This is a genomic window from Emergencia sp., from assembly GCF_048465375.1.
In the GTDB taxonomy this organism is placed as follows: Bacteria; Bacillota; Clostridia; order Peptostreptococcales; family Anaerovoracaceae; genus Senimuribacter.
Window position 1 is genome coordinate 56855 of sequence record NZ_DBFWLQ010000017.1, and the last position, 55977, is coordinate 112831.

Genomic DNA, 55977 nt, shown 5'->3' on the forward strand with positions numbered 1-55977 from the left:
CAGGAAGGATAGCTGTCCGGAAGCGATGTGCATCAATTGCTTGAAGTTGCTGTCGTCAATCTGCTTCCTCGGTTTTGGTTCTCGCTGCACCTTCTTGCCAAAAGCTTCAAAGGCTTTGCCGAACGGATTGTTTCCGCCCATACCTTCAAACGGATTGTTGCTGCCTGTATATCTCTCGTCGTCGTTGTTGAACGGCTGCGCCTCTTCTTCGAACACATTCGGCGTGTGAACTGTCATCAGAATCGCATAGTAGATAACCGTCACCAGAATAATCAGCAAAACTGCGCCAATCAGCATTTCGTTCAGCTGCTTGAGGAAATCCAGTTTAAAAATGTAAAATGAGATGTCCATGTTAAACAGCGGGTCTTTGACGTTAAAATCTGTGCTGTTAGCGTACTGGAGGATTTCAAACCAAAGATTTGATATCGCATAGAACGCTGCCACCAATCCGAACACCAGTGAAATGATGTTGGTCTGGAAGTTCAGTTTTTTCATGTCTGTTGCTTCGGTTGAAGCAATTTTTGCAAAATAGCTCTTTTTCAGTCTCTTTAGGTAAAAGTTGACTACGACTGTCAGAATGACGAAAATCGGTACGCCCACCTTCAGTTCAGTAAACAACTGCTTGAAGAATACGCTTACGTACCCCATCTCCTTAAACCACAGCCAATCGGTAATAAAGTTTATCAATAATAGGAACAATGCCACTATTATGATGATAAACATGACGATTATGCTTAACTTACGTTGCCCGTTTGAGCTCTTTTTTTCCAATGATTCGTCCTCCTAAATTTTTTTAATCTCAATGATTTTCATCGTCTCTTTATCTGGTCCCAAATATACGATGTGGTGTTCAATACTATCTTTTTTCTTATCGCTCGACGCCTTTGTGACGTCTACTAATACATAAAAACCTGCGCTGCCGGAACGAATCTCGCCAATAGCAAGCTTGTTGATGCCGTACTGTACATCCTCTTTTGGTTTTATGGATTCTATCTTAGAATAGAATTCAGAAGTCTGATCTATCGTATTCAGCACTTTGTCGTTCTTTCCATTGACCATGTCTACCCAAGATGAGTAATATTGAATCAGCGTTCCGATAATCTCTTTTCCATAAGTTACTGACGTGCCGTCTTTGGCAGTGTACCAGGGCGAATCAGCAAATGTATAGGAATTCCCAAAATCTTCAAATCCATAGTCTACGTCGTCTGAAAATATCAAATCCGTGTCTTCTACAATTTCGGCTAGATTTTTGTTCTTGTCTTTATTGGCTTCGATCAAGGCTTCTGTATCAGAGATATCATGATCTGCATCGGTCTTATCTGTTTTTTTGTCTTTGCCATCATCGCCGCCGAATAGATCCAGCACATATTGGTATCCCCGGTCAATCATCTTGCCTGCGGCGGAGTCCGGTGCAAAATACTGAATACCGATTACAGCCAGTTCCGCAGCGACCAAAATGCAGAGAATCACTGCGATGACTTTCAGCCCTTTCCTTTTTTTCTTTGGCTTCTCATCAGAATCCCTGTCATCAGGGCCAAAAACGTCGTCAAAAGTAAGCTTGTGCCCTGGATCTGGCTGCACTTTTGTTTCCTCTTCACTGGGGGGACAAGCAGCGTCAGACACTGCCTTTGACATTGCTTCAGGTTCTGCAGCCTTTCTCTTATCCAAGCCTGCCAATGATGCTGCCTCCGCAGTAACGACGCATTCTGGCGACTGTGCCCACATAACCCCGATCAAATTAGAAGCTTCTTTGTCCTCTTTTTGCGAAGATATGACCTCATCACTTTTTTCTAAAATCCGCTCCAAAACAGCCTCTTTCGATACACTGTCCCTTCTGGCAAAGGCCAGTTTTTCATCTGGCAGCGGTTCAGCTCCACTTTTGATGCGCTCGTACTCTTCGTCTAAAAGCGCTTGGAACGCCTCATTTTTCTCATTAAAAGTGTAAAATTTGTCGATGTGTCCTGACTTTTCTGTCTCGCCAAAGACTTTCGTTTTATCATCGGTAGTTCGTTTATCTAAATCTCCAAATATTTCTTCTTCCAGAGATTTGGCTTCTCTCTCAGCCTCCGTAGGTGTATTCTCTTCAGAGGTTTTGTTGGTCACAGCTTGTCCGTAGGCTCTCCGCTGCTTTTCTTCCAATACAGAAGCCCAGTCAAAGTCTATATCTTCCGTCTTTTTGTTTTGGCTTGTCGGATAACCGTCCAAGTCCCAGTTAAATTCCTCTATGTGAATTTTCTTCTTCGGTTTTTCTTCAGCGGCTTCTTTGTGCACTTCTGAAACCGGTTTAGACTGAGCAAACGCTGTCTCTTCTACCTTTGTTCCACAACCGCTGCAAAATTTATCTCCCTCTTCTAAAAGTTTTCCACAATTTTTACAATACATAACTGCCTCCTACCCAAATTCTATTCTTTAATCTGCTCGTTCAATTCTTCTATGGTATAGGTCTTGCCATTTTTAGAAACAGCACAGTCACGACTAAAATATTTTTTGGGAATATATGCATCTTCCTCGCAACTTGCCTCCTCCTCGGCTTCCTCAACAGGCGCCTGTCCTGTTTCTGCTTGTGTTTGTTCAACCTGCTCAGACGGATCTGTCTCCTGCTGGGGACAAATTTCCTCGGTGAAGTCTTCCGTCTTTTCGCAAGGTTTCCCTGTGGCTCTGCTGCCGTCGTCACTCAGTGGCGCTTCCTTTACAATATGCTCCTTTTGCGCTCCGGAATCGGATTGATACGGAGCCTGTCCTGGTACTCTGTTATCTATGTATATAACATCTGCTTTCTTGTCGTTCAGGTTGTTTACTGCTGTATTGATTTCTGTAACCGTTTCGTTGATCTGTGATAGGATGTCCCTTTTTTCTCTTCCATGTTTTACGGCCTTTACTGCGGCGTATATTGCTCCTGCCAGGACGATGAGAATCAGGACAACTTGTATAGGGCTCTGGTATTCCGTTATGAATCTGCCAAATTGGCCTATCGCATTCATTCTTCGCATTTCCTCCTTAAAGGTTCTGGTCCCGCTTTCTGAAAGAAATCGTTGGACAGACCTTATGCTTTAGTGCCCCGCAAACAAAGTGCGCGGCATGGCACTAGTCGTTTAATTGGATTGCAGTCACATTTCATAATATTATACAATAAATCTGCTCCCATGGCAAATCGAAAAGCCATTTTTTTAGCCTTTATACACAAAAAGAGCGGAATGAAACCGCTCTTGACCGAGAAGACTGGTATCAGCCCGACTCTTTTTGCTTTTGCCTGTAATTAATACTCGTTCTTGTTGTTATTGTTGTTTTTCTGCTGGTTGTTCTGGTTATTCTGGTTGTTATTGTTCTGGTTGTTCTGATTGTTATTGTTCTGCTGATTGTTCTTCTGGTTGTTCTTCTGATTGTTTTTAGCCATTTCTCATCCCTCCTCACACTCTTTATTGTGTTCAAGGAGGCACAAAGTATGAATGGAAATTTTTTAAATTCAGCGACAGTTACCGGCTGGTTAGCAATTTACAATTCATTGCAATTAGAGTAAAATGTACTTTGATTACTTGATATATGAAAGGATGTTCCCATGTTAGAAAATCTGATTTTCTGTCTCAATGCTACCATTCCTGTCTTTCTTTTGATGATTCTCGGAATGCTCTTTATGAAATTCAAAATCTTTGATGAAAATTTTGTTAAGAAAATGAACGCGTTTGTCTTCAAAATCGCCCTGCCGGTATTGGTCTTTAAGGATCTCTATCAAGAAGACTTCTACCAAGTCTGGGACACGAAATATGTACTCTACTGTTTTCTGACTACGGCAGCCAGCATCGCTATCGTCTCCGGTATTTCTTTTTTATTAAAAGACAAATCCGTCCAGGGGGAGTTTATCCAGGTATCCTACCGCAGCAGTGCCGCAATTTTGGGAATCACCCTGGTTCAGAATATCTATGGCAATGCGGGTATGACACCGCTGATGATTATCGGCTCCGTCCCGCTTTACAATATCATGGCAGTCATCGTCCTGTCCTTCTTTAAGCCTGAACGAGAACCCCTCGATAAAAAGCTTCTTCTTAAAACAGGAAAGGGAATCGCAACAAATCCCATCATTATGGGAATCGTTTTCGGCCTGCTTTGGTCCCTGGTGCAGATTCCGGTTCCTCCCATCATCGATAAGACCGTAGAAAGTGTTGCCAGAATCGCCACGCCTCTGGGGCTGATGGCCATGGGCGCATCTTTTGATATCAAAAAAGCCCTCTCAAGTATCAGAATCGCCGGCCTCAGCACTTTTCTCAAACTGATTGGATTAGTCTGTCTCTTTGTGCCTGCAGCCGTGGCCCTGGGTTTCCGCGAAGATAAATTAGCAGCCGCTTTGATCATGTGCGGTTCGCCGACAACCGTCAGCTGTTACGTCATGGCCAAAAACATGGGGCACGACGGCACTCTTACCAGCAGCACCGTCATGCTGACCACCTTTCTCAGCGCTTTTACTCTGACCCTTTGGCTTTTCATACTAAAATCGCTGAACTTCCTGTAAATGACCTGTTAAGTGGTTCTTTACTTCAATAAAACTTTGATAAAACCGCCCGTTTCCATATATCCAGTATTCCACAGATTTTCGAAATCCATCCACGTGTATTCTCCATAAGTCGCCGTTTTCACCATAAAGGTGTCTTCGAACGCTTCATAACCCACAAGCAGAAACCAGTGCCAGACAAAGTCTTTCAGCTGTGGGTCCCTGTGTTTCAGCAAGAGGTAAGGAATTGGCATCTCACTGTCCAACTGTCTTTTAATCGTCTCCCTGGCCTCTTCTATGGACGCATTTCCATCAAACCCCACCAAGTTGATGCCGTATTCCTGCCTGTCTTTCAGATATTGTCCAAAACCATCTATATACAGCTCTAACCGATTGACGCCCTCTCTGCGCGGTCGCAAATAGGGTTTCATAATCTTTGAAAAACCGATATACTGTTTCTTATCCAGTAACCCTACATCAAAAGGACACAGATGTTTTTTGTTCTCGTACATGGCCAGATAGATGGACAGATCACAGGCAGTCGCTGCGGCGCACCCACCCAGCTTCATCATGGGATCCCAAAACCAGTCCTGGTTACCCCCAAAACAGTTTGCGATATTAAAATAGCGTAATTCTTTTTTCATGTCACTCATTCCTTCGCAAGAAATTTCTTAGGAGACTTATACCCACGGGTGTTCCTTTATAAATCAGGATATGATGATTTTATGATAGCTTGATCGAAAATACCAGCCGATGCCGATCATGATCAGCCCAATTAGTCCGACGACCAGTTTTCGAGTATTATCTGGCGCGTACAATGTAGATGTCAAAATTCCAGTCCCAGCCCCGCAAAAAAAATCACTAATGCTTTTTCCTTTCCGAATTTTTTTCATTTGATCAATGGATACGATGATATTTTCATCAGCTTTCTTTCGATAGTCTTCATCGCTGATTCGCTCTCCGCTAAGTAATTCATTGATACTGATTTGAAAGAAATTAGATAATTCTTTCATCAATACAATATCCGGCAGGTAGTTTCCGTTTTCCCAACGAGATATGGTCTTATTGGTAACACCAATGATTTTTCCCAATTCTTGCTGGGTCATCCCTGCTTCTTTCCGCAATGCTGCTATAAAATCACCAATTTTTTTCTGGTCCATGACTGATCCTCCTTCATCAACTAAAACAATTTTAGCATAAAAGGTATTCCATGTATTCCCCACAGACAGCGAATCCCTCACAAGTACACCGGCCGAATGACGGTGTCGAAGAGTAACTGGATGTAACTCTTCGGATATGGAACAAACTCATCTTTGTCAATCATTTGCATAATTCCATCTACATCGACCCACTTCACTGCAAGAACTTCACTTTCTTGCAAGCACAATTCTGCCAAATCATAATCCCCTCTGATTACATAAATATCATCAAAGCCTCCATCAAAATTAATGGTAAAGTCCGCACGTTTTTCTTCGAAACATAAATTGATTCCTAATTCTTCACGCAACTCTCTTTGTGCCGCCTGTTTGCTGCTTTCTCCTTTTATCACACAGCCGCCAACAGAAATGTCCCACTTTCCGGGCCAGCCTTTTTTTGTTGTCTGCCGCTGCTGCACCAGCATCTGACTTTTGGAGTTGATGATTGCAATATGCACAATCAGATGATAATTCCCTCGCTCCATTTTTATCCCCCGAACTATCGATCTGCCAGTTTTTATTCTTTCTTCATTATAAATATCCCAAAGTTCCATCACTTTTCCTCCGTGAACTTAATATACCATGTGCATTCTGCTAAAAACACAATCGCAGCACTTGATTCAATGGTTCCTACAACTCGGCAACGCCGTAGGATCGTGGAACCATTATACCATGTGCATTCCACTAAAAACTCATTCGCAGCACTTGATTCAATGGTTCCTACAACTCGGCAACGCCGTAGGATTGTGGAACCATTATACCATATTTCGAAGTATCTGTGCGGTGTGCGTCTCGGTTTTGTTTCCACAGTCCGCACAAACTCTATTCAGGAAAAATGTGCCAGACATTTCTCGATAAGCTGATCATCTGCGGACTGCTCTGGTCTTGAAACCGGTTGTTACAGTCAGCAATCGCTCTGTACGGAAAAAATGTGCCAGACATTTCTCGGTAAGCTGGTCGTCTGCGGACTGTTCTGGCCTTGAAACCGGTTGTTACAGTCCGCAATCGCTCTGTACGGAAAAAATGTGCCAGACATTTCTCGATAAGCTGATCATCTGCGGACTGCTCTGGCCTTGAAACCGGTTGTTACAGTCCGCAATCGCTCTGTCCGAAAAAAATGTGCCGCACATTTCTCGATAAGCTGGTCGTCTGCGGACTGTTCTGACCTTGAAACCGGTTGTTACAGTCCGCAACCGCTCTGTACGAAAAAAATGTGCCGCACATTTCTCGATAAGCTAATCATCTGCGGACCATTCTGACCCTAAGGCATGCTATCGTAGTCTAGCACTTATCTTGCTCAGAAAAATCCGCGGAACACGTACACATCAAAAAATCTCCAGCACCTGCAAGAGGTTCTGGAGATTTTGATTCATAGAACAAGTATTGTTTCAAAGTGTCTTTTTATTAAACACAACGCAAGCAGCAGTTACAAAAGCGACAATCAATCCGACTGTGATACCCACAGGGGTAAGAAGCTCATCAAATTGCACTCCGCTTTCAATCAGCTCCATATTTCTGGACACAAGCGCTATGGGATTGTATTTCACGGCATCCGGTATGATATTTAATAGGAACTGTACCCCAACAAAGCCTCCCGTAATCAGCAGATTTCCATAGGCGTTTTTGCACAGCACACTCCCAAAAAGCCCCGCAGCCAGAAGCAGAATTCCGTAAATCCACACCATAGCGGCAGCCGCCAAAAGGTGACGCAGTTCCTCTCCCTGCCAGAAGTAAGCGGTATATGCCCAGGATACAGCCACGCAAACAGTGTAGGCCATGGTCCACATGCTCAGAGCCACCGTAAATTTAGAGAGCACTACAGACCTGCGAGCGAGACCTTTTGTCAGCACATTGATCAGAGTCCCCTTGGAATATTCCTGACTCATCATGCCACTGAACAAGATGACCAAAACCACAAGACCCAGCTGCGGCACATTTTTATAGAACTGCATCCAAGCGTCCAACGCCGTAGGTTCCTCAATGTTGATTACCATTCCCTCTGGCATAAAGTTTTCCAGAAGCTGCGGCGTGATCTTGGCCGTGAGAGGATTCATCATTCCCAGCAATAGAAATACCGCCAATATAATTAGCAGCTTATGGGAACGGTAAAACTCCACAAATTCTTTCTTCACGAATGCCCCATACCCCGTCATTTTATCACCTCCATAAACAAGTTCTCCAGTGTAGGCTCTGCAATTTCCAGCCTGACGGGCATCAAATTCTGTGCCGATAGAATTCCAAGAATTTCAGATTCTGTCTCTGGCAAATTACCTGTTTTCACTGACAGCACGCACCCATCAATTTCCACCTGCATGTGCCCGCCAATCTCAGCCTGCAGCCTTTGCGCCTCCTGGCTTTCAGCAAATTCAACCTCCAGGCTGTCCGCCCTGTGTTTAGTTTTTATCTCCTGTAAGGAACCGGACAGTGCAATCTTCCCCTTGTGCAGCACTGCTACCGTATCACAGATTCGCTCCACGTCAGAGAGAACATGGGTGGAAAAGACTACTGTAGTTTTCCCCTTTACCTGCCTCATGATATCGAGAATTTCTTTTCTCCCCGCAGGGTCCAAAGCGCTCGTCGGTTCGTCACAGATCAAAAGCCTGGGCTCTGCCAACAAAGCCTGGGCCAACCCCAGGCGCTGCTTCATACCCCGCGAAAATCCGCCGATTTTTTTCTTAGCGCTCTCTGTTAAACCGACCATCTCCAAAAGTTCCAGGCTCTTCCGCTTGATTGCCCGTTGATCCATCCCGCAAATTTCTCCGCAAAGCCTCAAGTATTCGCCAGGACGCATGTAGCCGTAGAAGGCTGGTACGTCCGGCAGATAACCGACCATCTTATTGGTCTCAGTCTGGCCATATCGCACTTTTTCTCCAAAGACCTGCATTTCGCCTTCATCAACCTGCAGCAATCCTAAGATTGCCTTCATCGTCGTCGTTTTTCCCGCGCCATTTTGACCGATGAAGCCAAAAACTTCTCCCTCATGCACCTCCATAGTGAGATCATCCAGAACTACATGGGAGCCAAAACGCTTGCGCAATCCCGCTATCTCTAATGCGTTCATTCCTCATCGCTCCTTCCGAATACGAAATATATGATAGGTCCGATAATCTGAATCAAAATAACGACGATAATCCAGATTGGCCTGTTGCCAAACTTATAATGGTCGTGTCTGAGCACGTGAACCAGCGCCGTAATCATCAGTGCCAGTTCGATGATAATCACTGGTATTAAAAACGGTAAGTATTCTGTCTGTAAGTTCATTTTTATTCCCCCTTAGTTGTATATTCCTCTAATCTCTTTAACAAATTCTGAAATTCCGGCAGTTCCGCCAAGGTTGCAAAGGCGGGGTTCTGTGTCAGCGCGTAGAGCATGCTTTTTCGAATCAAACTCTCCTCTCTGGGCGCATCGCTTCCCAGCTCCAATTTATCCAGGGTGCTGTCGATATGGTCAAAGAAGTCGTCACCGCGAATTCGCATGGGAAGCTGTAGGTTACAGCAAATATCTGTATATCTTGTCAGATACTCCATCGCTTTATCCGTACGGCCGAAAACGGCATAGGTTTCGCCAGCTGCCAGGCAGAGAATCAGGACGGCGTTAAAATTCAATTTTTCTATATTGAACAAATCTGTTAGTGAAAACATCCGCTCGATAATCTCTTCTGCTTTCTGTGGGTTCTCCATATTAATGCTCAAAAGCAGGGGCACCTCATTAATCATGGTCATCAGGTGGCTGTAGATGTCTCCCTGCAGAACGGCTTCCGCTTTATCTGTTCTCCCTAGTGCCAAATAAGCGTTTGCCAAAAGTGCGCTGTGAGAGCTTGTAAGATAACACTCGTCGGTTTCCAGCAGATCCACTGCCTCCGCAGGTCTGTTCAGCATCAAGAGGCAGATTCCATGGAGTTGGTTGGCCTGCGTTGCCATACTGGTATCATCATTTTCCTGTTTGATGCGCAGGCAAAGCTCTATGGTTTGCTCCAGAAGCTCATCTTGTCGTGCTTTTTCCTCTGCCAGCATATAATGATTGACCATCAAAGTACACATCTGCAGCAGAAGAGGAAAACAGGAGTAGTATTTCTTTATCATCGCCTCATATTCCTCATAGACCTCTTCAAAAGGCTTCTCGCTGAAGTCCTTTGCCAGCCTGTGATACAGTTTTTTTATATCCGCCCCTGTCAGTTGGGGGGAATAGTTCATCAACTCGTCAATACTGATGTTAAAAAAAGCCGCTAACTGGGGTAAAAGTGTAATGTCCGGATAACTCTGACCCGTTTCCCACTTTGATACAGAGGCCTTTGAAACGCCAATATACTCTGCCAGATCTTCCTGGGTGATTCCTTTCTCTTTTCGTTTGTCGATAATGGTTCGTGCAATATTAATTTCTTTCATTTCCTTACCTCCTGATGATTCTGCCCCGCACACGGCAGCGGCGGTAGATGCCATCCAATCAAAGATTGAGGCATCCTCCCATGAGCCCTGCCGCTGTTTGTTTCACAAACAAGGCTAGGGCTTCAAGCGGTTTGACCCTTGCCGTATGATGTTATTGTAGCCTCTCGGCGGGAAAATAACAATGGGGCTATAGTTGACTTTGGTTAAATAAGTTAACCAACAGTTGATTTTTTATCTCAGTTTAGAAACACTGAACCGCGGGTTTACTTCTGCTTTCTTGTCAAAGCCTTGAAAATAGCGTATTATAGAAATAACGTTAGTGAGGTGAAATTATGCATGTGAGCAAGAAAGCTCAGAAAAAGGAAAAATCCGCCATGACGGTTTCCTTGTACGGAAATCTATTCTTCGTCATCATCGAACTTCTCATGGCAATCTATACAAGTTCTCAGGCCGTCCTTTTGGATGCGGTTTACGATGCAGTAGAATTCATCATGCTGCTCCCGTCTATATTTTTGATTCCGCTCCTCTATAAACCGTCTACAGAAAAACATCCTTTCGGCTATCTGCAGATTGAATCCATGTTCGTCGTGGTCAAGGGTGTCACCATGACTGCTGTTACGGTCGGGTTGATTATCAACAATATCGAAATCATGCTCCACGGCGGCAGATCCGTCTCTTTCAGCACCGTGGCATATTTTGAATTGCTTGCGGCAATTCTGGGCGTATTAGTTTCCGTCTATCTCAAGAACAAAAACAAGGTGGTCAACTCTCCGTTAGTGTCCATGGAAATGCGCGGCTGGCAAATTGACAGCATTGTCTCTATGGGTATGACGTTGGCCTTCTTTTTACCAGTGGTCATCACAGCGAAATGGTTCGCGCCGGTCATTCCTTATTTGGATCAAATCATTACAGTCGTCCTCTCCCTCTTCATGATTCCTGCGCCGATCAAAGCAGTCGTCACCGGGCTGCGAGACTTATTCCTGATTCCACCGGAAGAAGAAACCGTCGATGAGATAAAAGAAACTGTCGAACCAATTCTCTATAACTATGGCTACAAAAAACTATATTACGACATCGTCAGGACCGGACGCAAGCTCTGGATCAGCGTCTACATTACCTTTGAGCGGGACGAAATCTCCATCTCCCGTTTTAAAGTCGTACAGAACGATTGCATTCAGGCCCTGGCCCAGAAATACCCTGACTTCTATTTTGAACTTCTTCCAGACATCGAATTTAATAAAGAAAGGTGAGACCACATGAACACAGAATACCTCGCAGCAAGAAAAATCCTGATGCTGGGAAAAACCATCATCTCAAATAGAAACAATAATTTAAAGAGTATCAATTTGACAGCTGAGCAGGCAGATGCTCTGATTTATCTCAGTGAACATCCAGGCTCCTCTATACGCGATTTGAGCAACCATCTGGGTATCACCCATCAGACAGCCAGCGGCATCGTCAAGCGCCTGTGTGAAAAGACCACTATCACCATGGTTCCATCTTCCGAGGATGGACGCCGCACCCTGATCAATCTTACAGAACAGGGACTTTCCTTGATATCTCAGATCAAAGAAAACGGCACCCATACTGGAGAAAAAATACTCTCGAGTATGAATGCCGAAGAAAGACTGCAGTTCGAGCGCCTTTTGGATAAAGCGCTGGCTAGCATTGTGAAGCAGCAAGGGTGACCTTCTGCTTTTCTTTTTTGTCGTGGATAAATAAAATCAGACAGATCGCCAAAGCCGCTGCCAATGCGCCGAAGAGAAAAATGTCCCTCTGTGCTTTGAGATATACGCCGATATGTGATAGCTCCAGAGTCCCATAGTGTGCTTGCCTCATGGTCAGCATGACGCTGCCTATGGCAATTCCCATGGTGTTGCCGATGTTGCGCATCGTTGCTAAAGTGCCTGAGGCTGCACCAGACATGCTCGTATCCACCGCGCCCAAAATCGCGCTGTTGATGGCTGAAACGCTGAGACCGTTTCCTGCACCCATGAGAATCAGAATGACGACGACGTAAAAAAGGCTTTGCCCCTGGTGAAAAAAGGCCGTTCCCAGACAACTCATTATAATCAGCGCAAGCCCCAGCACAGCTGGAAATTTTGTTCCTTTTTTGTCAGATATGCCGCCGCCCACTGGTGAAAAAATCATCATGGTAACTGGCGCGGTCAGCATAATCAAACCGGAATGATAAGCTGACATCATCATCACATCAGCAAGAAAAAACGGATATAGGTATGTTGTCAGCTGCTGTGTCAGATAAGATAACAGGCAAGTACAGTTGGCCAACGTAAAGGTTCTATTTTTAAAGATATAGAGGGGCAGCAGTGGATGTTCTACATGTTTTTCTCTGATGATGAAGGATAACAGCCCGGCCGCCGAAATCGCAAATAAGGTGCCGATTTTCCAGGACATTCCCCAGTCGTCGACAAAATTGATGCCCACCGACAAGGCACCGATGAAAACCATAAAAAACAGTCCGCCGACCGAATCCATCTTTGGCCGGCTCTCTTTCTCTGTAGTATCGTCCTCCATTGCCAAAAAGGTTCCAACAAGTCCCAGAGCGCTGAATACTGCACAGAAGTAGAAAATGGAGTGCCAGGTAAAGAAATTCAGCAGTACGCCGCCGATTGTCGGTCCTGCCGCAAACCCGACAGAAACAAACACTGAGTTGATTCCCAGGGCTTTGCCTCTCTCATTTTCGGGAAATGTTTTAAAAATTGTCGCCTGTGTGATGGAAATCAGAATACTGTAGCCGATTCCCTGCAATGCTCTGAAGACGACCAGCGTCGGCAGATTGAAGGACAGAAGCGGCGCCAGCATAGAAACAACTGTAAAAAAGGCAAAGCCAAAGAGATACTGCCGCCTGTATCCGCATATATCCGCCAGCCTTCCGAAGAGCAGCAACATGCAGCTGGGCAGCAAAGAATAAACCAGTGCCAGCCAGCTGACATCGGACTGGGTCACGCCAAATTCCTCTCGAATCAGGGGCAATGCCAGATTTAAACTATTGATGGCAAAGGAAACTCCCAAATTCGCCATACTTGTTACTATAAATATACTCCATTTTGATTTCAAAAAAGAGTGTTCCATATCAAGACCTCCTAAATATACAGCATGCTGTATATTAGTTTAGCACACTGAAATTAATAATGCAACCTGCAATCAAAAAAACTCACAATAACAAATTTATCATTCGTTACTGTGAGGGTTCGCTCTTGAGATTTAATCATTTAAATGCCGCAGCAGATACTCCGCTGCCTGGCAGCCGTCCTTGAAAGAAACCGTTTCCCCTGTAATATACCGTACCGCATCCTCCCATTCCTTCAAGTCATAATCATAAGGCGCAATATTAGCAATGACTTCATAAATATGAGGAGATCTTTTTCTACTGTGTAAATCTGAGAGATAACCGCACCCGGCTCTCTCTGCGATATATTCCAGCAAGCCTGTTTTACGCATAGTTTCTTTCATCGGTTCACCTCCTGAGCAAAATGCTGAACGATAAAGCAGACTTTTTCATTCAGGTGGTTTATAATAAATTGCAGTAAGAATTATGTATTTTATGTCGATTTTTTTCTATTTTTTAAAGGAACGAAATTTCCTACTTTTTCCTGCACAGCACTATCTGCCGTGTACCCAGCGAAGGAACGTATCTTGCGATACGCCAAGTCGTCTGGCAGCTTCTCTGGATGAAACCTTCTTATTCTCCCACTCGGATTTGATGCTGTAAAACGAGCCCGGCACGTTTTTTCGCGGCCGGCCAAAGCGGACGCCGCGCATCTTTGCGGCAGCAATGCCTTCCATCTGCCTTTGCTTGATGTTCTCGCGTTCCGTTTGCGCCACATAGGACAAAATCTGCAGCACCAGGTCTGCGACAAAGGTTCCGGTCAGATTCCTGCCAGTCTGCCTAGTGTCCAGCAGCGGCATATCAAGGACGACCACGTCGGTCATTTTTTCTTTTGTGATGATCCTCCACTGATTTAATATTTCTTCGTAGTTCCGCCCCAGGCGATCGATGGACTTTATTACCAGTATATCGCCTTTTCGCAATTTTCGTACCAATTTCTTGTACTGCGGCCTGTTAAAATCCTTTCCGCTCAGTTTATCCATAAAGATATTTTCTTTTGGAACAGGAAACTCTGCCAAAGCAATTCTCTGCCGGTCTTCATTTTGATCCTTCGTTGAGACTCTGATGTAACCATATATTTTCTTCATTTTCTCTACCTCCCTCGTTCATTCATAGCGGAGCAAAGCTCCTGGCAAGCCTCGCTTGTCAAGATAGAAGCGAACACCTGCAACAGATGCTGGGAGCATCCGTCATCTGTTATTATTGCACCTAAATGCTATTTTAATGTTTTTATCGAGGTTCGGTACATTTTTATTATTTTAAGTTGATAATAAAAGAACCATCGCACAGACACACGTCTGCAAAATGGTTCTTTCTTATTTCCAATATAATCTCGCTCTCTGTTTTATTTCTTTATTGCCGGCACTGCAATCTTTGCCCCCGTAGCAGCTTCCGCGCCAAAGTTAAAGCTCGGTGCCAGATCGTAGGCGAAGTCATAGCCGTAACGCTGCGGCTGATACTTTTCGATGGCACTATAGGTGTCCTCGATGGCCTGACAGAAATCCGCTTCGTTTTCATAAGGTTCGCTCTGGAAGTAGAGCATCGTACACTCTGCAAGTTCTGCGCTCTCGTAACCTTCCGGCAGACTGCACTGGCAATCCAGCGGAACTTCAACTCCCGCTGCAATTTTGGAAAAGCCTGACTTTACTAGAAAATCTGGCAGTTCAATCAATGCTGCTGAGTCAAACTTTTCACTGATGCTGTTAAGCAGGCCTTCCCATTCGCATCCCATCTCCTCACAGTAAGATAGATATTCTTCCGCTTTTTTGGATGGTAAATAAATTAGCTTTCTCTTCGGTCTGTCTTTTGGTGTAACCATACATACGTTTACATTCTTGTCCATTCTCATTTCCTCCTTATGATTCAGCAAAACGTGATAATGACTGACAGGATATTGGATAAACAGCGGGATAGCCCGCTCACCTCTTCTATATTCCCGCGGAGACGCACGAAACAAGTGTTTGAATGCTCTTGAGAAACCTTCGTGGGACTGAAAACAGCTGTCCAGGGCGATTTCCAAGACACTGTCCGTGGTGCCGGTCAGCTTCTCCGCCCCCATTGACAAGCGGATCGCTGTGACATACTCCTGCGGCGTTTTGCCGGTCAAGTCCTTGAAGATTCGATCCGCGTGACGTCTGGAATACCCGGCGCTCGCGTAGAGACCGTCAAAGTCAAAGTTCTCTGACTCCCCATATTGATTAATATAGTCCTGCATTCGCTGTACCGCCGCTGTTTTTTCCTTTTCTCTTTCCTGTTGCATCAGTTTACCTCATCTGTACAAAAATATCTTGACCGAAATGGACAAGTTGTTATTCTATATTTTTATTCACAAAAACAACGTTTTTAAACTAGTGCTGTTAGAAATTCATATTCAGTTCTATATTCAAAGGTATCGTCATGGTATAATAGTTCCATAATCTTTCGACGTTGTCGAGAGGTAGGAACTATTGAATCATGTGCTGCGATTCTATATTCAGCGGAATGCACATGGTATAATGAACGCAGCATTCTTACGGCGTTGCCGCGAGGAAGCGTTCATTAACCATGGCGTGCGGTTGTGTTTCTATAGGAATCACCATAGCAAAATGCAAACGAGGAGGTCAAAGGCATATCAATGACTGCAAAGAAAATCGTGAATCAGAGTATTGACTATATTTTTCAGCATCTAAATGAAAACTTATCAGTAAAAGAAGTGGCTAATCAATTCCATTATTCTGAGTTTTATTTTAGTCGGATTTTTAAAGAAGAAATTGGCGAAAGTGTCTATGCCTTTATCAAACGTCTGAAACTGGACCAGAGCGCCATCGATATGAAAGTAAAGTCTACCAGGAGCATCGCGGATATTGGTCTGGATTACGGATACACCTCTTCCAATTACAGTTCCGCATTCAAAAAGCATACGTCTCTCTCCCCTGCGCAATTCCGGAAAACCCTTATTACAGACAGCATTCAAAACCCTTTTTCTCCTGAAAGATTAGACGTTTTACAGACATATAGCACCTACAATTCAAACATCAGAATAGCAGAAATCGAAGACATTCCAGTGCTCTATGAGAGAATCATCGGAAGTTACCTCGAAATTAAGACTAAATGGTCAAAGATGATGGATGACTACAAAGAGTATCTCCATTCGGATACATTGATGATTGAACGTTTTTATAATGACCCTTCAATTTCTACAGGCAAAAGTTGTATCTGCGACCTATGTCTATCCGCAGATCATAATTGTGAACTAGAAAATATGACAACAATTAGAGGCGGGAAGTTTGCCGTCTACCGCTTTGAAGGAAAAATAGCAGATATATTCTGCGCCCTTCAAGGCGTATTCAGCGTTTGGCTGCCACAGAGCAATTATGAACTGGATGAAAGATATGGCTTAAATATCTATAGAAAAACAGATTTAGCCAACGAGTTTGTCGTCATGGATTTATATATTCCCGTTAAATAGAGCAGGAATTCAGAAGTTTTGCTCCAGGTTCTCATTTATAATGAAATACAAGAATAGCAAAGCAAAAATGGAGGACAAAATGTTTGATATAAGAAAAATACAAGAAGACGCAATTTACGAAGCCATCCGGGCAGAAAGTGATCATGCCACTGCAAAAGAAGTAGTCTATGGTGATTGCGAAACGACTGAGGCGCAAGATAATGCCGCCTGGGTCAACGCCACGATGGGGCGTTTGGAGAGGAAATTTGATTCTGAAACGACAAAATTGATTCGTATGAATTGTCAATGTGGATATGGGATGGATGAAAAACTGGCGCTGGTGAAAGAATTAATGGCATCGTCCTCGTCCATGGAGGAGTTCGCAAGTTCTGAAAAAGCAAAAGCTGCCGGCCTCTCTTACAGGGATGGTTCGCTCTATCTCCAGTTCTTTTTCTGCCCATGTCCGATGGTAGCAGAAGTAGAAAGGTTGGAAACAGATACCTGGTGTCAATGCACAACAGGATATAGCAAAGCACTGTTCGAACAAGCCTTCGGCTGTGAAGTAGATGTAGAATTGCTAAAGAGCATCAAAACGGGGAATGACATCTGTCTAATGAAAATCGTCCCCCACGGTCAGATCTGATAAGCCCCTGTTAACGCTCCACTAAAAAACTGCCGGCACGCTGCTGGCAGTTTTTGTTTGATTTCTTACTTTCCTGGTCGACTATACAGATCAATTGTTCCAGTGTCGAACACCGTTGCTATATAATACGGTTTCAGGTCTTCTGTAGGGCGGAATCCTGCACCGGAAAGCAGCTTTCCTACCTTTGCTGTCACCGGCTCTGTGGTACAGAGGTTTGCCGAATAGCTATATGTCAGAGACGTACAAGGGTATCTGCCAGTCGTAGATTTGACACCCTCTGCTATATTGACCAGTTTCATCGGAGCTATGGCGTATTCAATCACCAGCATTGGTGAACTTGCTCCGTAGAAAGCTCTAAAGGAGCCTCTCTCATAAAAATCGACTTGAATCAGATATTTGAGCCTCACTACGGTCTTACTTGTCTTTTTGTCCTTAATCTCCATCGTCCTAGTGAAAATAGAAGGACGAATACCATTGGTTTTTGATGTTTTCGCTGCGGTAAAGTCCGCACTGACAGTATCAACAATATCCGGCTCTGCCTCGTGATGGAGTTCATATTCGACGGTATTGGCGCTGATCTTCGCCTGCTCTGCATGCACATCTTCCGCGGATAAATTCTCCAATGCATAGGTAAAATACCTGCAGTCAAGCACAATCGATTTTTCCTGTGAGGTCACCTTCGCTGCCGGTTCATTCGGTTCTGCGTTCTTCTCACCCGTTCCTGCAAATATAGAAATCGCCATCAAAACAGCTGCAAAAACAAAGAAACCCCTCTTCATTATCATCACGCCCCTTTTGCTTGTGTGAACAAATCTTCAAAACACGTCGTTGAAATTTTCTGATTATTTACAGTATACCAGTTTTCACGCGTAGGGTCAATACCGATTACCTATACATATTATGTTTATGCATCTTTAAATGATATCTTATTGTTATTGTATGCTAATAGCTTCCCTCGTTTTTATTTGGTACACCCACAGTGCTTCGCAGTCTTGCTTCCGCGAGCCCGCCGTCCTGCGCCTCCTCTCTCAGTCGGCTTGCCTTTTTCGCGTGGCTTTAGCCACAATGCGAAAACGGACAGCGAAGTGAGCTCGCGAACGGAGGAGTGAACATCGTGAACGTTGGACCGCTCCTTGCTCACCAGTCCACCGGACTGGTGAACTTCACAGTCGCGCCCTTTCGGGTTCGAACCCCTGTTCCTGATTGTAAGTATAGAAAAACAGATACCGTTTGGTATCTGTTTTTTGATGGTACACCCACAGGGGCTCGAACCCTGGACACCCTGATTAAGAGTCAGGTGCTCTACCAGCTGAGCTATGGATGCATATTTTGTTAAGATGCTCGCGAGCACAGTTAATATACTACCATTTCATATTTGTGTTGTCAACAATAATTTACTTAAAAATTCCTAAAAATATGTTTTTTATTTGCAACAAGGCTGCCTATTGTCGCATTGCTGGTGTATCGCAGACATACCCCCTCCCTGTATACAGTGCTGCCGGCTCAGAAAATATGCCTTATTTTCTCGTTTTTTAGCCAGAACAAGGCATATTTTTTGATTTTCAGCGGCTCACTTTGTATGTGCGCCTTTACCCTAAAGCACTTTTCGATGAAAAAACGTCAAAACTCGACCAGCGCAAGACCTTTTCCAAAATGAGCTGTCTGGCTCAACCATCATTCACTTGCTTTTCTGTCGTTTTTATCTGCACAGATGTTGATATACCCCCTCAGTCATTCAAAATTCGCCTTACCATCCTCATTTTTAAGTCTTTTTAGGCACAATCGGCGATTTCCCCTGCCACCGGAGGTCAGTTAATGTCACTGGCATCTGGCCTCTATCTGCAATAAGCAATCGCAGTCAGTCCATAAACCAACGCCGCCATTTCAATGTCTTCCACTTTGATATACTCGTGGATGGAATGCGCGACGCCCAAATCTCCCGGACCCATGACGATGCACTTGCTGTCAGTTACACTGCTGATCGCACCTGCATCGCTCCAGGCAGGAAAAGCCGTGACCTCACCCTTCCATTGCGTCTGCGCCATGGCCGCCTGCACAGAGGCTACCAGCGGGTCATCCTTTTCAATGCAGAATGGGACGTGGGGCAACAGATTCTCCCCCTCAAAGACGTCGCTGACCTTAGCCTGAAAGTGACAGTCCTCTTGATGAAGCGCATCACAGATTTGATTGAGTTCTTCATAAACCTGCGTGATCGTTTCCGTCGGGACACAACGTCGATCCAGCTTAATCAGGCATTCGCCTGCCACAGTGCTGGGCTGATCACCGCCCTCAATGCGGCCGATGTTAATCGTCGGCGCACCGAGCACCGGATATGCTCTCGTATTCAGCAGCGGCACATATTCTTCATAAATTCGATTGATAAAGCGCCCCGCCATTTCAATGGCGTTAATTCCATGCTCTTTGTCTCCACCGTGAACCTTATGGCCTTTCACCTTCACGTCAATCCACTCCAGACCCTTGTGGCCGATGGCGATTCTCATATCTGTCGGTTCTCCCATGATGGTACCATCACAGATTGGACCGTTATTGACCAAATATTCCACACCCCTGCCCTGTTCCTCTTCATCCGCAAGGCCAGCAAAGACAATGTCACCAGGAAGCGTAATCTCGGCACGCTGCAAAGCGATGAGAACGGCTATCATCGCCGCTACAGGCCCTTTCATATCACAGGCTCCTCTTCCATAGATTTTTCCATCTGCGATACGCCCGCTGAAAGCATTCTCCATATCGTAGGCAGGCACTGTATCGATGTGGCCGGAAAGCATCAGCGATCTGCCTTCGCCACTGCCTGCAATTTTGCCGTAAACATTATATCTGCCCGGCTTGATTTCCACCAGCTGGCTTTCAATGCCTTCCTGCTGAAAAACGCTGTAAATGTATTCAGCAATTTCTTTTTCCTGATCCGCCATAAAAGAATAGCTGGGAATTTTAATCATATCCGAGGCCAGCCTCGCAGCATCTATCTGCTTCAGTGCCTTTGTAAATCGTTCCTTCATCGTAAACCCTCCCTCGCGAGTCTCGCTCACCTATATGCTCTTTATTTTAGCTAAATCCCTCCTGTTGGTCAAGCAGTATCAAGAGTAAATGTACGATCACCGATATCTTCTTTGAACTATGGAGAAATAACCTGCGAACGATATCTCTTCACAAACAAAAATGCCTCCAGGATTTGGAGGCATAAAGCAAACATCGGAAATCTACAATAATTCCAGCATATTTATCAGCAGTTCGTCTTCTTCCGGCGGGCTTGCCACACCTTCCGAAGACGCACGGTAGGAATCCATGACATCGCCAAAGATTTCTGCCGTCGAAGGCGGCGTGTAACTGATCGTATTGGCTCCAGCACTGATCGTTTCTAAGATGGTCTCGTCGGTCGGACCCCCTGTAGCGATGATAGGTACTTTCGGATATTCCGCCCTGATATCCCGCACTAGCTGCGCCGTCTTTGACGCGGCCGAAACATTGAGGATGGATACCCCTGCTGCAAGTCTTGCATCGATGTCAACATTATCGTTAATCACCGTAGCTATAATTGGAATGTCAATCACCTTATTAATCAAAGCGATGTTCTCGTTGCTCATCGGCGCATTGACCACAACGCCAAAGGCCCCTTGAGCCTCTGCATCCTTGGCAATCAAAGCAGAACGAAAACCGTTGGTCATGCCTCCGCCGACACCGACCAAAACCGGAATAGACGAAGCGTTGATAATCGACTGCGAAATAATCTGCTGTGGTGTAAACGGATAGACCGCCAAAACTGCGTCAGCGTTGCAGTTGCGGATAATTGCGATATCCGTTGAAAAGAGGACAGACTTCATTCTTCTCCCCATGACAACGATGCCCTTGGCCTGCCAGATCACTTCTGGTATCTGCAGTGATTTGGCACGCAAGGTCCCGCTGATCCTTGGTATTTCTTTATTTCCCATTTGACCCTCCATAATCAGTATCCCAAATAACGATAAGCTATTATACACCGCAGTGACAGTGAATTCAAATGATTTTTCTTTTCATATTGTTTGTTTTTTGTGTTATACTTGTATTGTTTGAAAAAAAGAAAGGAGACATAGTGAACATGGCTTACAGATATAAGACGAAAGGTACTTGTTCCGTATTTATTGACGTGGATATGGAGGGAAATGTCCTGAAAAATGCCGTTTTCCACGGAGGCTGTAATGGAAACCTGCAGGGCATCAGCGCCTTGGTCGAAGGACGAACCTATGAGGAAATCAAAGAAAAGCTTTCCGGCATCAAATGCGGATTCAAATCTACATCATGTCCTGACCAGTTGATCAAAGCGATGGAAGAGGCCATGAGAAATGAATAATTTTCTCTGCCGTATATTTGTCAAAGACTACGAGAACACAAAGGATCCGCAGGTTCGTGAACGTTATGGAAAATTCGCCGGCATCGTAGGCATTTTGTCAAATGTCATACTTTGTGCTGCCAAAATCCTCGTGGGAGTCATCGCCGGCAGCATTGCCATCATCGCCGACGGAATCAACAATCTTGCCGATGCATCCTCTTCCATCATCACGCTGGCAGGATTCAAGCTGTCCTCTATGCCTGAAGATAAGGAACATCCCTACGGTCATGCCCGAATCGAATATATCTCCGGTATGATCGTCTCTGTGCTGATCGTGGTTGTCGGTATTGAGTTAATCAAATCCTCTGCCGACAAGATCATGCATCCATCTCCGCTGGAGTTCAGTTGGTCCATCGTCATCGTGCTTTTGCTGGCCATCGCCATCAAGATTTGGCAGGCGATGTTCAATATCAACATCGGCAAAAGAATCAACTCTCTCACCTTGACAGCTACAGGTACCGACAGTCGGAACGACGTAATAGCAACCACTGTGGTGCTGATCAGTATCATCGTCGGCAAGTTAACGGGACTGCAGATTGACGGTTACATGGGCTGCCTGGTTGCGCTGTTCATCATCTGGTCCGGCATCGGCCTGGTCAAAGAGACCATGAGTCCACTGCTGGGAGAGGCTCCCGACCCTGAATTGGTAAACGCTATCAGTGAAATGGCCCTATCCTATGGCGGGGTCCTCGGTATTCACGATCTGGTCGTACACAACTACGGGCCGGGCAGGATTTTTGCTTCCATTCATATCGAAGTTGACGCAGACGCCGATATGATGGAGAGCCACGATATGATTGACAATATCGAAAGAGAAATGGCAAAAAAACTGCACATCGAAATTACCGGTCATCTGGATCCGGTCAGAACCAACGATCCGGTAGTCAAAAAAATGGTGCAGCTGACTGGCGAAGTCGCCTCACAAATCGACGGAGTTTCTAATATCCACGATCTGCGAATCGTCGCCGGGCCAACTCATACCAACGTCATCTTTGATGCGGTAGTGGCTTCTGACTGCAAACTGTCATTCAAAGAGATACATGATACATTCCAAAAAGCCATCAAAGCCGTAGACGAAAACTATTTCGTCGTTATCAACTTTGATAAACCATATACGAGTCAGATATAAAAACGGAATCGAAGGTTCCTATGCACAAAAACTGCCCTTCCCGGGGGCAGTTTTTGATTGCAAAGACTACGCTGTATTTAAGAAAGAATGTTCCCTCCGCTCTTCAATGCAGAAATATTTTTATCCTTTATCATATTAGACATGCTATATAAAATCAACACATCGGTGATATGATGTTCTTCCACATAGTCCAACAGATTCCCACTGAAGTATCGAAGATCGACCAGGAAAACTTTATCAAAATCTTCCGCGGCGAAAGGGGCGAAGGCGTTTGCGAAAGAATCTTTGATGATTAGGAGATGCTTTCCGTTCTGATTGCCCGTATCAACCTCTACGCTGCCATAATTTCCGCCGAAAAATACCGCGTACTTATCTTTCTCCCTAAGAAACTGCTCCTGATACATACCGCCTAAGGTCTGGCCATCGGCAATTACACGGCTATGCATCTGGCGCTCCCCTATATAGGCGGTCACTTGATCCCGAGTTCCGTCATCCCACAACACCTTAGAATAAAGACTGCCTTGAAAATCATCAGACAGGAGTCTTTTATGCAGCTGTTTCAAAGAAATACCAGACTGCCCCATGGACTGCTTCCACACGTCGTAAGCCAGCATCGCGCCCTCCGTCGTCCAGTGATGATCTGTCCTATAGTAGAGCGCTCTATCTTTCTTTTTGCCAAACTCGTCGTACAGGTCCACATAGTTGGCAGACTGCAATTGCCTTGCCGCCGCCTTGGCATAAGCACCTTCTTCAAAGGGCGCTGCCCCCGCCGGCAGTTTTTCTTTCATAATCGCAGCTGTCGTCGGCACCAGGATCACAGACTTCGAAAGTCCCGTCGGCAGCTTCTCGCAGAAGGCCTTGACTGCCTGCAGGTTGGAAGCAAACAACTCCTGGTCTGCATCTTCATCCGATATTTTCTCAATCAGATAGCCGTCTTTACCCAGGTATACGCCGTTTAAATCCTTGCTCAACAGAGCCAGTTTGGTCGCAGTCTTCAAGGTTATCCAACTGTCGCGGAAGGGAAACTGGTCGTCTTGATATTTTTGAAATGCCTCTTCAAACTCCCCCGATAAAAGAGCCTCCGCCGTCACCGCCGGTCTCTGCTGTAAAACACGATTCTCATTGGCAGAAAAAGCTTTGTCTTTCAAAACCCATCCCCCCGCACCAAGGAGCAGCAGAAACAGCGAGAAAACAATCACTGTTGTCAGATTATCTATTTTCTTCATGTCCTTGCCTCCTAAAATCTGAAGTAGAGAAACGGATTATACGTATCGCTTACGAGAAAAGCGGTTGACAGAAAGAGAATCAATAGGAAATAGAGATTTTTTACTGTCACATAGAGGATTGGTTTCTCCTCCAACCATTTCAGGCACCATTCGGCAAACCGCCCAGGCAGCCTGGTAGAGGCCAGCGCCATAATGCAGAGTCCGGCGCCCCCGGACATTAAAAAGTAAAGTGACCTCTGATCCCCTATTCCCCCACTGCCCAGCATGGACCTGAGGTAAGCAAGAAAAGACAGCCCCGAAGTCTCCGCGAAGATCACCCAGCCGAAAACGATGAGCAGCAGGGCGTAGAGATGCTGCAGCCAGCCAGGCATTTTTTCCAGGTATTGCAGCAGCCATACTTTTTCCAAAATCAAGAGTACACCAAAATAAAGCCCCCACCAGAGAAAGTTCCAGCTGGCGCCGTGCCAGAATCCCGTCAAAGCCCATACAATCAGAATATTGATGCATTGCCTGCCTAGACCCTTTCTGTTCCCGCCTAGAGGAATATAGAGATATTCTTTAAACCAAGTGCTGAGGGAGATATGCCATCTCCGCCAGAATTCCGTGATGCTTTTAGAAACATATGGGTAATTGAAGTTTTCCAAAAAATCAAAACCCAGCAGCTTCCCCAGACCGATAGCCATATCCGAGTAACCGGAAAAGTCAAAGTAAATCTGAAAGGTAAAAGCAATCGCTCCCAGCCAGGCAGTCACTGCAGGCAGGTGATTCAAGTCCATCGCGGAGATTTCCGTCCAGAGCAGACCAGCTTGATTTGCCAGGAGCACCTTTTTGCCCAGACCGATGATAAATCTGCGTATCCCTTCCGCCCCTTGTGCAAGGCTGCAATGCCGGGATTTCAGTTGTTCTTCTATGGTAACATATCTGACAATCGGTCCTGCGATAAGCTGGGGGAAAAGGGTGATATATGTTGCGAAGTCCAATATGTTTCGCTGCGGGCGCGCTTTGTCTCGATAGACATCGATTACATAAGACATCGCTTGAAACGTATAGAAGGAAATGCCGATGGGCAATGTCAGCTGCAGCAGACCAATCGAAGTCCCTGCCAATTGATTGATATTCTCAATAAAAAAGTCCGTGTACTTAAAGTACCCTAGGAGGGAAAGATTTCCTGCCACTGATAAAGCAAGCATAAGCCGCGCTGACTTATGCTTGTTTTTTATTCTATCGACTGCCAGACCGCATCCATAGTTGAACAGAATGGATAGCGTCATGACCACAATATACCTCGGTTCCCCCCAGCCGTAGAAAACTAGGCTGGCTGTCAGAAGAAATAGATTTTTCCACCTTGCGGGGCACAGATAGTAGACCAGCAAAATAATTGGCAGAAAGCTGAATAAGAATACAGTGCTACTGAAGACCATCGATAATCTCCTGTAGTTTGTTTATAATTTTCTGACTCGCCTCATCGGCATTCTGATCGTCATAGTTCTCTACTGAAATCACATAGATGTTTTTAGAGCCGATAGGCAGCGTCGGGTTCGTGTACATATCCCCGTCCCCTGTAGCGAGCGCTGACGTGATATAGTCAGCTACACTCTGGGTGTATCCAGTAGAATCCTTCAACGTAAAAGTGATTGTCTTCGTGCCTTTATTCAGTTGTTGTTTTATGTATTTGGGCAGTGCATAGATATCTTTCAGTTCTTTTGCCTCGTTGGCAAGGTAACAGTATTTCGTGCCATCCGCTGCCGGAATCACCTCGTGATTCCATGGATAACTTCCGTCATCTTTCACACTGTCAGGTACATTAAAATTCGTATAAGCCGGCTTTCCGTTGATTCCTCCGTCAAAGGTTACGTCACTGTGATACCAGTCACCATCCAGCTTTACCAGATTCCACGCATGTTCACCATCTTCGGTAGAATGAATGATTTGATTTTCGATGCCTAACAGATCCATGAACAACTTGAAAGTCGTCGCATTTCCTACACAGATAGCCTGATGATATTTGAGAACACCATAAGGCAAATGACTGTATTGATCGCCTGCTGAAATTGGTGCCAGGTTTTGATCGTTATAGGCCACATACTCTACCTGCCAGTCGTAGATTGCCTTTTCTTTTTCATAGTCCGTCATCCCGTCTTTGATATTTTCTTTGATGACCTCCTTCGCTTTCTTCAAAACGTATTTGTCCTGCTCATTGAGTCCATCTTCGTCGCCGGATTGGTAGGCCTTTACCACCTCGCTGTCGTCGTAAATATCGTGAATATCTCCATTTGATGCCACATACTGTTTTACGGTGTCCGCCAGCTTTGTATTCTGTATAAACAACGCGGCTACCCCCACGATTAAAATCAACTGCATGATAACGCATACAATGATCAATATCTTGCTCTTCTTCTCCATATTCTCTGCTCCCTTTTAACTCAATACCTCTCTCATTGCGCTGACGATGTCATCAGCTTTGTTGGAAATAACTAGCATTACATATTGCTGCTGCACGACTACTCTGCCGTTTTCAATTTTAGAAACTTCTTCCGGTTTATAATTCTGAAAATCCTGTAATCGCTTCTCCAGCCTGGCTTCCATATATTTCTTTACGCCGCTCACATCATTGCTGTCTGCTACGTGAACGACAGAAATCTCGTCAGCACTGCCTCCGCTAGAAGCATAGGCGATGACGCCGTCATCTGCTTGTTCTATTGGGAAATTATACAATCTCTCAAAATTTTCGCCATAAGCGTCCTCATCATAGTTGACTGTCGTATCAATATCGGCGGATTCCACCTTCTCCAACGCCGCTTCTACTGCTTTCACACACTTTACAGAATCGTTCTGATTTCCGCAGGCAGTCAATGCCAACAGTAAAACTGCGGTTACTGCAAAAACAATTATCTTCTTCAATTAAGACTCCTCTCTTTCTTTCCTTGCTTCTACGTCGTCTTTCGTTTCTATCGCTATGGGAAAAGTGACCTCTACAGTAAAGAGCTGTTCATCCTCCGTATAACGGAACGCTCCCTGCAAATCGCTGCAGATTCGTTCACAGGTCTTTAAACCGATGCGTGTGCTTTCGACCTTCTTCGCCTGCTCCAGAATATGATTTTCAATGATGATTTTAATGATGGAGCCGTTGAGCCCCGCCTCTATGCGAATAACTTCTTTTTTGTCGGCGTATTTCATAATGTTAGAAAACACGTTGTCAAAAAGTCTTCGCAGACCGGATATATCTGTCATCACATTGACTTCCTCCGGTATCGTATACTGGAAATCCACTCGATACTCGTAACTGATTGCCTCCGCGCAATGCTCCGCCAGCAGCTGCTGGAACAGAATGCCGGCATCATAGCTCTCCAGGGTTCTGTCACTGCCCTGATTGCCAAAGACCAGAAAATACTGAAACAATTTATCCGAGAGATCCTTCAGCTGGAAAGACTTGTCACGGCAGGAAGAAATGTATTTGTCCAGTTCCTCCTGTGATTTGTATTTCTTTCCTTCGATGATATCGAGATAGCCAATCATGGATGTGAGGGGTGTTCTGATATCATGGGACATCGCCGTAATCAGCTGCGTGTTAGCCTCCCAGGCTTCTTTTTCGTTCTGATGCTTTTGAATAATCGAATTCCGCATATTATCCACGCTGGTGGACAGTGTCCCGATTTCATCATTATGGAAAGAATGAATTTCGTAATCCAGCTTTCCATCGCTGATCTGCTGTACCTCTGAAGCCAATGTAATGATACGGTTCATCGTCCTCTTGTTATAAATCAGCAATGTCGTAAGTAACGCGAGAAAGCAAAGCACCACAGTCACCAAGACCATAATTTCATGAAAATGCTGCTCCTTATACACGTCAATAAATACATAATATCTGCCGTCTGCAAACTCGATAATGCGGTTCTTGGCATCAGTGAGAAACGTATCCTCCGTTACTCTGTCGCCTTTGATGTCGGCACTGCTTAAATCATTGTTGATCGGCGCATCTTCATTTGCCAGCGGATCATTCTGATTGTCTGAATTAGAATTACCCCACCACCCCTTTTCAAAGACATTGGTATCGTCATTATAAATGAAGAAATATGTATACTTCTGTTCATTCAGCCAATTGGTCAGAGCGTCCCGATCCGTAGCTTCGACATTATATTTTTTTATGTAACTTTCCAGGCTGTCATAAACAGCCCCCACGTTTTTCTCTACTGCCTTATCGCTGGTGTAATAGGTATTGGTAATATGCGTTTCAAACCATGTGCAGAAAAGATACATGCAAAATGCCAATACAATGCCTGCCAGAATCGCTACAGTCATTTTGAGATTGAGAGAAATAAATCGTTTTTTTCTATTCAACCTTATACCCCTTTCCCCATACGGTTTTGATGATCTTTGGATTGTTCACGTCTTCTTCCAACTTCTTTCTCAGATTCAGTACATGTACCATAATGGTGTTCCCCGCGGAGGGCAGATACTTTTCTCCCCAAACGCCTTCGTAAAGGTCTTTGTTCTCCACAATCTCACCCTTGTGTTCCATAAAAAACTGCAAAATATCAAATTCTTTATCTGTCAAAGCGATTTTACGATCGCCCTTCAGTGCCGATCTGGTCTTCGTGTCGATAGAAATATTGCCGCCGATGGTCGGTATGGCCTTTGGCGCCGATTTCCCCTGATATTCTTTGTAACGGCGCAGCAAAGATTTGACCTTCATCAGCAGTTCAGTCTGTGAAAAAGGTTTCACTAAATAGTCGTCGCCGCCTTCGGTATAGGCTTCTACCTTGTCCTGGTCCTGCGATTTTGCGGTCAGGAAAAGCACCGGAACGGGAGACTTCTTTCTGATGTATGCGCAGACCTCTACGCCAGACATCCCAGGCATCATTATATCCAATATTACTAAGTCTATATTTTTGTCTTTATCTACTTTCTTAAGGGCTTCTTCTCCATCTTCCGCCTGGTCCACAGAATAGCCTTCGCTTCCGAGCAAAACTGACAAGACCTCTCTGATATTAGGGTCATCATCAACAATTAAAATTCTGTTCTGTTCCATAAAAATGTCCTTTCTGTTCCCTCTTGCACATACATTTTATACCGTATCACTGAAAAAATATATAGATATCGTGAGAATTAAGAATTTTTAAGAATTACAAAAAGACCCCGAAGGGTCTTCGCTTTTGTAGATAAACTTAGGAGCGTTTACCGTTGTATACTTTGACTGAAATCGCCATGGATATCAATAATGCTGCAATGGCAATCACCACAAGCCCTATCATGATCAGGTTCTCATCCAACTGCCAAAGGGGGCTGTCAACTTCTACAGAGCCTACCACGGCTACAGCCACGAAGACTGTAAGCAGGATATACACCATTCGTCCTCGCTCCGCACCCATTTTCATAATGAGGGGGAGATTGATTGACATGAGAATCATGGCGGCAGCAGCTACGAGAGGAACAATCATCAGATTTTCCTGCATGATGGCAGACGACTGGTTTTTGACGGCGGCTGTCACAATAATCGCCAAAACTTCAACCACGCAGACCACCAAAGTAAAAATAATACCGATGATGTATTTAGATAAAGCCATATCTCTTTTTTTATAAGGCATCATATTTGCATAATAATCCCATTTCGCCTGCTCATCAAAAGAGATTGCTGTGATCGGCAGCATCGACGCATACATGATCGCAAACCCCCGTGTAAACGTGTTTGGTATCACCGCCATAATCAGCATCAATACGCCGAATAACTTCATTTGTTTCAGCAATACATAGGAATCTTTTAATACAAGTCCTCTCATTTTATTTATCCCCTTTCACCATATATAAAATTATGTCTTCAACACTTGCCTTTTCAATGTTAAAGGAACTTGAAACCAGGTTTCTTTCCACCAGGCACTCTGCGCCGTATTCGCTAATGCGTTTACCTTTGACTGCTCCTGGCGGAATATCCGCCAGCTGGCTTCTCGCGCATCTGACGACGCCGTATTTCTCCAACAGTTCGTCTTTTCCCTCACAGAACAGCAGCTTTCCTTTATGAATAAATGCTACATAATCGCACAGCTTCTCTAAGTCGCTGAGGATATGAGAGGAAATCAGAACGGAGTGTTCTGGATCTCTCGTAAAATCGTAAAAGATTTCAAGGATTTCATCTCTCACGATGGGATCCAATCCACTGGTCGCCTCATCCAGGACCAAAAGCTTCGGGTCATGGGAAAGCGCCACTGCGATTGCAAGTTTCATCTTCATACCTCTGGAAAATTCCTTAAATTGCTTTTTGAGAGGCAGATCAAACCTATGGATATAGTCAAAAAAGACGTTTTCATCCCATCTGGTATAGGTTGCTTTCATCATTTTGTTCACGACTTCGGCGTTGATGACAATTGGGAAATATGCTTCATCCAGGACTACCCCGATGTCCTCTTTCAACTTAGCAAAATCTTCAGAACTATTATCAACTCCCATGACGGAAATCTCTCCGCTATCGCTTTTCAGTGCGTTCATGATCAGGTTAATCGTTGTGCTTTTTCCAGCTCCGTTTTCTCCTACCAGTCCCAAAATACAGCCTTTCGGCAGGTCAAAACTGATATTATCCAATTTAAATCCTTTAAACTCTTTTGTCACATTTTTTAGTTCTATAGCATTTTCGTATCCCATTCCTATTCCTCCTTAGACATCAATCGAAACATCTCAATCAGTTCACTGCTGTTCAAGTTGCATGACGCTCCCAGCGCTAAAATCTCCTCCATCAGAAGCTCTATTTTTTTGAGATTCCCCTCTCTGATAAGCTCCACGTTTCTCTCTGCCACAAAGCATCCCTTTCCGGCTACTGTATATATGAACCCCTCTTGTTCAAGTTCGTCATAGGCACGCTTTGTCGTAATGACACTGATTTTTAAGTCCTTTGCCAGCGACCTGATTGACGGAAGGGCGTCCCCTTCTGCCAACTTTTCTGAAATAATTTGATTCTTAATCTGTGTGCAAATCTGTTCATAGATCGGCTGACTACTAGAATTACTGATAATGATATCCAAAGTTTGGCCTCCTTTGTCGTTTCACTGTATATATACAGTATATACAGATATAACAGTTTGTCAATAGGTTTTTTATATTTTTTGCGGCGGCGAGACTTTTTGGCCTGCAGGCAGCATAAGGAGACAGCCAAGCAGAAAAAAAGCTTTGCTATGAAGTCCAACTTTTGGGGCCAGCCCAGGGGTCAAGACTTGGCCCGATTACGCATTGGCTGGGTTCCAGACCGAGCCTGCGTAACGGAAACGGCGTTTTCGCCCTATCTGCGTAACTGCGGGCGTTTCTGCTCGGGCCAGTTACGCATTGGCTAGGTTCCAGACCGAGCCTGTGTAACGGAAACGGCGTTTTTCGCCCTATCTGCGTAACTGCGGCGGTCAAGGCTCGGGCCCGCTACGCATTGACCGGAGTTCAGACCGAGGTTGCATAATAGAAATGGCCTTTTTTGCCGATTCTGCGTAACTGCGGCGGTCAAAGCTTGGCCCGGTTACGCATCAACCGGAGTTTAGACAGAGCCTGCGTAACGGAAACGGCCTTTTTTGCCGATTCTGCGTAACTGCGAGGGTCAAGGCTTGGCCCGGTTACGCATCAGCCGGAGTTTAGACAGAGCCTGCGCAACGGAAACGGCCTTTTTTGCCGATTCTGCGTAACTGCGAGGGTCAAGGCTCGGGCCCGCTACGCATTGACCGGAGTTCAGACCTAGGTTGCATAATAGAAACGGCCTTTTTGCCGATTCTGCGTAACTGCGAGGGGTCAAAGCTCGGCTTCTATCCAATATAAAACCCCGCCCTTCCAGTTTAACTGGTGTTCAGCGGGGTTTATCATATTCTATATTCTTCTTTATCTGGTTGGAATAATTTCCATCCAATATCCATCTGGATCCTCAATAAAATAGACACCGAAATTAGAGTTATCAAAGCAGATGCAGCCCATCTCTTCGTGATACTTCTTGGCAGCATCAAAGTCGTCCACTCTAAAACCAACATGAATTTCATTGTCTCCCAGATCATAAGGCTCTTTCCGATCCGCATACCAGGTCAGTTCTAACTGACACGGATTTCCTTCCGTTCCCATAAAGACAATCTTGTAATCGCCGCCTTCCATACGTCTGATTTCCGAAAGGCCAAGGGCCTTTTCATAAAACGCTATAGATTTCTCTAAGTCTAAAACTGTAATACAGCTGTGATACATCGTAAATTTCATGTAAATTCCTCACTTTCTGATTTATATAATGGTATAATGAACGTATTAATTTCTATCGGCGTTGCCGCAATGAGACGTTCATTGCATCATGTGCTTCTCTGTTCCAAAGGGAATCATATGATATCTTATCACAAAAAGGGGGTTTATACTAGTGAAAATCACACCGAGGGAAAAAGAATGGAACAGGCTGCTCAAGCAAGAAAAGGCCTTTCTTGAGAAAGGGACACACAAAAAGGACAGCAGGCTAAACCAGCTTCTGGAAGACAAGATTCCCGAAAAACTGCAGGGTACACTCGATGCCGCTTTCGCTAAAGCCTTTGAAGCGATCTTTGAAAAAGGCACTGGCATGATTGAAAAGACGTATAGGAAAGACGAACTGGAAAGGCAATTTAAAATCAATGCTTATGCTGCTGAATTAAAAGAGGACAAAAAATCACTGCGAAAATTTTCCCAAAAAACCGATACCGCCAACACCAAAAACCTGTTGCTCTCCAGTGTAGAAGGCGTAGGCTTGGGCGCGTTGGGCATCGGTCTTCCCGATATCCCCCTCTTCGTTGGCGTTCTCCTCAAGAGCATTTATGAAGTGGCACTGAACTTCGGCTACAGCTATGACACACCCGCAGAAAAATATTTTGTATTAAAAATCGTCGAAGCCGCTTTGTCTTATGGTGAGGATTTAGTTCAGGCAGACAAAGAACTCAACGCATACATCGAACAGTCGGTCTGGCCCGTCGACTACGATCAAGTCAGGCAGATAAAAGTCACTTCCGCAACCATGTCCAAGGAACTGCTTTATCTGAAGTTCTTACAAGGAATTCCTATCGTAGGCGCAGTAGGAGGCGCTTATAACACTGTTTATTTGCAAAAAGTACTCCGATATGCCAAGCTGAAATATCACAGACGTTTTTTAACGGACAAAGAGACCAATCCTTTTCCAGACGATGCCTGTTGACAAAATTTGTCGGAGTCAATTGCCAAAAAGATGGATTTCTTCTAGAAGTATCGACAAAACCGGATTATCGTTATTTCCTCGCCAAGAAGCAACCCGCGTCACAGCATTTCCTTGGGGCATCGGGAAAAAGCGCAGCTTGGAGTCCGTAAACCAAGTGTTCTGATTCATGAAGGCGAAGCCCTCGTTTAAAACCAGCAGCAAATGCAGAGTGGAATAGCGGTCAATCAATTTGATTTTCGCAGGATTGATTTGATTTTCTCTGCATTGGTTTTTTACAAACCATGCGCCAGATGAAACTACGCCACTGCCCACAATCAGCAGCGTATGCTCGTTCAACTTTTCAAAATTCAGTTCATCGGAAGTACACATCTCATTATCGGCAGAAACGACGATGTAGCTTTCCATCTCTTTGATTACCTTGACCTCTAGGACGTTGTAGTCGGCAGCATCAAAGTAAAGGGAAAAGCCAAAATCAATTTCGCCAGTCTCCAGCATTTTCAGCAGTTGATTATATGGATAACAGGCAATTATCACCTCGATATCTGGATATTTATCCTTAAATTTCTTTAGCTCGTACACCAAATCTTCATCTAAGTTCTGTCCTTCCTGCAGGCCGATTCTTAAGGTCCCAATTTTCCCTTCATTTGCCAGCTTCGCTTTAGCCATCAGATTCTCAAAGCAGGTGGTAACCTTTGGATACTCTTCCAGCAAAATTCTGCCGGCAGGTGTAAGGGATACGCTGTGTTTTGTGCGATAAAATAATGTAATCCCCAATTTTCTTTCGATGTCTCCAATTCTTTTTGTCAAAGCCGGCTGAGAGATATACAGATTTTCAGCTGCTTTCGTGTAATTGAGGCATTTTGCCACTTCTCGAAAATACATATAATCTTTTTTGTTCATAAATGTCACCTCTGAGGTCATCATAACATAACCGAGTCAGTCCTTCAAATAAAATAACTAAAAAGTTATAACTATATGATTTTTTTAGTATTTCCCTTTATCACTACTTTGATCTATATTCTAATTAAGAAAAAAGCAAGGAGGAGTTTTTATGGAAAAGTATTATTTAGAAGAAGAACGAAATATTGAAATCTTGGAGGAGGCCGATGTGCTGGTAGTAGGCGGCGGGTCAGCCGGAAGTGCTGCTGCCATTGCCGCCGCCCGGGCTGGTGCCAAGACTGTGCTTTTGGAGAGATATGGACAGCTGGGCGGAATGCCTACCGGAGGCGAAGTGATCTTAATCCCATCCATGAGCGCAGGAAAAACCATTATGATTCGCGGTATCATGCTGGAAATCATGGAACGTCTTACTGCCCTTGGCGGCGTCTGTGGGCCTGACCAATCCATTACCGGTTCTAAAGATCCAGTTCACATGGCAAAATGGAAAAAGTATTTCAACATGACTTGGAACGATGAGGTATGTTATGGAGGATATGTAGATCCAGATTTGATGAAAATCGTTCTCTCACAAATGATGGAGGAAGCCGGTGTCATCCTATACCTCCACAGCCTCTGCTGCAGAGCGATTACAGATACCGGTACAGTTACAGGTGTATGCTTTGAGAGTAAGGAGGGCCGTAAGGCTATTATGGCGAAGACCGTTATCGACTGCAGCGGCGATGGAGACATTTTCGCATCTGCCGGTGCCGAGTTCGAAATCGATTTGTCCAGCATGCAGGCAGCTTCAAGAGACACAGACATCCTTCACGATGTCAGCCGAACGGCTTCACTGGCTCTGGTATACAGATTCGGTGGTGCAGACTATGAACGTTATGCCGATTACGCTGCAACAAACCCGCAGCAGTTAAAAAAGCATGAGGAGAATTTACAGCAGATTGCCGGATACGCTCTGAAAATATTTCCAACATCGAGAAATGACGTGGTCTGGGTAGATAACTGGGTTCTCGGTTACAGCAGTATTAAAGTGAAGGATGTCACTGCCGTTGAGACTTTGGTCAGAAGAACTATCATCGACGTCATGGACTATATTCGCACAAACAACATCCCCGGACTGGAAAATATCTGGCTTTATGACACCGCACCACAACTGGGTACCAGAGGAAGCCGCCGGGTTTTGGGTCTTCATCATCTGGAAATGGAGGATCTGTATGGTCAAAAGGAGTGTGACAGCCACATTGCCGTGATTCCCTCCACGGTCAACCCCGCTATGCCACAGATCCCTTCAAAAATCCCGTACGGCGTACTGGTTCCACGGAAAGTAGACGGACTTCTGGTTGCCGGAAGATGCTTCTCTTCAGAATTGACGGTCAACAGCATGACCAACCTGGTTACGCACTGCTTTGCATATGGGCAGGCCGCCGGCGTCGCCGCTGCTGTTGCCGCTGCAGATGGGGTGAAAGCGAGAGATGTAGACATTAAAAAGGTACAGGCACAGTTGAAGGATCAGGGCGTCTATCTGGGATAACAATCTTCAGAGTGGCCCAATAGAAAGGAGCACGTAATGGAACATAAATATCAAAATATACTTAAGTTTTTCATCGGAAGCGGAGCAGGCCTGATTCTCTTTTTCGTTCCTGTCACAGTAAACGGCCGACACTCGATTTTGATTGACCAGTTGGTTACTTTGATTTCTACCAACCTGCCCACAACAGCCCTGGCTATCTCCCTGGTAATCATCGTCGCAGGAGCAGTCCTGCCCTTCATCAACAAAACCTGGAACAGGTCAGCTATGGATGTGATTTTTACCCTATTAAAATTCATCGGCGTCTTATGTGCCATCGCAGGGGCATTCTCCTTATGTTCAGATGCGGTCAATACAGCAGTCTTTGAGATGCTGTTTCCAAAGGTGATCATTCCCGGCGCTTTGACCGTACCGATTGGCTGCCTGCTTCTGACTTTTATCACAGACTATGGAATTCTCGACTTCTTCGGCGTCTTGGTAAGACCCATCATGCGTCCTCTCTGGAAACTGCCGGGTCGGGCGGCAATCATCGCAGTCGCCTCCTTTATCGGCAGCTTCTCTGTAGGCATCGTAGCTACTGACAACCTCTATCGTGAAGGAAAATTCACACATAAAGAAGCTGCAATCCTTGTGACCGGGTTTGCTACAGTGTCCATGCCGTTCCTGGTCATCGCCGCCAATCTGCTGGGCTTGATGCCTCATTGGGGTCTCTTCTTCTGGTCAGCCTTGATTATCACCTTTTTGACGACAGCCATCACCGTGCGTCTCTGGCCTCTTTGCAAGGTATCGGAAACATGCTGGGAAAACACTGAGTACGTAGAAGAAGCTCACGAAAAAGGCAGTCTGCTGAAACAGGCTTGGAACGCAGGACTGATTCAAGCACAGAACGCCCCGAATCTATTTATCAGTCTCTGGGGCAACTTTAAAGGCGGGATGATTGCCATAATGAATCTGCTGCCCTTGATGATGTCTTTGGGGACCATCACCTTGCTTTTGGTCAATTTCACTGACGTTTTCAACTACGTCGCCTGGTTGTTTTACCCATTGACCAAGTTGACCATGATTCCTGACGAGATGGCAGTCGCTCAGGCTGCTGCAATTACTGTAGCAGAACCGGTTACCTCTATGGTCGTAGCATCCAGCGCCGCTTCCATCGTGTCCCGTTTTGTTGTAGGTGTCCTTGCAATTGGCGAAATTGTCTTTTTTACTGGTACGATTCCCTGCATCCTGCCCAGCAATATCGAGGTCTCGCTGGGAAAGCTCTTTATTATTTGGATTGAACGCGTGATTTGTATCGTCGCACTGGCGTCCATCGTGGGACATCTTTTCTTATAGACCACATTCAATTGCAGCCTCGCCTTGTTTTATGGTATACTTGGAGAATATATAACTGCCATATTTCCAAGGAGGTACTACACTATGAATCTCACAAAAACAGCACAGTCTTTAGAAAAAAACGGCTACCAGGTCTCGCTCTTCTCAACACTGGAAGAGGCTGACCGCTATCTCAACCAGCAGATTGACAGCACCACTGTCGGCATCGGCGGATCTATGACGATAGAAGAAATGGGTTCTTTCAAAACCCTGTCGGATCACAACCAGGTCTACTGGCACTGGCATCCTGCAGACGGTTTAACGGTAGACGACACACGAAAAAAAGCGATGAACACTGCCATCTATCTTTCCTCAGTCAATGCCATCAGCGAAGAGGGTGAGATAGTCAATATCGACGGTGCAGGCAACCGCTTGGCTTCCACCCTTTACGGACATGCGAAAGTCTATTTTATCGTCGGCTCCAACAAAATCTGCGAAAACCTCCATCAGGCCATCGACCGCGCCCGTAACACCGCTTCACCACTGAACGCAAAACGGCTGAACTGCAAAACTCCTTGCGCAGTCAAAGGCGACCACTGCTACGATTGCAGCAGCGAAGGAAGAATCTGTAACGCCATGGTCATCCATTACAAAAAAATGATGTCCTGCGAAATGGAAGTTATTTTGGTAGAAGAAAGTGCAGGTTATTGATATGGAACTGAACGTCAGAAAAGCGCATCCAGCGGATCTGGACAGAATTGCAGAAATCGAGGCAGAAAGTTTTCCGCCTGAGGAAGCGGCTTCGCGTGAAAAATATGCCTGGCGTCTTGCAAACTACCCCGATTACTTTATCGTCGGTGAGAGCGAAGGAAAAATCATCGGTGTCATCTGTATGATTCCCATGGCTGCCGCCGTCATCAATGATGATATTTTCGAGATGGAACGAGTACCCGGAGGAACAGTGTGTGCAGTTCTCGATGTCATGACCGCTGCTGACTGCCGGGGCTGCGGCGTTGCAGAACAAATGCTTCACGGTGCCATCGAAACGGCACGCGAGCAGGGAATGACCTCTATGGCTTTGACCTGCAAAGATCACCTGATCCACTACTACGCCAAGTTCGGCTTCGAAAACCAGGGCCTGTCCGCGTCTGTTCACGGCGGTGCGGTCTGGTACGACATGGTGAAAATGCTGTAACCGTAAAAACCTGGAAATGACGGAATCAAAGATGTCTATGCACACATATCGCCCGCAAGAGGGGAAGCGACGCTTCGTAAGGTACGTTGTTTGACATTTCCTATATTAAAAAACCGAAACGCAGTCCATCACGGACTGCGTTTCATTGTATTGCCGGTAAATAAAACTCACAATCGTTCCACTGCGTCCATTGCCAAATCAGAGCGTTCGCCTTCATCGGCGGTCATGGTGATCTGGCAGCAGTATTTACTTCCTTTCATATGTTCGGCAGCGTAGCTGAGGCCATTGGTGCGCTCGTCGAGAAAGGGTTTGTCAATCTGGAAGGGGTCGCCCAGCAAAACAATCTTTGTGCCTCTGCCAGCGCGAGTAATAATGCCTTTGATCTGATTTGGCGTAGTGTTCTGCGCTTCGTCGATAATCAGATAGGTCTTCACGATGGAGCGGCCGCGAATAAAGTTCAGCGCCTCAGCCTGAATGATACCCCGGTCAAAGACTTCGTCAACCTTTCCTCGGAGTTCCAACTCGTTTTTATATCGTTCCTCTTCATCAGAGTCGATCAGCTGTTCCAGATTATCCAGAATCGGCCTCAGGAGTGGGGCAATCTTATCCTGTTCATCTCCTGGTAAAAACCCGATGTCATCGTCAAATTGTGCATTAGGGCGGCTGATTAAAATCCGCCTGTATTCACCCTCTGTGCCGTTCAACGTCTTTTCCAGACCTACAGCCAGAGAATAAAAAGTCTTTGCTGTTCCTGCCATGCCCTTGACGATAACTAACGGTGCTTTGTCACTTGGCATCATCAAAGCCTCCTGCAGAAAATATTGCCCTGCACTTCTCGGCTCCACGCCGTAAGGCTTTACTTTCTTGTATTTCAATGGAACAACTTTATCGCCTTCAATCCTGCCTAACTGCGTCTTTTTCTGCGATTGATCTGCTTTGATGACGACAAACTGATTTTCATAGAGCTGAGGCGAAAAGGCATTTCCTTCCTCATCCACCTGGTAAAGGCTGTCTCTGCCCATACCCTTCTTGGAGAATTCTTTAAACTTATCCTCCGGCGCATAGCAAGTAATTCTTCCCGTATACTGATGTTCCCCCTGCACTACCTGCTCACTTTCAAAATCCTCAGCGGGAAGATTGATGATCGCAGCCTTAACACGCAGAACGATATCTTTGGTCACCAGAACCGCGTTTTCGCCATTGTCCCGCAATGCTTTGCACACTCGCAGGATGCGATTATCCATCTTAGAATCCGGAAGTTCCTCTGGCAGCTCTACATTGACACAGTTGGATTCAATGCGCAGTCTGCCGCCGTCTTTCAACTGCACGCCTGCAAGCAAATCGCCAGTCTGTCTCAGCCGTTCCAATTCCCTGATCGACGCCCTGGCATTGACGCCTTTTTCGCCCTCAGCTTTCTTTAATCCATCCAGTTCTTCCAAAACCATCAGTGGTATCACCAGGTCATTCTCCTTAAATCTATAAATTGCATCCGGTGCTTGTATCAACACATTGGTATCCAAAACATAAGTCTTAATCATCTCTAGTCCTCCTCTGATAAATGTCAGCTGTGTTTCTTTTATCATCTCATACACAACGATCCTTTTCAATTAAGTTTATGTTAAATCTTCCTCCGGCATACACTGAAAGCAGATTAAAGATTGGCTGAAAGACGTGCGATATTCTTTTTTCTCTTTTCTATTGCACGGTGCTCTTTTTCGCTCCAAAGGTTCAGCAGCGACGAAACCACCGGCAACGCCACAAAGAAAATGATAGAGAGCGTCGGAAAGAAAAACGACAGAGCCAGAATTGCGGCAGTGCCCAGAACAATTATCATAAGAAACAGACCTGCCCACTTGATCTGTCTGCGTCGCGGTCTAACGTCAAGAATTATGCCGCTCTCTTTCATAACGCAGGAATGCATCAGATGAAAGGTAAAAAAAACGGCCAGATATACCAAATCGTAGGCTATGGCAGGCGCAACCTCTTTGGGATTCTCCATAATCCATTTTGTAAACAGCGGCAGAAGCGTGAGGAAAAACAAATATAAGATATTTCTCCAGATTACCTTCTGTGAAACTTCGTTGCAGGCGTCAAAGAGCCAGTGATGCTTGGTCCACTGTGCGCCCACTACGACAAAGCTTACAAAGAAAATCATGATTGTGTATGCAAATCTCATGATGCTTTTTCCAGTGAAATCTTCCGGCAGCGGGATGTTGAGTGCCATAATCGTTATAACAATGGCCATCACTCCGTCGCTAAACGCTTCAAATCGCAATTTTGACATTTTCATACATCTCACTTACTCATCATCCTTTTTTTCATGTCCTTCTCCGTCAAATCCCATTCCAAAGTCAAAGACCGACCAATCCCCATAACCAATCTCTTCATCAGCAGTAAAGGGCCTCCGTCCGTCAAAATGTCTCCGATGCTCTCTCATAAATGCCTCCTTCGCCTTTCTGCGCTGTGCTAATGTATCCGCATCGCCGATGTGATTCTCACTTTCTTTGAGAATGCGTTTCAGATATTGATGGAACGTCTGCAGTTCCTCATCACTGAGGCAATCCAACAATCCTGTCATGTCCTCCGGTTCATCACTCAAATTTTCTGCAGCTGCTGCACCCTCTGCTGTCAGCTTCACGACTGACACACGACGGTCTTTCTCTGATGGTTCGCGCACGATAAATCCACTCCTTTCAAGCTTTGCAAGAATTTCTGCTACGGATTGTTTGCTCATATCCAACAAATATGTCAGTTCCTTCTGACTGATCTCCGGTTTCATCTTTAAAATTGCCAGGATTCGTCCTTGACCCCTGCGAGGGTTTCTCGAGGTTCTGCGGCTTCCAAAGTTGTGCAGCTGTCTGCGGTGCAGAATCCACTGGAGCTGTAAAAGACACTCATAGACTTCATTTTTTATATCACTCATTTATGTTACCTCCCTTTTGTACAAACAAATAGTCAACTACTTTACTAATCACTATACGACCTTTAATACGTTTTGTCAAGTACCTTACTGTTTTTTATTTTCACGTATTAAAAAAGGAGTCTGCCTGACGGCTAAACTCCCTCTGATTTTTTTATGCTGTCTCGTTTTCTTTTGTTCTCGGTCCCTGATAGAGATGATGGGGATGTTCTTCCCAAATTTCATCGGCTACTGGTTTCCATTTTGCCGCTGCCTCGCTGCATTTTGCACAGAGCATGTCTACATCCTCTGGCGATTCTACGTCTGTGGAGTGAGCACCACAGCGATGGACCATTTCTGCCAGCTTCCCGTCGTTGTCCAAGAGCGGACAAGGCCGCAGCATGTTGTCGCTGAACGGCTGGTTGTCGTGATATTCCATGAACAGCGGTTCTGTATAGGCCTCCAGCAAGGTCTTTTCTCTGATATTGGAGTCAGAATAATGAATAAACGCACACGGTTCAATGTCCCCGTTGGCGTTGATATGGAGATATGATCTGCCGCCAGCGATACAGCCGCCCACATATTCACCGTCATTCCAGAAGTCCATAGTGAAAATCGGCTTGCTCTCTCTGAACTTGCGAATCTGGTCATACATGAATTTGCGCTGCTCCGGTCTGGCCAGAAGCTCGCACGCTGCGCCGTTACCGACGGGCATATAAGTGAAAATCCAGGCAAATTTGGCACCAAGGGCAATCAGGTGATCCATGAATTCCTCGCTGCCGATGGTCTCCGCGTTTTTGCTGGTATAGCAGCAGGAGACACCAAATGGCAGCTTCTTCCTCTTGAGTATTTCCATGGCTTTGATGACAGCCCGATAGGTCCCCTCGCCTCTTCTATCGTCAGTCTCTTTTTCAAATCCCTCTACGCTGATGGCTGGTACGAAGTTTTTAACCCGCAGCATTTCATCTGCAAAGTCCTCGTCAATCAGTGTCGCATTGGTAAAAGAAAGAAAAGCACAATCGTCGTGTTTTTCACAGAGCCTGATGATGTCGTCCTTACGCACCAGGGGTTCTCCGCCTGTATAGATATACATGTAAGTTCCCATTTCTTTTCCCTGTCTGATGATACTGTCCAGTTCTTCGAAGGTCAGGTTCAATTGATTGCCATAGTCAGCCGCCCAGCATCCCGTACAATGCAGATTACAAGCGCTGGTCGGATCTAAGAGAATCGCCCACGGCACATTGCAGCCGTGTTCCTGCTTCACCTTTAGCTGCTGTTTCGGTCCCAGCATACCCGCATTGATGATGAAGTTTTCAAACATCTTACGCCTGATGCCATCATCACAGTCCGTCCAGAGACTTTTGACCAGTTTGTACCAGTTGCTGTCCTGGTCTTCCATATAGTGCTTGATAACCTTTACCTGAGGAGTCAGAGAGTCGCCGCCGATGTCGTGCTTCAAAAGCCACTGGCAGATATTCATGATGTTCTTATCGGGATCTTTGTCTACATAAGAAATGACTTTTTTTAATCCCATCACGGTTAATTTATCTTTTACTCCCATATTGTCTTCCTCCCTTTTCAAAAACAATTCATTCCTATTTATAAGTATACGACAAAACCCGCTGCTGTCCAATAAACAATTCGCGGGTTTTGTATCTATTTTAAACAATTGTAATATCTTTTATAACGATGACGCCGTCTTTTTTCGTATGGCCGTATTCGATAGTATCGCCTTCGCAGATTTTCCGTTCCACCTTGCCCTCGGTATGATACTCGACCATGATATAGCTGGCCGCCTTCACTTTCTTGACCTCTTCTTTGATAGAATCCGCATCCATAGTCGTGACTGCAATCACGTTGTCTCCTTTGTCGAACTGTTTGATAACGATCTTCTGTAAATTGGCCGCCCCCTTCATGTTGACCTTGTAGCTGAACTTTTTCAGTTCTCCGTACTTGGTCTTGAAGTCTTCACTAGGCTCATATTCCATATCTTGATATAATGCGCCGCCCTCAGCGTCAAACATTGCACCAGTCTGCCCCGGCATCAGATAGACCTTGCCGTCCGATGTCTGGTAGACCGCGTTTGCATACATGGAGTGCTTCTTTCCGCTTTCCACATACAAAGTGCCCTCCAGGCTGAACTGATCTCCTCCGCCTATTTTAAGATCCCTGATCTCCTCATCGCTGGTTCCGCCGACCGCGCCATCATACATCTTGAAGTACATGCCATAACCTTTCAAATCCTCGAACTGATACGTATCGCCCTTCTCTGTACCGTAGATTGGACCTCGCTCCCGTCTATTTTCGTCTTCGCTGTCCACATAATCCAGCGTCACGAAGAATCCGATCAAAAGGTCTTCGCTGGTCTGGCCTTTGTCCTTATCTGCCAGTCTGCAGCCGGTCAGCAGCAGAACCAGCAGAACCAGACTCAAGGCTGCCCAATATCTTTTTTTATTCATTTTCCTCTTCCTCCAATACGCCGTCAAATTTGAGAATATCTCCTACATCGCAGTGCAGGAAATAGCAGACTCTGTTTATGGTGTGAAAGCGGATGCCCTTGGCTTTGCCGCTGCGCAGGATGGACAGATTGGCCTCCGTAATGCCCACCAGTTTGCAGAGCTCCTTGGCAGTCATGTCATTCTCCCGCAGCACCGCATCTAAATAAATTTTGATTGCCATCGCTGCCTCCTAAATAATCATGTCGTGATCTTCCTTCATCGCCTTGTCAGATGCGAAAAACTTTGCCAGAAGGAGGACAGCGATGCAAAGCACGATAGAAAGGAGCGGAATGTCTACCACATAGCTGGCCTTGTATACTTTCGTCCAAACCAAGAATTGAAACAGGTTCACGGCGATGGAGGTCAGAATCATCACCGTCACAGAGATGCGGCAGATCCGGCTCAGGTTTTCTGCTGCAGCAATGGTCGCCTGGCTGTATCGGTCTAAACGCAGCTGGTCGACCATCTTGACTCCATGGATGATGACCACGATATTTAAAACTGACGGAACTTTATCGGCGAAATACTTGATCCAGAGGAAAAGGGCGGTGTTGTAGTCACTGTTCAGCTGTTGATCAATTTCCTTCACGCCTCTTGCTGCCGGTATCACCTCCGTAAAAATGCCCAAAATCATGTTGATGCCGATGACTGCCGCGACTGCGATCAAAATCACCTTCAGATACTTTGCCAATTTCTCTTCGTCAGTGCCTGCTGATGCTTTCATGCATTTCAGCACCGCATAGCCCACCGCCATGGACCAGAAGGTCATGGCGAGAGCTGCGCCCTTACCCGGCATCGCTCCATAGAGGCCACTGTTGATATAGCCCGGATTTACCATGAAATACATCATGATGAAGAGCATCACCGACATCATGATCAGAAGAATGTCGATTGCATCTGGCTCCTTTTTCTGCCTGGCAACTCTGTAAACCAGGTAAAGCACAGGTGCGATAGAGATAAACAGATAAATAGCCGTCGCTGCAATATTTCCCGCTGCACTTGCCAGCGACAATGTGCGCAAGGCTTCCCCGATCTGGCCGAAAGGAAAAGTAAAAATATCCTGATTCATGGTGACCTCCTGCTCATTAATTATTGTTTTACGATAATTCTTAATTCAAGCATACCATATAATTATCGTTTGTCAATAATTTTTTCTTTTTCTTCATCAGGCAAGGGGTACCATGTCTGCTTTTTTGTAAAGGTGCGCCTGACTGCCTTCAAAATTCCATCTACGAGATGAAACCAGATCTGGCCGATGATAAAGACGACGGCCAGCGCCAGAAAGACAGCGGCGATTACTTTGATATCCATCGCGTTCTACTTTGTCGCATAACTGTTTTTGAAGAACTCAGCAAAGGCATTCATCTCCGCCTCCTGGTCCACGTAAATGAACAGCTTGTCGTCCTCCAGCCAGTCAAAGACGGAAATAGAAAGATATTTTCTACTGTTCGGGTAGATGATAAAAGCATCTGTCGGGTACTTCATGCGATAGGCCTTCTTGATTTCCTCCCGACGGCAGATTTCTGCATCGCCGCATCCCGATAAATCCGGTACTGTCGGTACGACGACCACTGTCGGGTCCTCTTCCTTCCATCCGATGATCAAACTGGTAAAGGTGGACTTGCTGCCGTGAACCAGACCATAGTTAAAACGGCGCGTGTCTTCGGAATATGCAGCCAGCACCTGGTATCTATCTCCCTCCGGCACCACATTGTTGAACAGCGCCCTCATCTTTTTCTTGCTGTCTTCACTTCTCCCTTGATCGATCTCAGGTCCTTTGAATATTTTTCCGAAAATTCCCATATCATAACCTCCACTTCTACTTAAAAACTTTTTAAAAATATTTTTCCTTAAGCTGATTATATAATAACCCTGCCTCTTTTGCAATAGGCAGGGTCTTTCTAAGTCTGATTCTATAATAAATCTTCGACTACTGTTTTTCAAAATGGCATTCCATGCGGGCAATTAAGCCTTCTATCTGCTCTCTGGCAGTTTCCTCCCGCACCTCTTGAAAGAACGCAGGCAGAGATTCCTCCATGGAGCGGTTGACGATGAGGATGGAAAGCGCCATATTGCCGAAGAGTTTCGCCGTCTCCGCATCCATCTGAAGGCCCCAGGCAGCCGCAAGGCTTTGATAAAATCTCACCTGTAAACGATGGAAGTTCTCAAAATTTTCCGCACTCAGATTGCGGAAAACACTGTTTTGATCCTCGATTGACATGACGATAATCCCTGTCTGCGCACCAGCAATGCACAGTTCGAGGAAGTGCCGGACTCCGTCTTTCCAGGTAGCACCCGGCTGTGCCATGCATTTCTTTGACATGTCCACAAGCAAAGGCTGTTGTGATTTCATGGTTTCTGCCACAAAATCCTCCTTGGATGGGAAAAAGCTGTAGAAAAAATTCTTTGATATTCCCACCTCTTCGTAGATCTGCGCCAAGGTCGTATGGCGATAACCTTGTCTCGCAAAACGCTGCCTGCCTGTCGTCAGCAGCTTTTCTCTGATCTCGATACGCTCTTCCTGCGAATACGCCTTCTTTGACATGTTGCATCACCCCTTAATAGTCCTCTTGTTTCTTTACCCGATCTACTGATGCGATGATAATCAATGCGCCGATGGCCGTCGCAATAGTAGCGACTAGTGTCAGCATCTTCGCTCCGCTGAGGTCCAAAATGATTCCGCCCAACAGACTGGAAATCATCGTCGTCACTGTGACCATCATGGTGAAAAGCGCCTGGCCTTTGACCGCTTCACCTTTGCTCATCACCTCATCGATGAAGTGCACCATGGTCGGCAGAAACAAACCAAAGGAAATCAACTGAAACAGCTGCGCAATATATACCATGGTTACCGTGGTCGCGATATAGCACATGGCGATTTTGACGACAAAACCCACGGCTGACACTTTCAGCATCAGCTGGCAGGTAAAGTGCTTGCGCAGGTTGTCAAAGCAGAACATGACCGGAATCTCCAAAAATGCCATCAAAGACAGGATGCGCCCCATATCCTCGCTGTCGCCGCCCACGTTGGATACGACCTGAATCATATAGTTGTTGAGTACCTGGTTGCTGAAGTAAACGCCGATGACGCCGATGTTCACCACCAAAAATACCTTGTTTCTCTTGATAAAGTCGATCAAATTGATTTCTTCTATGCCTTCGTCTTTTCGGTCCAGGTCGATGAGACCTTTGTCCGCATTGACGGTCTTCACTTTGTTATATTGTGACTTGGTCAGAGCCAGGCTGATGAGCAGCATGACGAGAATCACTTCTCCAGTGATGGGCATGACCATGACGCCGTAATTTTCTACCATGGTTCCCAAAATGCCTACCAGAGCAGAATAGGCTAACGATCCCACGCCTCTGGCCACGCCGAAGTTGATGTGGATGCCGCACTCCTGCAGTTTGAAGCTCAGAGAATTGACCAGAGGCTGCAGGATGGTATGCCATGCGATGAGCATCAGAAAAATCACCGACAAAGCCAGGGTCTTCTTCTGCAGGACACACAGTCCCGCCATCATCAAAATCATGATAATGGACATCAGCTGAATCATGCCGATCAGCGTAACCTTCTTTGATCTGTCAGCAAAATCAGCGACCAGGGGCTGCAGAACCACCGCCACCACATTTGCCACAGCTAGAATGATCCCGATTTCCGAATTGGAATAACCTCGCGCCAGCAAAAAGACAGACGCAAAGCTGCCTACGATTCCATATAACATCCAATACGTTCCCTGGGTACAGGCGTATTTAAAATTCAGTAACTTCCCCATGACCTTCCTCCGATTGCACCAAAATATTCCTACCTAATGATTATACCAGTCCGGGCAGGTTTTGCAAAGGGAATTTGTAGGGAGTGAGCCGAGATAAAAGTCCTCTGGAATGCCTCCCGCCCAGACTGCATACGGTGTTTTTATGTTTTTGGTGACTTTTTTGGTCATCTGACATAAATTCTGATAAAAACAAATGCCAAATTACCATCGTCAAGGTGTGATAGTCTGCAATAACAGACGAGATTCGAAATGTTGGTTGCTTTTTCACTTTTAGTCATCGTCCTCAGGCGCAATTTGTTATCGAAAGTAACCAAAACACGAAAGGCTAACCGATGTGAGTGGGATTTTTAGAGTTGTTATGGGATCATTTATGTCAAATTGACTAAATACTATGCATAAACATAAAAACACCGTGCTGCAAAAATCGTAACTGGCAGTCCCACTTTTGTAGTGGTAACTGCCAGTTTAACAACTATTGTTTCTGCAACTCAGCAATCACGGTCTGTCTATCTGCGATTTCTCCGTAAAGTATAGCACGCCATGAAAACAAATGACAATTAACTATATGTCCAATCCCTTTTCTTTCTTATATGCATTTACTAAAACCTCTGCAGTGCCTGCATCTATTCTATCGTCCAGGGATAATTCTACAATAAGCTTCATGAATTGTGTCGGCTGTCCGCCTTCTTGAGTCTCTATTTTATTTATTAGTTTGTCTAACCGCAAACGAACAGTTGGATAAGTCACTCCATATTTTATTGCAACTTTCTTTAATGAACCACCAGCTAAGATAAAATTCTTTATAAAATTAACTTCACTAACCTCGAGTTCTTCCATCCAGGAAGGAATAGTTTTTATTGTCACCTCATCCTCCATATATAATCAAAACTAAACTTGCTTTTTAATGCCGGATTAACGCATACAGGCAACCTTTCAAAAACAGTCTCAAACTTAAAGACATAAAGAAAAAGTTGCCTGTTCATATGTGTTGCTACAAAAGTACAATTAGCTCATAGGATATATATATATTTAACTAATTGACCATGAATGCTTTACTTTGATTTGTTTGTTTGTAGCATCTTTTGCCATATATCCAACCGTTGTTTTTAGGATATATTGTTTTGATATTCCTGCAGAAGATGCAGAATAACTGCACTTCATATTAACATCAGATGACCCTGGCGTTGTCGCGGTTCGATCTGTGATTGATACAGTGCCTGGAGTACAATTGACACCACTTGCGCTGCCATATCTCTCAGTAATACCACTTACAGAAAGATTGTAATGATTTTCCAAAGTCATAGTGCAAGTTTTAATGCCAAACATTACTGTAGATTTTGCCGTAAAATATCTGTCTCCATAGTTTTTCCACAGAACTTCGCCATTTGTAGCTGCATACGATGGTTCAACAATTAGGTCCATAAGATTTCTCCAAATGTTTTTGTCCTCTGCATCTTTTACTTCAACTACAGCCTCGCAACCATCACCTAAATCAATTACTTGCTTGCCATAAAGAGTACCATCTCCTTGATCTTCTAGCAGTTCATCCAAATCGACTGCATTTAACGCAGTGACAGCTTGCTTTTCCTTTTCATCCATAAACTGCTCCAATACTTCGACTGGAGTCTCAGAAATTATCTCTTTTTTTGCAGTTTCTGTTAGCTTGCCCTGTGCTTCACACTCGCTTAACTGTGCTTTCAATTCTTTTACCGAGTTAATCTCATATGCTTTCCCCTCAGTGGAAGCAAATCCGGTTACAGTGAATAACCCCCGTCACCAGTGCTATGCTTAGCAACATTGCACCGCCTTTTCTAATGTTTTCTCTAACCATTTTCTCCTCCTATTCTCTGCCTGTTATATTTAGAGGCTGTGCTTATATTTGGTAATCTATCTCACTCAAACCAAATACGTCAAAAGAGTTTCCACAGCCTCTTTTAACAGGCTTACTTTCACTTATCCTCATCAGTATCATCTTCGGTGTGGTTCTTTTGTTTGTTTTTTCTAAGAGCAAATTTTACCGCAAAGTAGACAATGGCAAAAAGTATACCGCCCCCAATCAGCACATCTACAATAAGACTGAATATAAACGCACTTCCTACACCCATAGTTTTATAAATAATCTCCTTTCCAAGATTGAACGACCTTTACCTGCTTTCCAGTCTTATCAATCTCTGAACACTTTACATAATTATACATTTTAAAAGACTTTTGCAGGTTTTTCCCACCGGTGGAAACGGTCACTGTAAAGATGCAATTTGAAGATGCTGTTTCTCCAACTTTAGCACTTCGTTTTGGCTCATAAACGCTTCCTTTTGCCACAGTAGCCAAACCACCACCATTTCCCCAGGCTTCTACGTAACGTGGCGTTATTCCGGTAGAACCAAGCGTATAGTGATTGCACATATTCAAATTAAATGCCGCTACCAATAAGTTGCCTTCAAATGTTGAGGTGAACTTTCTGGCACCATAATCTTTCCACAAAGTTGTTGCCCCTGGCGTAGAAGCATATAGAGATGGGGTGTTTTGTTCCTTAGGATTCACCTCTACATAACAACCATCTCCTAAATCAATTCGCTCCTGTCCTCCTGTAAATTCACTGGAAAATTCTTCTCCAATCATCTCCATTTTTTCTTCCACGAAGGCGTCAATAACATCCACATCCGTCTTTTGCATCAATTCTTTCATCTCCATGGAGTCGCAATCAATATTTGGATTTTCCTTTTGCAGTTCAGCTAATTCAGCTTTAAATGCCTCCAATGTATTGATTGATGTCTCAGATGTTTCCCCTGCAAATGCGAAGCCTACTTGCGTAAATAGCAGCATTGCTACAGCAGTTATCACTGCTAATACTCTCTTTCTCATCTTTTCTCCCTTCTTTTCTCCGGTAGCATCAAATAGCTTCTGCTCCATTTAATACTATCCACTTTTAGAACTTTTTGCTTTACCGTATATATTTTAACCGCTTAAAATCTCTTCAATGGCAGCTATCTGCCGTTTATTATGACACCTTGGATAAACTCCAAGATTCTCTGACTTTTATCTTTTTATCGGTCTTGTTGATTGCTACATAACCGATAGTTGTGCTCAATCTATATTTATGTGTGTCTGATCCTGCACTTTTTTCTCTGATTATGTAATCACAATGCATGTTGACATCCGACGCACCAGGCGTTCTAGCAACACTATCCGTAATCTTAGGAGTTCCTGCATCTATCAATGTTTTAATTGACGTTACAGAACAAGAAGCCGACCCCGGTCTCTCATCAATGCCATTTGATGAAAGTGTATAATTATTTACTAATGTCATATATGCCGTCCCTACGATACACGCTACCGATGCCTTGGCTGTAAAAGATCTGCTTCCATATGCCTTCCACTGCTCATTGCTGGCTGCTGTTGCTCTTGTCATTACCTGTGTCATTCCATTCGTCTGATCTTGTTCACAATCACTCAATTCTACTGTCATGACGCATCCGTCGCCCAGATCGAACGTCTGTGTTCCATAGGCTGATCCGTCTGGCATCGTCTGCATATTCGCACTAAAGTTCTGACCGTTGATGAGCTTTGCTGCCTTATCCATCTTCTCTTCCATAAACTCTGCAACGACCTCATCCTTGGCATTCTCGACTAGTGCCGCTTTTTCCGACATCGATAAGTTATCCCCTAGGGCTTTCTTTAGCTGGGCAACAGTCTCAATATGCATCGTTTCACTTTCTGCAAATGTAAACGCTGACGTGAAACTCATCACCATCGCTATACTTATAATCATAGTTAATAATTTTCTTTTCATTTGTTCCTCCAAAATACTATTTTCTTTATATCTAAATATTACAATATTTCTGACAAGGTTTTCAAGCACTGTTCAATAAGTGTCGAAAATTTGCAATAAGTGTATTTTTGATCATAGGTAAAAAAATAACGAAACCGTTTAAATCAAACAGTCTCGCCATTTTTTATTCGTTTTTGCAGCCCCGCAGATATATCTTCGTTATCACAAAGCCTCTCGGATCAAATTCCCATGCTACACTGCCTCCGCTGCGCAGAGCCGCCTCACGCATGTTCTTGGTACCGAACCCATGGTTTTCTTTATCCTCTTTGGTTGTCTTGATAAATCCGTCTTCGATGGAAACTTTCCCATCTACTGAATTTATGATTTCAATAAAGGTAAAGTTTCCAAGAGATCTGATCTTAATCTCTATGGACTTCTCACCCTCACATTGCAGCGCTGCCTCATAAGCATTTTCTATACCATTAGAAAGCATGATGCAAAGATCTGTTTCTAGGATATCGACACCAGGTGGCATTTTTCCTATTATAGAAAACTTGATACCGCATTCTCTGCATTTGCTATAATATTGGTTAACGATAGCATCACAGATGATGTTATCAGTGCTGATGAAGTTGGCCTTTGATTGTATTTCCCCCAACTGGCCGACATACTTTGCCAATTCCTCATATTTTTCGCTGCCTGCCATATCCTGCATCACCAACAAGTGCTGGTTGTAATCATGACGGAACTTTCGCAGTTCTTTATCCCTACTTCCAATCATCTGATATTGCGCCGTCTGTTCCTTGATGCATTTTTGATTTAAGAGCAACATTCGTCCCAATTCCTTTTTCTGACTAATCAACCCTTGCACCAGTACAAAGGTTAAAATAATAAATATTCCAAGTAATCCACTCTTTGTCATATTCATTCCCTGAATCATATGCGCCCAGTTTGGATCCTCTGCACCAGAATATGCTGCTTGAAATTGAATCAAAAAAATACTTATGATAAAAGGCAGAAAAATTATAATACTCATCTTTTCGTTATAGAAATGGATTTTTTTCCTCTGCCTCTTTAGAAGCACTGAAATTAGTAGAATTCCTCCCGTGCAAACCAATCGTGCCATTAAGTCCGCTAATTGGAAATTGATATGAATAATATCGCCCCTCATTGCTAATGTTGCAATTCCCCAAGATAAGGTGTCAATCAGAGAAATAGATGTCACAATAAAAACACCCATGAGCAATAGGACTGTTTTTCTACCATAGAAAAATAAAATCGGCAACACAGCTAAGACCATTGGAAGAAGATATTCTAGCTCCAACGGCATATAATCATAGTAAATCACTCTGAGCACGTAGTCCAATGCGATCACGATGATTCCAATCACAATAGGGCTGCGCTTTTTTCGAAACTCGTAGCCCAAAACATATCTGAAGAGCAAAAAGACATTTAAGATTTCAAGTGTAAAGCTGATCATAGCCCTCTCCTAGGTGTATTTTCCCATTTTTTCGCAATAGGCGAGATATTTCGCCTTGCATTCCTTCTGCCTGCGCACGCTGATTTCGGTCGTAATATCAGACGCCTCCGCTTTTTCGGAAATTTTCACATCGCCCATGACAACTTCTTCGTCCCAAAATTCTTTGATATGGGCGCAGTTGACCAGTCTGCCGCTGCCTATGCGGATAAATCCATAGGCCGAAAGTTCTTCTTCCCAGGCTTTGATGCTCCTCTTTCCGCCGTCCTTTATCGTGCCATCCTTCAGCAGGAAATCGGAGTAGCCTTTGTTCGCTGTAAGCCACACGATATCTTTGGTGCTGGCAGACGTGCCATCGTCAAAATAAATCCGCTTATTCAGGGCAAGGTGCTCCATTGCCGTATCCAGGAAAATTGTCAATTCCTCCAGCCGCACCGGTTTGACAAGAAAGCCGATGACGTTAGTATTAAATGCCCTCGATATGGCATCCGCATAATTGGTTGCAAAGATAATCAAAGGCCCCCTGCTTTCCCTTGCAAGCTGATCTTTGAGTTCGATGCCGTTGGCCGTCGGCATCTCGATATCCAGCACCAAAACATCGGCGTCCGTTTCCCTAGCCTTGTTCGGATCTGTCGTTCCCTCAACAGTTCCTTCCATATTTTGAGACTCCAGATAAGTCTGGCATTTCCCCATGATGTCCTCTACTTCTCTCTCCTGGTCATCACATACGAGTATCTTCATCTCAATCCTCCGCTGATACAATATTGTCTTCTTACCAATATTCTACCATAATTGTACCGCGAAAGATAGTTTCCCTTTTGTGCTTTCATTCTATCTCGACCTGCTGTCAAAATGCAAGCCTGTTTCTATAACTGTCGATTTTTTGCAATAAGTGTATCTAAAAAGCACCGCGGATTTCAAATCTCCGCGGCGCTCTCATCACATCTATCTCACATATTCTACTTGAATCTTCTCTGTCGTCATTTCCCGTTCTTCCGGTTCCTTGGTCGGATAGCCGAGAATGATGCCGGCACAAGGCACGAAACCCTCTGGAACCTTCATGGCTTCACAGAGTTCTCTGTTGTATGTAATCGCTTTGATATTTCCTCTGATATAGCAGGAACCTAGTCCAATGTCAGTTGCAGTGATTGCCATGTTCTCTACCACACAGGATGCGTTGCACATGGAAAGCTCCACATCATCGGCTTTACCGGAAACCAAGATCAACGTCGGTGCGCCGTATAATGGATGCACGTTGGGATCACCAAAGAACTTGCTCCCCTCCGCGTCGATTTTGTCCAGCAGCTCTCTATTCTGAATGACCGTGAACTTCAACGTCTCATTTTTCCCCATTCCCACTGGTGCTGCGTTTCCGCCCTGCAGCACGATGGTCAGTTCCTTTTCCGAAATCTGATATGGCTTGTATGCTCTACAGGAGCACCTTCTTGCAACAGCTTCTTTCGTTTTCAAAAAATCATCTCCAATCTTTTGTCATGTAGTCATAGTCTGATATTTTCTATTATACACCTTTGAGACGCGCTGCGCAGTTTTTTTGTTGCCCCTAAGCCGCTTTTTTTCCGCTGGCCTTTGACCCATCTGACAGCAGTTTCCCGACGACACTAGCAATGACCAAGGTGATGACCATATCCGGCAAAGTGTTCCCGCAAGGAATATCCACCGTCATCAGGTAACGATAGAGGACAAAACCGATCGCCCACACGATCAAGTTGGCCCAGTTAAAACTCTCTTTGATATGATTGCGGTGCAGAACAAAGAAATCTGCAATGAGAATCGCAATCATCGGTGCAAAGACAGAGCCGATCAAGTAAAGGAAGTTCGTGATATCGTCCATCGGGAACAAGATTGCACAGATGGTTCCCACAACGGTCACTGCTACAGCAATCCACTTCCCATTCCACCTGGCAAAGATGGATTCTGCAGAAATGCCAGCAGAATAGGCATCCAAGAAGGTAGTGGTCACCGTAGAAAATACGATAATCAAAAGTCCCGCAATCCCCAGACCGGCTTTGACCATGATTTGTGCGATATCGTATTCTCCCGTAAAGATCGCCGCTCCCATGCCGATGACATACATCCAAGTGCTGACCAGTCCATAGACCACAGTGCTAGTCATGGTAGCGGCAAAAGGCTTCTCAGCCTCTCTGGTGTAGTCGCTGATCAGTGGCAGCCAGGACAGGGGCATGGCAACAGCCAGCTCCACAGCCGCTCCAAAAGACAAACTGTCATCAGGTGCCATGGCAACACCGCCCGCATCAAAAAAGATCACTTTGCACAATACCAGCGTGAGTACAAACAGTGCAGCCATAGCCACCGTATTGATTTTGCCCAGGTTGGTAATGCCGATCATGATCCAGAGAATGATCAGCACGCCGATGACCAGACACCAGATCCAGGCTCCAGTGTGGAGTACGCCGTTTGCCGCCAGGGCGCCGTCGTAAATCATGATGGCGGTCCACCCAATCAACTGCAGAACGTTCAAGATAGAAAAGAGCAGCCCGCCTTTATTGCCAAAGCTCATTTTCGCGGTTTCCATGGCGCTTTTTCTCGTCTGCGCGCCGATGTAGCCAGCCAAAAACAGCATCACACAGCCGATGATATGTCCGATGACAATGGCCATCAGACCTTTTGAGAATCCAAGTGGTGCAAAGTAGGTCCCAGTGAGAATTTCAGCAATGGAAACCCCTGCCCCAAACCAGATGAGACCATTAGCAAAGATTGAAGTTCGTTTCTCATTCATGGTCATCACCACCTTTAAGTACGTAAGCGTGATCCATCGGCCCGCAGCCCTGCCCCAAGTCCAACATGGCGGAGAGAGCGCCAGAGATATAGACCTTCGCCTCTTTTACAGCTTCCTCCAATGGCAAACCTTTTGCCAAGCCGGAAGCGATGGCACTGGAAAGGGTGCAGCCGGTTCCATGTGTATTGGCATTATCGATTCTCTTGCCGTAGAACCATTTGCTGCTCTGACCGTCAAAGAGCAGATCGTTAGCATCGCTGATCTGGTGGCCGCCCTTGCAGAGCACACTGCAGCCATATTTTTCATAAATCACCGCCGCTGCTTTCTCCATATCTCCATCGGTTTCGATAGTCATTCCCGAGAGCACTTCTGCTTCTGGTATGTTCGGCGTAATCACTGCTGCCAGGGGTATCAAATCGTCACACAGCGTCTCCACCGCATCGTCAGAAATAAGCTTTGATCCGCTGGTAGCGACCATGACCGGATCGAGAACAATGTTCTTGGCTTCATACTGCCGCAGTTTTTCCGCTATGATCTTGATCAAATCCCTCGAAGATACCATTCCGATTTTTATTGCATCCGGGTAGATATCCGTAAACACAGCATCCAGCTGTGCCGCCAAAAATTCTGGAGTCGCCTCCAATATATCGCTTACGCCGGTCGTATTCTGAGCAGTCAGCGCGGTGATTGCACTCATGGCATATACGCCATT

62 protein-coding genes and 1 tRNA gene (2 of these 63 only partly in view) are annotated in these 55977 nt (G+C 45.1%); 12 read left to right on the forward strand and 51 right to left on the reverse strand.

Annotated features, from left to right (window positions below):
* The 4 genes from ACMQ5W_RS11675 to ACMQ5W_RS11690 all read right to left on the reverse strand — a co-directional run.
* Nucleotides 1-771, reverse strand: partial view of a UPF0182 family protein gene (locus tag ACMQ5W_RS11675; protein WP_419025309.1) — the 5' portion only. Its footprint begins 2082 nt before the window's first position; the window shows 771 of its 2853 coding nt (coding positions 1-771); it begins with the start codon at nucleotides 769-771; the stop codon falls past the left edge of the window.
* Between the two features lie 12 nt (nucleotides 772-783).
* Nucleotides 784-2382, reverse strand: a complete 1599-nt coding sequence (locus ACMQ5W_RS11680; protein ID WP_419025310.1) for a zinc-ribbon domain-containing protein — start codon at nucleotides 2380-2382, stop codon at nucleotides 784-786.
* A gap of 20 nt (nucleotides 2383-2402) precedes the next feature.
* A complete protein-coding gene (locus ACMQ5W_RS11685; RefSeq protein ID WP_419025311.1) occupies nucleotides 2403-2981 on the reverse strand; it encodes a hypothetical protein in 579 nt (192 codons plus the stop codon).
* Between the two features lie 275 nt (nucleotides 2982-3256).
* Nucleotides 3257-3394: a hypothetical protein gene (locus ACMQ5W_RS11690; RefSeq protein WP_419025312.1), complete on the reverse strand. Its 138-nt coding sequence runs from the start codon at nucleotides 3392-3394 to the stop codon at nucleotides 3257-3259.
* Nucleotides 3395-3556: 162 nt separating this feature from the next.
* Here ACMQ5W_RS11690 and ACMQ5W_RS11695 point away from each other — a divergent pair, with 162 nt between their 5' ends.
* Entirely contained in the window at nucleotides 3557-4504 is a 948-nt protein-coding gene (locus tag ACMQ5W_RS11695; RefSeq protein ID WP_419025313.1) for an AEC family transporter, read from the forward strand.
* 20 nt (nucleotides 4505-4524) lie between these two features.
* Here the strand turns inward: ACMQ5W_RS11695 and ACMQ5W_RS11700 are convergent, their stop codons facing one another.
* The 7 genes from ACMQ5W_RS11700 to ACMQ5W_RS11730 form a co-directional block, all read right to left on the reverse strand.
* Nucleotides 4525-5127 carry a hypothetical protein gene (locus ACMQ5W_RS11700; RefSeq protein ID WP_419025314.1) on the reverse strand — a complete coding sequence of 201 codons (603 nt, stop codon included), beginning with the start codon at nucleotides 5125-5127 and terminating at the stop codon, nucleotides 4525-4527.
* Between the two features lie 63 nt (nucleotides 5128-5190).
* A complete protein-coding gene (locus ACMQ5W_RS11705; RefSeq protein WP_148491088.1) occupies nucleotides 5191-5643 on the reverse strand; it encodes a helix-turn-helix transcriptional regulator in 453 nt (150 codons plus the stop codon).
* A 77-nt stretch (nucleotides 5644-5720) separates the two neighbouring features.
* Nucleotides 5721-6164 carry an NUDIX hydrolase gene (locus ACMQ5W_RS11710; RefSeq protein WP_419025315.1) on the reverse strand — a complete coding sequence of 148 codons (444 nt, stop codon included), beginning with the start codon at nucleotides 6162-6164 and terminating at the stop codon, nucleotides 5721-5723.
* 903 nt (nucleotides 6165-7067) lie between these two features.
* A complete protein-coding gene (locus tag ACMQ5W_RS11715) occupies nucleotides 7068-7832 on the reverse strand; it encodes an ABC transporter permease (RefSeq protein WP_148491084.1) in 765 nt (254 codons plus the stop codon).
* Nucleotides 7829-8740 carry an ATP-binding cassette domain-containing protein gene (locus ACMQ5W_RS11720; protein ID WP_419025316.1) on the reverse strand — a complete coding sequence of 304 codons (912 nt, stop codon included), beginning with the start codon at nucleotides 8738-8740 and terminating at the stop codon, nucleotides 7829-7831. The genes ACMQ5W_RS11715 and ACMQ5W_RS11720 overlap by 4 nt, the downstream gene beginning before the upstream one ends.
* The gene (locus tag ACMQ5W_RS11725) at nucleotides 8737-8940 is read right to left on the reverse strand and encodes a PLDc N-terminal domain-containing protein (RefSeq protein WP_148491080.1); all 204 of its coding nucleotides are present in this window, start codon (nucleotides 8938-8940) and stop codon (nucleotides 8737-8739) included. The genes ACMQ5W_RS11720 and ACMQ5W_RS11725 overlap by 4 nt, the downstream gene beginning before the upstream one ends.
* A gap of 2 nt (nucleotides 8941-8942) precedes the next feature.
* Nucleotides 8943-10064 (reverse strand): helix-turn-helix domain-containing protein, encoded by a 1122-nt coding sequence (locus ACMQ5W_RS11730; RefSeq protein WP_419025317.1) that lies wholly within the window; start codon nucleotides 10062-10064, stop codon nucleotides 8943-8945.
* A 338-nt stretch (nucleotides 10065-10402) separates the two neighbouring features.
* Here ACMQ5W_RS11730 and ACMQ5W_RS11735 point away from each other — a divergent pair, with 338 nt between their 5' ends.
* Nucleotides 10403-11314 (forward strand): cation diffusion facilitator family transporter, encoded by a 912-nt coding sequence (locus ACMQ5W_RS11735; RefSeq protein ID WP_419025318.1) that lies wholly within the window; start codon nucleotides 10403-10405, stop codon nucleotides 11312-11314.
* Between the two features lie 6 nt (nucleotides 11315-11320).
* Nucleotides 11321-11752 carry a MarR family winged helix-turn-helix transcriptional regulator gene (locus ACMQ5W_RS11740; protein ID WP_419025319.1) on the forward strand — a complete coding sequence of 144 codons (432 nt, stop codon included), beginning with the start codon at nucleotides 11321-11323 and terminating at the stop codon, nucleotides 11750-11752.
* Here the strand turns inward: ACMQ5W_RS11740 and ACMQ5W_RS11745 are convergent.
* From ACMQ5W_RS11745 to ACMQ5W_RS11760, 4 genes are all read right to left on the reverse strand, one after another.
* The gene (locus ACMQ5W_RS11745; protein ID WP_419025320.1) at nucleotides 11727-13157 is read right to left on the reverse strand and encodes an MFS transporter; all 1431 of its coding nucleotides are present in this window, start codon (nucleotides 13155-13157) and stop codon (nucleotides 11727-11729) included. The two genes, ACMQ5W_RS11740 and ACMQ5W_RS11745, sit on opposite strands and share 26 nt — an antisense overlap.
* Before the next feature lie 132 nt (nucleotides 13158-13289).
* The gene (locus tag ACMQ5W_RS11750) at nucleotides 13290-13538 is read right to left on the reverse strand and encodes a hypothetical protein (RefSeq protein ID WP_419025321.1); all 249 of its coding nucleotides are present in this window, start codon (nucleotides 13536-13538) and stop codon (nucleotides 13290-13292) included.
* 150 nt (nucleotides 13539-13688) lie between these two features.
* Entirely contained in the window at nucleotides 13689-14282 is a 594-nt protein-coding gene (locus tag ACMQ5W_RS11755; RefSeq protein ID WP_148491069.1) for a recombinase family protein, read from the reverse strand.
* 257 nt (nucleotides 14283-14539) lie between these two features.
* Entirely contained in the window at nucleotides 14540-15454 is a 915-nt protein-coding gene (locus tag ACMQ5W_RS11760; RefSeq protein WP_419025322.1) for a helix-turn-helix domain-containing protein, read from the reverse strand.
* A gap of 354 nt (nucleotides 15455-15808) precedes the next feature.
* Here ACMQ5W_RS11760 and ACMQ5W_RS11765 point away from each other — a divergent pair, with 354 nt between their 5' ends.
* Nucleotides 15809-16642: an AraC family transcriptional regulator gene (locus ACMQ5W_RS11765; RefSeq protein ID WP_419025323.1), complete on the forward strand. Its 834-nt coding sequence runs from the start codon at nucleotides 15809-15811 to the stop codon at nucleotides 16640-16642.
* A gap of 79 nt (nucleotides 16643-16721) precedes the next feature.
* On the forward strand, nucleotides 16722-17264 hold the full coding sequence (locus tag ACMQ5W_RS11770; protein ID WP_419025324.1) for a DUF6144 family protein: 543 nt from the start codon (nucleotides 16722-16724) through the stop codon (nucleotides 17262-17264).
* 65 nt (nucleotides 17265-17329) lie between these two features.
* Here ACMQ5W_RS11770 and ACMQ5W_RS11775 read toward each other — a convergent pair whose 3' ends face one another.
* The 4 genes from ACMQ5W_RS11775 to ACMQ5W_RS11790 form a co-directional block, all read right to left on the reverse strand.
* Nucleotides 17330-18049 (reverse strand): hypothetical protein, encoded by a 720-nt coding sequence (locus ACMQ5W_RS11775; protein ID WP_419025325.1) that lies wholly within the window; start codon nucleotides 18047-18049, stop codon nucleotides 17330-17332.
* Between the two features lie 463 nt (nucleotides 18050-18512).
* Nucleotides 18513-18588: transfer RNA gene (locus ACMQ5W_RS11780), tRNA-Lys, on the reverse strand.
* A 511-nt stretch (nucleotides 18589-19099) separates the two neighbouring features.
* On the reverse strand, nucleotides 19100-20281 hold the full coding sequence (locus ACMQ5W_RS11785) for a M20 family metallopeptidase (RefSeq protein WP_419025326.1): 1182 nt from the start codon (nucleotides 20279-20281) through the stop codon (nucleotides 19100-19102).
* A gap of 201 nt (nucleotides 20282-20482) precedes the next feature.
* Complete coding sequence (locus ACMQ5W_RS11790) at nucleotides 20483-21211, reverse strand: hydrolase (RefSeq protein WP_148491040.1); 729 nt, start codon at nucleotides 21209-21211, stop codon at nucleotides 20483-20485.
* Between the two features lie 146 nt (nucleotides 21212-21357).
* On the opposite strand from ACMQ5W_RS11790, the gene ACMQ5W_RS11795 reads away from it, so the two are divergent.
* Together ACMQ5W_RS11795 and ACMQ5W_RS11800 are read left to right on the forward strand one after the other, a co-directional pair.
* Entirely contained in the window at nucleotides 21358-21609 is a 252-nt protein-coding gene (locus ACMQ5W_RS11795) for a TIGR03905 family TSCPD domain-containing protein (protein WP_148491038.1), read from the forward strand.
* Nucleotides 21602-22777: a cation diffusion facilitator family transporter gene (locus tag ACMQ5W_RS11800; RefSeq protein ID WP_148491036.1), complete on the forward strand. Its 1176-nt coding sequence runs from the start codon at nucleotides 21602-21604 to the stop codon at nucleotides 22775-22777. The genes ACMQ5W_RS11795 and ACMQ5W_RS11800 overlap by 8 nt, the downstream gene beginning before the upstream one ends.
* Before the next feature lie 77 nt (nucleotides 22778-22854).
* Here the strand turns inward: ACMQ5W_RS11800 and ACMQ5W_RS11805 are convergent, their stop codons facing one another.
* The 10 genes from ACMQ5W_RS11805 to ACMQ5W_RS11850 form a co-directional block, all read right to left on the reverse strand.
* Nucleotides 22855-24003, reverse strand: coding sequence for a DHHW family protein (locus ACMQ5W_RS11805; protein WP_419025327.1), 1149 nt, complete (start codon nucleotides 24001-24003; stop codon nucleotides 22855-22857).
* 11 nt (nucleotides 24004-24014) lie between these two features.
* On the reverse strand, nucleotides 24015-25424 hold the full coding sequence (locus tag ACMQ5W_RS11810; protein WP_419025328.1) for an MBOAT family O-acyltransferase: 1410 nt from the start codon (nucleotides 25422-25424) through the stop codon (nucleotides 24015-24017).
* Nucleotides 25411-26406, reverse strand: coding sequence for a transglutaminase domain-containing protein (locus tag ACMQ5W_RS11815; protein ID WP_419025329.1), 996 nt, complete (start codon nucleotides 26404-26406; stop codon nucleotides 25411-25413). Before ACMQ5W_RS11815 ends, ACMQ5W_RS11810 begins: the two co-directional genes overlap by 14 nt.
* 15 nt (nucleotides 26407-26421) lie before the next feature.
* Complete coding sequence (locus tag ACMQ5W_RS11820; RefSeq protein ID WP_419025330.1) at nucleotides 26422-26904, reverse strand: DUF4358 domain-containing protein; 483 nt, start codon at nucleotides 26902-26904, stop codon at nucleotides 26422-26424.
* Nucleotides 26905-28341 (reverse strand): HAMP domain-containing sensor histidine kinase, encoded by a 1437-nt coding sequence (locus tag ACMQ5W_RS11825; RefSeq protein ID WP_419025331.1) that lies wholly within the window; start codon nucleotides 28339-28341, stop codon nucleotides 26905-26907.
* Nucleotides 28334-29032, reverse strand: a complete 699-nt coding sequence (locus tag ACMQ5W_RS11830) for a response regulator transcription factor (protein WP_419025332.1) — start codon at nucleotides 29030-29032, stop codon at nucleotides 28334-28336. Before ACMQ5W_RS11830 ends, ACMQ5W_RS11825 begins: the two co-directional genes overlap by 8 nt.
* A 136-nt stretch (nucleotides 29033-29168) precedes the next feature.
* Nucleotides 29169-29780, reverse strand: coding sequence for an ABC-2 transporter permease (locus tag ACMQ5W_RS11835; protein WP_419025333.1), 612 nt, complete (start codon nucleotides 29778-29780; stop codon nucleotides 29169-29171).
* Nucleotide 29781: 1 nt separating this feature from the next.
* Nucleotides 29782-30636, reverse strand: a complete 855-nt coding sequence (locus ACMQ5W_RS11840; RefSeq protein ID WP_419025334.1) for an ABC transporter ATP-binding protein — start codon at nucleotides 30634-30636, stop codon at nucleotides 29782-29784.
* 2 nt (nucleotides 30637-30638) lie between these two features.
* Entirely contained in the window at nucleotides 30639-31013 is a 375-nt protein-coding gene (locus tag ACMQ5W_RS11845) for a GntR family transcriptional regulator (RefSeq protein WP_419025335.1), read from the reverse strand.
* 832 nt (nucleotides 31014-31845) lie between these two features.
* Nucleotides 31846-32208: a VOC family protein gene (locus tag ACMQ5W_RS11850; RefSeq protein WP_419025336.1), complete on the reverse strand. Its 363-nt coding sequence runs from the start codon at nucleotides 32206-32208 to the stop codon at nucleotides 31846-31848.
* 151 nt (nucleotides 32209-32359) lie between these two features.
* Here ACMQ5W_RS11850 and ACMQ5W_RS11855 point away from each other — a divergent pair, with 151 nt between their 5' ends.
* Entirely contained in the window at nucleotides 32360-33160 is an 801-nt protein-coding gene (locus ACMQ5W_RS11855; RefSeq protein ID WP_419025337.1) for an EcsC family protein, read from the forward strand.
* A 15-nt stretch (nucleotides 33161-33175) separates the two neighbouring features.
* On the opposite strand, the gene ACMQ5W_RS11860 is transcribed toward ACMQ5W_RS11855, so the two are convergent.
* Complete coding sequence (locus ACMQ5W_RS11860; RefSeq protein ID WP_419025338.1) at nucleotides 33176-34060, reverse strand: LysR family transcriptional regulator; 885 nt, start codon at nucleotides 34058-34060, stop codon at nucleotides 33176-33178.
* A gap of 151 nt (nucleotides 34061-34211) precedes the next feature.
* On the opposite strand from ACMQ5W_RS11860, the gene ACMQ5W_RS11865 reads away from it, so the two are divergent.
* The 4 genes from ACMQ5W_RS11865 to ACMQ5W_RS11880 all read left to right on the forward strand — a co-directional run bounded on the left by ACMQ5W_RS11865 (nucleotide 34212) and on the right by ACMQ5W_RS11880 (nucleotide 38091).
* Entirely contained in the window at nucleotides 34212-35585 is a 1374-nt protein-coding gene (locus ACMQ5W_RS11865; protein WP_419025339.1) for an FAD-dependent oxidoreductase, read from the forward strand.
* A 36-nt stretch (nucleotides 35586-35621) separates the two neighbouring features.
* Nucleotides 35622-36917, forward strand: coding sequence for a YjiH family protein (locus ACMQ5W_RS11870; RefSeq protein WP_419025340.1), 1296 nt, complete (start codon nucleotides 35622-35624; stop codon nucleotides 36915-36917).
* Between the two features lie 84 nt (nucleotides 36918-37001).
* Nucleotides 37002-37607 (forward strand): lactate utilization protein, encoded by a 606-nt coding sequence (locus ACMQ5W_RS11875; protein WP_419025341.1) that lies wholly within the window; start codon nucleotides 37002-37004, stop codon nucleotides 37605-37607.
* A 1-nt stretch (nucleotide 37608) separates the two neighbouring features.
* The gene (locus ACMQ5W_RS11880; protein WP_419025342.1) at nucleotides 37609-38091 is read left to right on the forward strand and encodes a GNAT family N-acetyltransferase; all 483 of its coding nucleotides are present in this window, start codon (nucleotides 37609-37611) and stop codon (nucleotides 38089-38091) included.
* Between the two features lie 167 nt (nucleotides 38092-38258).
* Here ACMQ5W_RS11880 and ACMQ5W_RS11885 read toward each other — a convergent pair whose 3' ends face one another.
* The 21 genes from ACMQ5W_RS11885 to thiD all read right to left on the reverse strand — a co-directional run.
* On the reverse strand, nucleotides 38259-39629 hold the full coding sequence (locus ACMQ5W_RS11885; protein WP_419025343.1) for a PhoH family protein: 1371 nt from the start codon (nucleotides 39627-39629) through the stop codon (nucleotides 38259-38261).
* Between the two features lie 113 nt (nucleotides 39630-39742).
* The gene (locus tag ACMQ5W_RS11890) at nucleotides 39743-40375 is read right to left on the reverse strand and encodes a TMEM175 family protein (RefSeq protein ID WP_419025344.1); all 633 of its coding nucleotides are present in this window, start codon (nucleotides 40373-40375) and stop codon (nucleotides 39743-39745) included.
* Nucleotides 40376-40390: 15 nt separating this feature from the next.
* Entirely contained in the window at nucleotides 40391-41014 is a 624-nt protein-coding gene (locus tag ACMQ5W_RS11895) for a MarR family winged helix-turn-helix transcriptional regulator (protein WP_419025345.1), read from the reverse strand.
* Between the two features lie 151 nt (nucleotides 41015-41165).
* A complete protein-coding gene (locus ACMQ5W_RS11900; RefSeq protein WP_419025346.1) occupies nucleotides 41166-42551 on the reverse strand; it encodes a radical SAM protein in 1386 nt (461 codons plus the stop codon).
* Nucleotides 42552-42651: 100 nt separating this feature from the next.
* A complete protein-coding gene (locus tag ACMQ5W_RS11905) occupies nucleotides 42652-43449 on the reverse strand; it encodes a hypothetical protein (protein WP_419025347.1) in 798 nt (265 codons plus the stop codon).
* Nucleotides 43442-43669: a helix-turn-helix domain-containing protein gene (locus ACMQ5W_RS11910; RefSeq protein ID WP_419025348.1), complete on the reverse strand. Its 228-nt coding sequence runs from the start codon at nucleotides 43667-43669 to the stop codon at nucleotides 43442-43444. Before ACMQ5W_RS11910 ends, ACMQ5W_RS11905 begins: the two co-directional genes overlap by 8 nt.
* A gap of 9 nt (nucleotides 43670-43678) precedes the next feature.
* The gene (locus ACMQ5W_RS11915; protein WP_419025349.1) at nucleotides 43679-44557 is read right to left on the reverse strand and encodes a hypothetical protein; all 879 of its coding nucleotides are present in this window, start codon (nucleotides 44555-44557) and stop codon (nucleotides 43679-43681) included.
* Nucleotides 44558-44619: 62 nt separating this feature from the next.
* Nucleotides 44620-44799 (reverse strand): hypothetical protein, encoded by a 180-nt coding sequence (locus ACMQ5W_RS11920; RefSeq protein ID WP_419025350.1) that lies wholly within the window; start codon nucleotides 44797-44799, stop codon nucleotides 44620-44622.
* A gap of 6 nt (nucleotides 44800-44805) precedes the next feature.
* Nucleotides 44806-45291: a hypothetical protein gene (locus tag ACMQ5W_RS11925; RefSeq protein ID WP_419025351.1), complete on the reverse strand. Its 486-nt coding sequence runs from the start codon at nucleotides 45289-45291 to the stop codon at nucleotides 44806-44808.
* 127 nt (nucleotides 45292-45418) lie between these two features.
* A complete protein-coding gene (locus tag ACMQ5W_RS11930; RefSeq protein WP_419025352.1) occupies nucleotides 45419-46033 on the reverse strand; it encodes a TetR/AcrR family transcriptional regulator in 615 nt (204 codons plus the stop codon).
* Nucleotides 46034-46046: 13 nt separating this feature from the next.
* Nucleotides 46047-47261, reverse strand: coding sequence for an MFS transporter (locus tag ACMQ5W_RS11935; RefSeq protein WP_419025353.1), 1215 nt, complete (start codon nucleotides 47259-47261; stop codon nucleotides 46047-46049).
* A gap of 561 nt (nucleotides 47262-47822) precedes the next feature.
* Nucleotides 47823-48125: a DUF2089 family protein gene (locus ACMQ5W_RS11940; RefSeq protein WP_419025354.1), complete on the reverse strand. Its 303-nt coding sequence runs from the start codon at nucleotides 48123-48125 to the stop codon at nucleotides 47823-47825.
* A gap of 165 nt (nucleotides 48126-48290) precedes the next feature.
* Nucleotides 48291-48962 carry a hypothetical protein gene (locus tag ACMQ5W_RS11945; RefSeq protein ID WP_419025355.1) on the reverse strand — a complete coding sequence of 224 codons (672 nt, stop codon included), beginning with the start codon at nucleotides 48960-48962 and terminating at the stop codon, nucleotides 48291-48293.
* A gap of 248 nt (nucleotides 48963-49210) precedes the next feature.
* Nucleotides 49211-49366: a hypothetical protein gene (locus tag ACMQ5W_RS11950; protein ID WP_419025356.1), complete on the reverse strand. Its 156-nt coding sequence runs from the start codon at nucleotides 49364-49366 to the stop codon at nucleotides 49211-49213.
* A gap of 4 nt (nucleotides 49367-49370) precedes the next feature.
* On the reverse strand, nucleotides 49371-50171 hold the full coding sequence (locus ACMQ5W_RS11955; RefSeq protein WP_419025357.1) for a hypothetical protein: 801 nt from the start codon (nucleotides 50169-50171) through the stop codon (nucleotides 49371-49373).
* 88 nt (nucleotides 50172-50259) lie between these two features.
* Complete coding sequence (locus tag ACMQ5W_RS11960) at nucleotides 50260-51051, reverse strand: hypothetical protein (protein WP_419025358.1); 792 nt, start codon at nucleotides 51049-51051, stop codon at nucleotides 50260-50262.
* Between the two features lie 163 nt (nucleotides 51052-51214).
* Entirely contained in the window at nucleotides 51215-52510 is a 1296-nt protein-coding gene (locus ACMQ5W_RS11965; protein ID WP_419025359.1) for a sensor histidine kinase, read from the reverse strand.
* Between the two features lie 9 nt (nucleotides 52511-52519).
* Nucleotides 52520-53248, reverse strand: a complete 729-nt coding sequence (locus ACMQ5W_RS11970) for a LytR/AlgR family response regulator transcription factor (protein ID WP_419025360.1) — start codon at nucleotides 53246-53248, stop codon at nucleotides 52520-52522.
* Nucleotides 53249-53452: 204 nt separating this feature from the next.
* Nucleotides 53453-53977 carry a nitroreductase family protein gene (locus tag ACMQ5W_RS11975; protein WP_148490982.1) on the reverse strand — a complete coding sequence of 175 codons (525 nt, stop codon included), beginning with the start codon at nucleotides 53975-53977 and terminating at the stop codon, nucleotides 53453-53455.
* 91 nt (nucleotides 53978-54068) lie between these two features.
* A complete protein-coding gene (cytX, locus tag ACMQ5W_RS11980; protein ID WP_419025361.1) occupies nucleotides 54069-55265 on the reverse strand; it encodes a putative hydroxymethylpyrimidine transporter CytX in 1197 nt (398 codons plus the stop codon).
* Nucleotides 55258-55977, reverse strand: partial view of a bifunctional hydroxymethylpyrimidine kinase/phosphomethylpyrimidine kinase gene (thiD, locus tag ACMQ5W_RS11985; protein ID WP_419025362.1) — the 3' portion only. The gene runs 87 nt beyond the window's last position; the window shows 720 of its 807 coding nt (coding positions 88-807); its start codon lies off the right edge, out of view; its stop codon occupies nucleotides 55258-55260. Before thiD ends, cytX begins: the two co-directional genes overlap by 8 nt.

What these genes read in the sequence shown, in the direction of transcription:
- ACMQ5W_RS11680 (WP_419025310.1), bottom strand. Translation starts at nt 2,382, where the DNA reads ATGTATTGTAAAAATTGTGGAAAACTTTTAGAAGAGGGAGATAAATTT.
- ACMQ5W_RS11685 (WP_419025311.1), bottom strand. Translation starts at nt 2,981, where the DNA reads ATGAATGCGATAGGCCAATTTGGCAGATTCATAACGGAATACCAGAGC.
- ACMQ5W_RS11690 (WP_419025312.1), bottom strand. Translation starts at nt 3,394, where the DNA reads ATGGCTAAAAACAATCAGAAGAACAACCAGAAGAACAATCAGCAGAAC.
- ACMQ5W_RS11695 (WP_419025313.1), top strand. Translation starts at nt 3,557, where the DNA reads ATGTTAGAAAATCTGATTTTCTGTCTCAATGCTACCATTCCTGTCTTT.
- ACMQ5W_RS11700 (WP_419025314.1), bottom strand. Translation starts at nt 5,127, where the DNA reads ATGAAAAAAGAATTACGCTATTTTAATATCGCAAACTGTTTTGGGGGT.
- ACMQ5W_RS11705 (WP_148491088.1), bottom strand. Translation starts at nt 5,643, where the DNA reads ATGGACCAGAAAAAAATTGGTGATTTTATAGCAGCATTGCGGAAAGAA.
- ACMQ5W_RS11710 (WP_419025315.1), bottom strand. Translation starts at nt 6,164, where the DNA reads ATGGAGCGAGGGAATTATCATCTGATTGTGCATATTGCAATCATCAAC.
- ACMQ5W_RS11715 (WP_148491084.1), bottom strand. Translation starts at nt 7,832, where the DNA reads ATGACGGGGTATGGGGCATTCGTGAAGAAAGAATTTGTGGAGTTTTAC.
- ACMQ5W_RS11720 (WP_419025316.1), bottom strand. Translation starts at nt 8,740, where the DNA reads ATGAACGCATTAGAGATAGCGGGATTGCGCAAGCGTTTTGGCTCCCAT.
- ACMQ5W_RS11725 (WP_148491080.1), bottom strand. Translation starts at nt 8,940, where the DNA reads ATGAACTTACAGACAGAATACTTACCGTTTTTAATACCAGTGATTATC.
- ACMQ5W_RS11730 (WP_419025317.1), bottom strand. Translation starts at nt 10,064, where the DNA reads ATGAAAGAAATTAATATTGCACGAACCATTATCGACAAACGAAAAGAG.
- ACMQ5W_RS11740 (WP_419025319.1), top strand. Translation starts at nt 11,321, where the DNA reads ATGAACACAGAATACCTCGCAGCAAGAAAAATCCTGATGCTGGGAAAA.
- ACMQ5W_RS11745 (WP_419025320.1), bottom strand. Translation starts at nt 13,157, where the DNA reads ATGGAACACTCTTTTTTGAAATCAAAATGGAGTATATTTATAGTAACA.
- ACMQ5W_RS11750 (WP_419025321.1), bottom strand. Translation starts at nt 13,538, where the DNA reads ATGAAAGAAACTATGCGTAAAACAGGCTTGCTGGAATATATCGCAGAG.
- ACMQ5W_RS11755 (WP_148491069.1), bottom strand. Translation starts at nt 14,282, where the DNA reads ATGAAGAAAATATATGGTTACATCAGAGTCTCAACGAAGGATCAAAAT.
- ACMQ5W_RS11760 (WP_419025322.1), bottom strand. Translation starts at nt 15,454, where the DNA reads ATGCAACAGGAAAGAGAAAAGGAAAAAACAGCGGCGGTACAGCGAATG.
- ACMQ5W_RS11765 (WP_419025323.1), top strand. Translation starts at nt 15,809, where the DNA reads ATGACTGCAAAGAAAATCGTGAATCAGAGTATTGACTATATTTTTCAG.
- ACMQ5W_RS11770 (WP_419025324.1), top strand. Translation starts at nt 16,722, where the DNA reads ATGTTTGATATAAGAAAAATACAAGAAGACGCAATTTACGAAGCCATC.
- ACMQ5W_RS11775 (WP_419025325.1), bottom strand. Translation starts at nt 18,049, where the DNA reads ATGATAATGAAGAGGGGTTTCTTTGTTTTTGCAGCTGTTTTGATGGCG.
- ACMQ5W_RS11785 (WP_419025326.1), bottom strand. Translation starts at nt 20,281, where the DNA reads ATGAAGGAACGATTTACAAAGGCACTGAAGCAGATAGATGCTGCGAGG.
- ACMQ5W_RS11790 (WP_148491040.1), bottom strand. Translation starts at nt 21,211, where the DNA reads ATGGGAAATAAAGAAATACCAAGGATCAGCGGGACCTTGCGTGCCAAA.
- ACMQ5W_RS11795 (WP_148491038.1), top strand. Translation starts at nt 21,358, where the DNA reads ATGGCTTACAGATATAAGACGAAAGGTACTTGTTCCGTATTTATTGAC.
- ACMQ5W_RS11800 (WP_148491036.1), top strand. Translation starts at nt 21,602, where the DNA reads ATGAATAATTTTCTCTGCCGTATATTTGTCAAAGACTACGAGAACACA.
- ACMQ5W_RS11805 (WP_419025327.1), bottom strand. Translation starts at nt 24,003, where the DNA reads ATGAAGAAAATAGATAATCTGACAACAGTGATTGTTTTCTCGCTGTTT.
- ACMQ5W_RS11810 (WP_419025328.1), bottom strand. Translation starts at nt 25,424, where the DNA reads ATGGTCTTCAGTAGCACTGTATTCTTATTCAGCTTTCTGCCAATTATT.
- ACMQ5W_RS11815 (WP_419025329.1), bottom strand. Translation starts at nt 26,406, where the DNA reads ATGGAGAAGAAGAGCAAGATATTGATCATTGTATGCGTTATCATGCAG.
- ACMQ5W_RS11830 (WP_419025332.1), bottom strand. Translation starts at nt 29,032, where the DNA reads ATGGAACAGAACAGAATTTTAATTGTTGATGATGACCCTAATATCAGA.
- ACMQ5W_RS11835 (WP_419025333.1), bottom strand. Translation starts at nt 29,780, where the DNA reads ATGAGAGGACTTGTATTAAAAGATTCCTATGTATTGCTGAAACAAATG.
- ACMQ5W_RS11840 (WP_419025334.1), bottom strand. Translation starts at nt 30,636, where the DNA reads ATGGGATACGAAAATGCTATAGAACTAAAAAATGTGACAAAAGAGTTT.
- ACMQ5W_RS11850 (WP_419025336.1), bottom strand. Translation starts at nt 32,208, where the DNA reads ATGAAATTTACGATGTATCACAGCTGTATTACAGTTTTAGACTTAGAG.
- ACMQ5W_RS11860 (WP_419025338.1), bottom strand. Translation starts at nt 34,060, where the DNA reads ATGAACAAAAAAGATTATATGTATTTTCGAGAAGTGGCAAAATGCCTC.
- ACMQ5W_RS11865 (WP_419025339.1), top strand. Translation starts at nt 34,212, where the DNA reads ATGGAAAAGTATTATTTAGAAGAAGAACGAAATATTGAAATCTTGGAG.
- ACMQ5W_RS11870 (WP_419025340.1), top strand. Translation starts at nt 35,622, where the DNA reads ATGGAACATAAATATCAAAATATACTTAAGTTTTTCATCGGAAGCGGA.
- ACMQ5W_RS11875 (WP_419025341.1), top strand. Translation starts at nt 37,002, where the DNA reads ATGAATCTCACAAAAACAGCACAGTCTTTAGAAAAAAACGGCTACCAG.
- ACMQ5W_RS11880 (WP_419025342.1), top strand. Translation starts at nt 37,609, where the DNA reads ATGGAACTGAACGTCAGAAAAGCGCATCCAGCGGATCTGGACAGAATT.
- ACMQ5W_RS11885 (WP_419025343.1), bottom strand. Translation starts at nt 39,629, where the DNA reads ATGATTAAGACTTATGTTTTGGATACCAATGTGTTGATACAAGCACCG.
- ACMQ5W_RS11890 (WP_419025344.1), bottom strand. Translation starts at nt 40,375, where the DNA reads ATGTCAAAATTGCGATTTGAAGCGTTTAGCGACGGAGTGATGGCCATT.
- ACMQ5W_RS11895 (WP_419025345.1), bottom strand. Translation starts at nt 41,014, where the DNA reads ATGAGTGATATAAAAAATGAAGTCTATGAGTGTCTTTTACAGCTCCAG.
- ACMQ5W_RS11900 (WP_419025346.1), bottom strand. Translation starts at nt 42,551, where the DNA reads ATGGGAGTAAAAGATAAATTAACCGTGATGGGATTAAAAAAAGTCATT.
- ACMQ5W_RS11905 (WP_419025347.1), bottom strand. Translation starts at nt 43,449, where the DNA reads ATGAATAAAAAAAGATATTGGGCAGCCTTGAGTCTGGTTCTGCTGGTT.
- ACMQ5W_RS11910 (WP_419025348.1), bottom strand. Translation starts at nt 43,669, where the DNA reads ATGGCAATCAAAATTTATTTAGATGCGGTGCTGCGGGAGAATGACATG.
- ACMQ5W_RS11915 (WP_419025349.1), bottom strand. Translation starts at nt 44,557, where the DNA reads ATGAATCAGGATATTTTTACTTTTCCTTTCGGCCAGATCGGGGAAGCC.
- ACMQ5W_RS11920 (WP_419025350.1), bottom strand. Translation starts at nt 44,799, where the DNA reads ATGGATATCAAAGTAATCGCCGCTGTCTTTCTGGCGCTGGCCGTCGTC.
- ACMQ5W_RS11925 (WP_419025351.1), bottom strand. Translation starts at nt 45,291, where the DNA reads ATGGGAATTTTCGGAAAAATATTCAAAGGACCTGAGATCGATCAAGGG.
- ACMQ5W_RS11930 (WP_419025352.1), bottom strand. Translation starts at nt 46,033, where the DNA reads ATGTCAAAGAAGGCGTATTCGCAGGAAGAGCGTATCGAGATCAGAGAA.
- ACMQ5W_RS11935 (WP_419025353.1), bottom strand. Translation starts at nt 47,261, where the DNA reads ATGGGGAAGTTACTGAATTTTAAATACGCCTGTACCCAGGGAACGTAT.
- ACMQ5W_RS11950 (WP_419025356.1), bottom strand. Translation starts at nt 49,366, where the DNA reads ATGGGTGTAGGAAGTGCGTTTATATTCAGTCTTATTGTAGATGTGCTG.
- ACMQ5W_RS11955 (WP_419025357.1), bottom strand. Translation starts at nt 50,171, where the DNA reads ATGGAGCAGAAGCTATTTGATGCTACCGGAGAAAAGAAGGGAGAAAAG.
- ACMQ5W_RS11960 (WP_419025358.1), bottom strand. Translation starts at nt 51,051, where the DNA reads ATGAAAAGAAAATTATTAACTATGATTATAAGTATAGCGATGGTGATG.
- ACMQ5W_RS11965 (WP_419025359.1), bottom strand. Translation starts at nt 52,510, where the DNA reads ATGATCAGCTTTACACTTGAAATCTTAAATGTCTTTTTGCTCTTCAGA.
- ACMQ5W_RS11970 (WP_419025360.1), bottom strand. Translation starts at nt 53,248, where the DNA reads ATGAAGATACTCGTATGTGATGACCAGGAGAGAGAAGTAGAGGACATC.
- cytX (WP_419025361.1), bottom strand. Translation starts at nt 55,265, where the DNA reads ATGAATGAGAAACGAACTTCAATCTTTGCTAATGGTCTCATCTGGTTT.